This window comes from Paenibacillus sp. 22594 (assembly GCF_052044425.1).
Lineage (GTDB): Bacteria > Bacillota > Bacilli > Paenibacillales > Paenibacillaceae > Paenibacillus_AQ.
Genome location: NZ_JBQENA010000010.1, coordinates 1 through 57,671 on the forward strand (window position 1 = coordinate 1; position 57,671 = coordinate 57,671).

Here is a 57,671-nt window from a genome sequence, read left to right on the forward strand (position 1 = left end):
GACCGTTAAGCCCTCCAGCGCCGATGGTACTTGGACCGAAGGGTCCTGGGAGAGTAGGACGCCGCCAAGCACATGAAGCCATTGTTGAGCAATCGACAATGGCTTTTTTGTTGTTTTATTAAGTAAGAGATTTGTTAAGGAATAAAGATCTGTGGTATTTATAAGTGCTATGAAGAACAGTGGGGAAACTTATCCACATGTGGATAAGGGATATATTAAAACATTGTAGTCAAAGTACTCCCCAGTTTGTGTGGATAGTGTAGAATGATTGTGGATACAAAGGTTCCTTTTGATACTAAATCTAACGTTTTTGCGTTGCAAAGGAGATAGCGTAGTGGATAAATCAAATAATCTTCTGTGGACAGAGCAATTTGAGGTCCAGGCAAGCGATACGGATTGCCGTTCGCAGGCAAAGCTCTCTTTCATTTTGGAAATATTGCAGCGTACAGCTGACGCAGCTGTTAACGCATTGGGCTTGAGTCTGGAAAAAATGCTGGATAATGGAATGGGTTGGATGCTGATTACCTTGGACCTTGAGATCCGCCGTATGCCACGGCTAAATGATCAGCTAACAGTGCACACATGGAGTAAAGGAACCAAAGGAGCATTGTGGCAGCGGGATTATCGGCTTTATGACAAAAATGATATAGAGGTCGCTGTAGTACGTTCTGTATGGGCTTTAGTGGATATTGAAAAGCGGAAGATTTTGCGGCCAACTGCTATACCGGTGCCTGTAAACCACTATAGTGGTGATTCAGTAGGCGTTATGCCGGATAAGGCAACAATTCCAGATGATATAATTCTTCAAGCAGCATATCCCTACAAGGTAAGGTTCAGTGGCCTGGATAATAATCTACATTTGAATAATGCGAGGTATGGCGAGATCTGCTGTGATGCTCTTTCTTTGGAGGAATGGGGAACCAAGGAGTTGAAGCGTTTCCGGATAACTTATGTACAGGAAGCTAGGTTAGGCGATGAGCTTGAGATACAGCGTTCCGCCTTAACGAATGAAGGAATATATATGCAGGGTACAGCAGGAGATAAATTGTTTTTTACAGCTTGCCTGGGATTCTGAAGAAGCGGGAAGACCGTGCCGATTGCAAACATAGTCCTTATTACATAATAGCAGCTCAGTCGGTGGTATAAATATATACATTTGAGGTCTAGACTGCTCCTTTCAGTTAAAGGATAGAACTTATTCGATAATAAGGGCTGCCCATTCAGCCTGACGAAATTTTTGGACTTTGGGATCATGGTATAATAGGGTGTTGTCAGGGAAGGGAGAGAGCGATGAAGGTATTGGTACTTGCTGAGAAGCCGTCAGTTGCACGTGAAATTGCGCGGGTGATGGGCTGTGGGAACAAACAGAAGAGCTATATTGAAGGACCTAAATATGTAGTTACCTGGGCTTTGGGGCACTTGGTGGGCCTCGCGGAGCCGGAGGACTATAACAATAAATATGCCAGCTGGGCATTGGAGGATTTGCCGATTCTGCCGGAAAAGGCAAAGCTGAAGGTGCTGCGGGAAACGAACCAGCAGTATAAGGCTGTGCAGCAGCTGATGAAACGGCAGGACATTGAGGAACTGATTGTGGCTACGGATGCTGCGCGTGAAGGCGAACTGCTGGCGCGCTGGATCATGAATATGGCTGGCTGGAAGAAGCCGTTCCGGCGGCTCTGGATCTCTTCGCAGACGGATAAGGCGATTAAGGAAGGGTTTGCGTCGCTCCGTCCGGGCCGGGATTTCGACCGTCTATATGAATCGGCCCGTTGCCGAGCTGAGGCGGATTGGATGATCGGTCTTAACGTGACCCGGGCGCTGACCTGCAAGTTCGGCGCACCACTATCTGCCGGGCGGGTACAGACACCGACGCTAGGAATGATTATGGACCGGGAATATGAAATTACCGGCTTTCGTTCTCAGGAGTATGACCAGTTGACGGCCGATTTTGGTAGCTTCCAGGCAGGCTGGCGGGCCCAGGGCGGGGATGGGCGTATTTTTGACCGGGATAAATCGACGGTGCTGAAAGAGAAGCTCACCGGACGTAGCGGACGAATTACCAAGGTGCAAAAAAGTGAGAAAAGTGAACCACATCCCCTGGCCTATGATCTTACAGAGCTGCAGCGCGATGCGAACCGTAAGTTTGGCTTCTCGGCCAAGCAAACCTCCAGCGTACTCCAGAAGTTATATGAGCAGCACAAGCTGGTGACCTATCCGCGTACGGACAGCCGCTATCTGACTTCCGATATGACCGGTACGCTCAAAGAAAGGCTGGATAGCGTTGCTGTTGGGCCTTATGCGTCATTGGCAAGACCATTGCTACGCAAGCCGCTGCCGATTACTAAGCGGATTGTAGACGACAGCAAGGTGAGCGATCACCATGCGATCATTCCTACGGAGCAGACTGTACTTTTAAATCAGCTAAGTGCTGAGGAGCGCAAACTCTATGATCTCATTGTGCGGCGCTTCATCAGCCTGTTCTATCCAGCGGCGCGATATGATGTAGTAGCTGTAACCGTAAGTGTGGAAGGCGAGAGCTTCTATGTCAAAGGAACAACGGTAAAAGATCCTGGCTGGCGCGAAGTTTACGGTGGAGATATGAGCAGCGATGACGAAGAAGAGAGTGCCGCAGATGAACCAGCTCCGAGCAGTGTAAAGTTACCGGAGATGCGGGAGGGCGAAGCCGTTACCGTTCAGCGCTGTATGATCCGGCCAGGCCGGACGCAGCCGCCGAAGCGCTACAATGAAGCATCGTTACTGACACAGATGGAGAAGCATGGGCTGGGAACACCAGCTACACGCGCTGATATCATCGAGAAACTGGTCAGCTCCGATACGATTGAACGCCAGGGGAATCTTCTGCATCCGACAGGTAAGGGCAAACAGCTGATCGGGCTGGTGGCAGGACAACTGCGTACACCGGAGCTGACAGCGCGCTGGGAGGCGGAACTGGAAAAGATCGCCCGCGGACAGGGACGGCCGGAGCCTTTTCTGCAAGGGATACGCAGTATGGCGCAGGAGCTGGTGTCTGGCGTGAAGAACAGTGGTGCGGAATACAAGCCGCATAACGTCTCGAGCAGCCACTGTCCGAACTGTGGAACAAGAATGCTGGAGAAGAAAACCAAGCGCGGCAAGCTGCTGGTCTGCCCGGCAGATGACTGCGGATATACTCGTGCTGGAGAGAAGCAGCTGTCTAACCGCCGCTGCCCGCAATGCCACAAGAAGATGGAGCTTAAAGAGGGCAAAGCCGGGCTCTATGTCCAGTGTCTCGGATGCGGAATAACGGAGACCATGGACAAGGATCATAAGCATATCAACAAGCGCGAGCAGCAGAAGCTTGTGCAGCAATACAGCAAACCGGAAAGTGTGGGATCTAATTTGGGGGATCTGCTCAAAGCAGCGATGGAAGCCAAGGAGAAGGGCAAATAAGCAATTAAGGAAATAAGGAATTACAGGACCAGACTGATGTGAGTAGAGCGTGAGCTGGTTTAGGGATATATCATTAATGCAAAGAAGATTGCCGGAGGTATGGCAGTCTTCTTTTTTTGGAGTTAACGGAACAGGCTATCGCGGAAGTACGACGAACGGGGACTAAGCTGAAGGGTGAGGGCATCTCTATAAGGTACGAAGTGGCATTTCCGGGTACCTAAAGCGGCGATGGCAGGTATTGCCTATTTCAATCTGGGATCAAGCAGGCTTAAATAAGAATAAGCCTATGATTTAATTTATGATTTCCCCAAATTCAGTGTGGTATAAATTTACCGGTAGATATAATTGTGTTATGTTTCTTGACATCCACTTTCTGTGCTGCTCGCTAAGCAGATAATTATTCTGGACTGTCCAATACAAACCAGATATGTTTTACTTAAAGTTGAAGTGAAAAAGATATCGTTTTCGGGAAAATAGAAATGAGTGGGTGATCGTGTGGTAGCGGATCAGGGGCGAATGGATGCAAAACAAACGGCGGGAATTCAGGCAGGCTGGGGCGGGAGCCGTTTTTTCTTTTTGATAATTGTATTTATGTTCTGGTTCTCATCTTATATCTATGTTCCGGTGCTCTCACCGTATGTGGAGCATTTGGGGGCCTCTTATGTAATGGTAGGAACGGTCCTTGGGATATATGGGCTGATGCAGATTCTGTTCCGGCTGCCAATTGGCATAGGCTCGGATGTTCTGAACCGGCGTAGGCCGTTTATCTATCTGGGACTGATCGCAAGCGGCTCCAGCTGTCTGCTGTTCCTCGCGGGTGCAAGTCCTGGCTGGGCTCTAGCCGCACGGGCGGTTTCCGGAATTGCAGCCTCGGCTTGGGTTGTCTATTCGGTGATGTTTGCCGGATATTTTCCGAAGGAGCAAGCTGGGAGAGCCATGGGTATGCTGCAGTTCACCACAGTGATTGCACAACTTGCAAGCATGATGATCAGTGGATACATAACAGAGCATTGGGGTTGGAATGCCCCGTTTATCATTGGCGGAGTGGTTGCGGCGGCTGCACTGTTATTAGCGCTCCGCTTGCCGGAACAACAGCAGGACAAACGCGAAAATACGATAAAGATCAAGGACCTTGCTGAAGTGATCAAGGAACCGCTGCTGGTCAAAGTGTCGCTTTTATCGGTGCTGGCGCATTGTGTGCTCTTCATTACGATGTTCGGTTATACCCCGAATCAGGCGCTTGCCATTGGAGCGAGCAAGGAAAGCCTCGGTTGGCTTACGCTGGCCTTCATGCTGCCTCACGCGGCAGCGACGTTATATGGTTCCCGCTGGTTTGGTAGGCTGCTCGGAGACCGGGGAACGCTGCTGCTTGGTTTTGCCGGAAGTGCACTATTCACTCTGCTAATTCCGTCAATGCCAACACTCATCGCTCTGTGCGCGACCCAGGTGGGGAATGGTTTTATGCAGGGGCTGATCTTTCCTTTGCTGCTGGGCAAATCAGTCTCCGGGGTGGCTCCGTTCAAACGGGCGACGGCAATGGGGTTCTATCAGGCAGTGTATGCTATCGGTATGTCGGGTGGACCTTTTGTGGCGGGATGGATGAGTTCGGCTTATGGATTAAAGGGTGGCTTCTGGCTGGGAGGGATCGCGGCAGCACTTGCTGCATTGCTCTCCTGGGTATGGATCAGGGATGCGGGCAGAGCCGGTGGCCAAGTCCGGAGATCAGAGCAGAAACTTGGCAGCTGATGTAAGGGTTATTGGTTTTTTGTCCAAAAGGGTAATATAATATACAGTAGATAGGCTGTGTGGAGGAGGGGCTGGAAAGCATGGTCCAGGTTGTACTGCTGTGGTTCGCACTGATTAATATTATCGGGTATGTGGTCATGTCCGAGGACAAGAACAGGGCCCGTAAAAGACGGGACCGGGTGCCGGAAAAAACTTTGTTTTTGCTGGCATTCATGGGCGGAGCGCTAGGTGTTCTTATCGCCATGTACCGCAAACGTCACAAGACCAGGCATACTTCCTTCAGGATTGGAATTCCGCTCTTGCTGCTGCTGAATATCTTGCTCTATGGTTACTTTTTGGGATAGACAAAACAGAAGAAGAGGTGGCGTACATGTTATTCTCGAAAATTTTGCTGGCCTATGACGGTTCCAAGGCTTCCAATCAGGCGCTGGAGCGCGCAATCGAACTGGCTAAGGTAACTCCGGGCTCATCCCTTTATGTCGTACACGCTTTCGAATTCCCGCGGTTTTTTATCGGGGAAGCTCTCGCGCCTCTGCCGGCTTCAGTGAACAAGGATTATTATGATTTGGCGGTACAGACCACCGAAGAAGTGAAGAGCCGTCTGGAAGCGGAAGGACTGAACGCAACGGTTGAGCTGCTGCAAGGCTCTCCTGCTGAAGTGATATTGAGTTACGCTAAGGAGCATGGTGCGGATGTAATCGTGATCGGAAGCCGCGGGCTTGGCGGAATTCGTGAATTCGTTCTGGGCAGTGTCAGCCACAATGTCGTTCAGAGCGCACGTATTCCAGTTTTGGTCGTTAAATAATATATTTTCCAGGAGGAGCGCTATGCGTTCCCCTTTTTCTTATAGGCAGTTAAATCCCGTGCCCGCAAGAAAATCCAAATGTGCCCAAAAGCGAACGTTTCATCTCCTTTATATGACAATGTTCGTGTTTAAGTTGACATGAAGTGTAGGCCATTGTTAAGATGAACCTATGAAGAGCTCGTATAAAACCGGGGATAGGGCCCGGAAGTTTCTACCCGGTAACCGTAAATTGCCGGACTACGAGGGAATAGGATGACTAGAACGGCCGTCAGCGCCGCCCCGTGCCCGGGGCGGCGAGCTGTGCGCTTGTCCCTGTTACATGCCGCTGCAGCCATATATCCGATGCGGCACTCCTAATTCCTGCAGTAGTCTGGGTCCACCCGCAGCAAAATGCGTCTGGAATCCGGGCTTTTTTTTTCGGATTTATGGAAAACTGAATGGAAACAGGACAAACTTATAGCAACATGAGTCTCTAAAATAGGGAAGCGGAAGGTAGGTTGAATCATGTCTGTGCAGGTTGGTGTCATCATGGGTAGCAAATCAGATTGGGAAACGATGGAGCAAGCATGTCTTGTGCTTGAGGAGCTGGGCGTAGCGTATGAGAAAAAGGTGATCTCGGCACACCGCACACCGGATCTGATGTTCCGCTACGCCGAAGAGGCGGCAGGCCGCGGGCTGCGCGTGATTATCGCAGGGGCAGGTGGAGCTGCGCATCTGCCTGGTATGGTGGCAGCGAAGACGATGCTGCCTGTGATCGGTGTCCCTGTGCAGTCCAAGGCGCTGAACGGCCTGGATTCGCTGCTCTCTATCGTGCAGATGCCGGGTGGCATTCCGGTAGCCACGGTAGCGATTGGCCGTGCCGGGGCGACCAATGCGGGGCTGCTTGCCGCGCAGATCATCGGCGCGTTCGATCCTGAGGTGCAGAGCCGGGCGCAGCAGCGGCGCGATGCCATTCAGCGCGAAGTGCTGGAAAGCAGCGAGAGCCTATGAGGCCGGAGGAGCTGAAGGCAGAAGGCTCCGGCATGACGAGGGAAGGGAGCCGGGAAATGCTACAGGCAGAGGGTAAGGGGCTTGCTGATCCGGCAGCTGCGGCTTCTGGAGACGCAGGCGTGACAGGTGCCGGCACTCCCCGGACGTTGCTTCCAGGAGCAACCATCGGCGTGCTCGGCGGCGGGCAGCTCGGGCGTATGATGGCGCTGGCCGGCAGCGCCATGGGCTATCGCTTCGTGGCGCTGGACCCCGCGCCGGATGCGCCCTGCGGGCAGGTGACGCCGCAGATTACGGCGGCGTATAACGACCGGGACGCAGCGCGTGAGCTGGCGCAGCGCGCGGACGTCATCACGTACGAGTTCGAGAACGTCGACGCGGGCGTGGCCGCGCTGCTGACGGCAGAGTCGTACGTGCCGCAGGGCAGCGCGCTGCTGTATACGACGCAGCACCGGCTGCGCGAAAAAGCCGCCATCGAGGCCGCGGGCGTATCCGTTGCCCCGTACCGCAAGGTCGGCAGCCTGGCGGAGCTTACGGCCGCGGCTGCCGAGCTGGGCCTGCCCTGTGTGCTGAAGACAGCCACAGGGGGGTATGACGGCAAGGGACAAGCCGTCATCCGGCACCCTGAAGAGCTGGAAGCCGCGTTCCGTCAGGTAGCTCCCGGAACGCCTGCCGGGGGGGCGCTACCTGAGCTGGTGCTGGAGAAATTTGTCGCTTTTCAGTGCGAAATTTCTGTGGTTGCCGCCCGCAGCGCCTCCGGCGAGGTCAAGAGCTTCCCGCCTGCGGAGAACATTCACGTGAACAACATCCTGCACCTGTCCATCGTACCTGCAAGGGTGCCAGAGGAGATTCAGCGGCGTGCCTGCGAGCTGGCCGAACAGATTGTTGCCGGGATGAATGCGGTTGGATTGCTGGCCGTGGAAATGTTCGTGACCGATGAGGGCGAGCTGTTCGTAAATGAGCTGGCGCCGCGTCCGCATAATTCCGGGCATTATACAATGGACGCCTGCGTAACCTCGCAGTTCGAGCAGCACGTGCGTGCCATCTGCAATCTGCCGCTTGGTGACACCTCACTGCTGACCCCTGTGGTCATGGTGAACGTGCTCGGCCAGCATCTGGACGGGGCTGTTCAGGCAGTCAGTACGGTGAATGAAGAAGCAAACCGGCTTGGTGTAGCACCCAAGCTTCATATATATGGCAAGACCGAGAGCAAAACCGGCCGTAAAATGGGCCATATCAACCTGCTCTGCAAGGATACCGGCGACGGGCTGTCCTGGGTAGAGCAAACTAACCTTTGGAGGAACTGACCAGATATGATCGAACGTTACAGCAGACCTGAGATGCGGGCCATTTGGACCGAAGAAAATAAATTCAACGCGTGGCTGGAAGTGGAGATTTGCGCCTGTGAGGCTTGGGCCGAGCTAGGAGTAATCCCGCATGAGGATGCCGCGAAGCTGCGGAAGGATGCCAAATTCGACATCGACCGCATTAATGAGATTGAGCTGGAAACGCGCCATGATGTAATTGCTTTTACCCGTGCGGTATCCGAGAGCCTGGGTGCGGAGCGCAAATGGGTGCATTACGGACTCACTTCCACGGACGTTGTCGACACGGCGCTCGGCTACCTGCTGCGCCAGGCCAACGAAATCCTGGAGAAGGACATCATGAACTTTATCGAAATACTCAAAGACAAGGCACTGGCATACAAAGACACTCCGATGATGGGACGCACCCATGGCGTGCATGCAGAGCCCACCACCTTTGGCCTCAAAATGGCGCTCTGGTACGAGGAAATGAAGCGCAACCTGGAACGTTTCCGCCATGCTGCGAACGGTGTGCAGTTCGGCAAAATCTCCGGCGCGGTCGGCACTTACGCTAACATTGATCCGTCTGTTGAAGAATTCGTCTGCCGCAAGCTCGGCACCAGCCCGGCGCCAATTTCTACACAAACGCTGCAGCGTGACCGTCACGCCGAATATATGGCTACCCTGGCGCTTGTCGCCACGTCTCTGGACAAGTTCGCCACCGAGATCCGTGCACTGCAAAAGAGCGAAATCCGTGAGGTGGAGGAAGCTTTTGCCAAAGGCCAAAAAGGTTCCTCGGCAATGCCGCACAAACGCAATCCCATTGGCTGTGAGAACATCTCCGGCTTGTCGCGCGTCATTCGCGGCCACATGGTTACTGCTTACGAGAACGTGCCGCTGTGGCATGAACGCGATATCTCACACTCCTCCGTGGAGCGGATTATCCTGCCGGATGCAACCGTGCTGCTGAACTATATGCTGAACCGCTTCGGCAACATTGTGAAGAACCTGACCGTGTTCCCGGAAAATATGAAGCGCAACATGAACCGGACCTTCGGCGTACCGTTCTCCGGCCGTATTCTGACCAAGTTGATTGACAAAGGTTTCAGCCGTGAGCAAGCTTACGATACCGTGCAGCCGCGTGCGATGCAGGCCTGGGAGGAGCAAACCCAGTTCCGCGATATCGTTGAATCTACACCGGAGATCACTGCCGTGCTTAGCCCGGAAGAGATCGAGGATGCTTTTAATCCTTCTTGGCACCTTAAGCATGTGGACACCATCTTCCGCAAGCTGGAGCTTATTTAATAAAGGTAAGTTAGTGGTGAACTGAGGAGCTCGAGAATAATACGAGCGGGAAAGCGGGACAGTTGTAGTTCAGGAGCGTTAGCGACAGAATTGAAATGATAGGCGGTTAAAAAGGAACGGAGAGAAATTTTGGAACTGGAGAAGCGTTAGCGTTCGCCTAAAAGCTTTCCGTAGGAAAGCTCGCTTCGGAAGCATATGCTATGGTCAGATTTCTACCGCAGCTTGCGGTTAAATCAGAGAAATATGACCATAACAGCGATCGGAAGTCCAAACATTTCTTGCAGGGAACCTATTAACCAACAGATTAGTTCAAATTCACCAGCCAAGCGGAGAATAAGCAACGTCCCAGCTCTTTTAGCTCAAGTATATACGCAAGATCATTAGTTCAAGGGAGGAAAGGTCATGGCATACCCTGCCGTATCCACGGCTGTGGATCTGGTAAATGCACCGCTGCTCTACAAAGGTAAGGTCCGCGAATTATACGATCTGGGGGAAGAAATGCTGGTCGTCGTCACGGACCGGATATCCGCATTCGACTATGTCCTTGATCCGGCGGTGCCGGAGAAGGGCAATGTGCTCAACCGGCTCAGCGCCTTCTGGTTCGGATTAACCAAGGAGCTGATGGAGAACCATGTCGTGCATATCGATGTAGATCAGCTTGGAGAGATCGCGAAGGACCGGGAGGCGCTCAAAAACCGTGTCATGGTCGTCCGCAAGGCGGAACGAATTGATATTGAATGCGTCGTGCGCGGCTGCATCACCGGCGGAGGCTGGCGGCAATATCAGGAGACTGGGAAAGTCAACGGAATCGTGCTTCCCCCAGGCTTGCGTAAAAATGCAGCACTGGCCCAGCCGATTTTCACCCCTGCTGCGAAAAATGATGTCGGTCATGATGAGGATATCCCCTTTGAGAACATGCAGGAGCTGATTGGTGCGGAGCTGGCACTGGAGTTGAAGGAGAAGAGCCTGAAGCTGTTCGCTTTTGCCAGAGAATACTGTGAAGAGCGCGGTATCATCCTGGCCGATTGCAAATTCGAGTTCGGTCTGCTGGATGGCAAAGTGATCCTGATCGACGAGATTTTTACACCGGATGCTTCACGCTTCTGGGCCAAGGATAACTACGCACTGGATATTGAGATCGACAGCATGGATAAGGAACCGGTCCGGACCTACTTGTCCGCATCCTCTTGGGATAAGAACAGCACACCCGACCCGCTGCCTATTGAAGTTGTGGAAGAAACAACACGCCGTTATCTGGACATTTATCGCCGCCTCACCGGCAAGTCTTTATAGATTGTAAGTAGTTATAGTTACGCCAAGTCAAGCTCATTAAATTTTAGGAGGAACTACAAGCGTATGTTAAAAGCGACAGTCTATGTCACCATCAAGAAAAGTGTGCTCGATCCCCAAGGTGTAGCCGTGCAAGGAGCGCTGCATTCCGTAGGTTTTCAGGAAGTGGAGAGCTTGCGGATCGGCAAGTATATGGAGCTGACCCTGGATACCGACAACCGCGCTGAAGCGGAAGGACGCCTTAAAGAAATGTGCGAAAAGCTGCTGGCCAACACGGTGATCGAGGATTACCGCTACGAATTGGAGGACTAAAAGTCATGAAATTTGCTGTACTTGTCTTTCCGGGCTCCAATTGTGACATTGACTGCTACAAAGCTGTAGAAGACAGCCTTGGTGAGCCTGTAGATTACGTGTGGCATACGGCGACGGATCTGTCGGACTATGACTGCATTATTGTACCAGGCGGTTTCTCTTATGGTGATTATCTGCGCTGCGGCGCGATTTCCCGGTTTGCTCCGGTCATGGCCGAAGTGGCCAAAGCGGTAGAACAGGGCAAATACGTGCTGGGCATCTGTAACGGGTTCCAAATTTTGACCGAAGCAGGCTTACTGCCGGGAGCACTTCGCCGCAACATGTCGATGAAGTTCCGCTGTCATGATTCGGTGCTTAAGGTGGTTAATAACACTACCCCATTTACTATTGATTATGCGAAGGATGAAGAGATCGTCATTCCAATCGCGCACGGTGAAGGCAACTACTACTGCGATGAAGAGACTCTGGCCGGACTAAAAGCTAACAATCAGATCGTCTTCACTTACAGCGATAACCCTAACGGTTCTGTGGAACATATTGCGGGCATTTGCAATGTGCAGGGCAATGTAGTTGGCATGATGCCTCACCCGGAACGCGCGGCGAACAGCCTGCTGGGTTCGGAAGACGGCAAACGGATGTTCACATCCATTCTCAAGACATGGAGGGATCGTTATGACGCAGCAAGTATCCGTTAAGGAGCCGACCGCAGAGCAAATCGCGGAGCAGAAAATCTACAGTCAATTCGGTGTGTCGGACAGCGAATATGAGCTCATCACTTCTTTCATGGGCCGCAAGCCAAACTATACGGAAATCGGTGTATTCAGCGTAATGTGGTCTGAGCACTGCGCCTATAAGAACTCCAAACCGCTGCTGGGCCGTTTCCCTACAAGCGGACCGCGTGTACTGATGGGACCTGGTGAAGGTGCGGGAATCGTAGACATCGGTGACAACCAGGCGGTTGTATTCAAAATCGAAAGCCATAACCATCCATCTGCGGTCGAGCCTTATCAGGGCGCGGCGACCGGGGTGGGCGGAATCATCCGCGATATTTTCTCCATGGGTGCAAGACCGGTAGCGCTGCTCAACTCCCTGCGTTTCGGGAAGCTTGAGAGCGACCGGGTAAAATATTTGTTCGAGCATGTGGTATCCGGTATCGCAGGCTACGGTAACTGTATCGGAATTCCTACAGTGGGTGGCGAAATTATGTTTGACAACAGCTATGACGGCAATCCGCTGGTCAATGCGATGTGTGTCGGACTCATTGATCATGATAAAATCCAGCGCGGTGTCGCTAAAGGTGTGGGCAATCCAGTGTTTTACGTTGGTCCGCCTACCGGACGTGACGGGATTCACGGGGCAACCTTTGCCTCCGTTGAGCTGAGTGAAGAATCGGAAGCCAAGAAGACTGCAGTTCAGGTCGGCGATCCGTTTATGGAAAAGCTGGTCATGGAATCCTGCCTGGAGCTGATCGACAGCGGCATTGTGCTTGGCATTCAGGATATGGGCGCAGCCGGACTGACCTGTTCCAGTGCTGAAATGGCAAGTAAAGCGGGTAATGGTCTTGAACTCTATCTGGACCAGGTGCCACAGCGTGAAGACGGCATGACGCCTTACGAAATGATGCTCTCGGAGTCACAAGAGCGGATGCTGTTTGTGGTAGAGCCTAAGGATGAGGCTCAGGCACAGGAGATTTTTGACCGCTGGGGCGTCATTTGCCGCAAAGTGGGCAAGGTAACGGATGACGGCCGCCTGAAGCTGTTCCATCACGGCGAGGTTGTTGGCGATATGCCCGTAACGGCTCTTGTGGATGAATGCCCGATCTATAAAAAACCATCTGCAGTTCCTGCGTACTATGAGGAAAACGCCACGGTTGACACGCTGCGCTATGACGAGGTAACTGATCTCGGCGGCGCACTGCACACTATACTGGCTTCGCCGACAGTGGCAAGCAAAGCATGGGTATACAACCAGTACGATTATATGGTACGGACCAGCACTGCGGTGCGTCCAGGCTCGGATGCGGCAGTGGTTACGATCCACGGCACACGCAAAGGCCTGGCAATGACTACAGACTGCAACGGACGTTATGTCTATCTGGACCCAGAAGTGGGCGGACGGATTGCCGTCAGCGAAGCCGCACGTAACATCGTTTGTTCCGGGGCGAAGCCGCTGGCGATTACGGACAACCTGAATTTTGGCAGCCCGGAGAAGCCGGAGATTTTCTGGCAGATGGAACGGGCGGTAGACGGTATGGCTGAAGCCTGTCGTGTGCTGGATACGCCGGTTATTGGCGGAAATGTCAGCTTGTACAACGAAAATGAAGCCGGTGCTATCTATCCGACTCCGGTTGTTGGTATGGTGGGACTGGTTGAAGATACCGATCACATTACTACACAAGCCTTCAAGCAAGAAGGCGATGCTATTCTGCTGCTGGGTGTAACCAAAGCAGAGCTTGGCGGAAGTGAGTTCCAATATGCTGTGCATGGTTTGACTGAAGGACGTCCGCCAGAACTGGATCTGGCTACAGAGCAGAAGCTGCTGGATGCTGTGCTAGGCACCATCCGCAGCGGTCTGGTCCGCTCGGCGCATGACCTTTCGGAAGGCGGTTTGGCTGTAGCGCTGGCGGAGAGCTGCATCAGCGGTTCGATCGGCGCGAATGTGGAGCTGTCCGCTGGCGGATTGCGCCCAGATGTGGCGCTGTTCAGCGAGAGCCAGTCCCGCATTGTGCTGACATCGGCACCTGACCGTGCGGAAGAGCTGAAAGCAGCAATAGCTGCTTACGGTGTACCGGTAGAAATCATCGGAACCGTTGGTGGCGATAGACTGCGCGTGTCCCTGGACGGCGTATCCGCGCTGGACGAGGCTGTAGCAGCAATAAAAACCACTTGGGAGGATGCTATTCCATGTCTTATGAAATAAAGACCGGGAACAAGCAGGAGACCCCCATCCTGTGGACCGGCGACTTTTACAACGAAGGAACGGGCTCGGGAGATATTTTTGACACACTAAAAGAAGAATGCGGCGTTTTCGGGGTCTTTGGACACCCGGAGGCCGCCTCCATGTCGTATTACGGCCTGCACGCTCTGCAGCACCGGGGAGAAGAGAGCGCAGGCATCTGCGTGGCAGATGGACGCGATTTCAACTACCACCGGGGGATGGGACTGGTCAAAGAAGTGTTCGACAAGGACAAAATCGCCTCGCTGATCGGCAATATGTCCATTGGCCATGTGCGCTATTCCACCAGTGGCGACAGCCGGCTGACTAATGCGCAGCCGCTGGTCTTCAAATACCGTGACGGGGATCTGGCGATCGCCACCAACGGGAACATCGTCAATGAGCCGCTGATCCGTAAGCAGCTGGAGCAGGGCGGATCGATTTTCCAGACCACAAGTGACACGGAAGTCCTGGCGCATCTGATTGCGCGGTCGCAGAAGGATTTTGTCGAAGCTACCAAAGATGCGCTTAAGCAGCTCGTGGGAGGCTTCGCCTTCCTGCTGATGACCAATGACAAGCTGATCGTAGCCTCCGATACGCATGGCCTCCGCCCGCTAGTAATGGGACGTGTAGGGGAAGCTTATGTCTTCGCTTCGGAATCCTGCGCACTGGAAGTCATCGGTGCTCAGTTCGTCCGTGACATTGAGCCAGGCGAATTGCTGGTGCTTGATCAGAACGGCTTCAAGGAAGACCGTTTCGCCGAGCCGCAGCGCAAAGCACTGTGTGCCATGGAATATATTTATTTCGCCCGTCCCGACAGCGACCTGAACGGCTCCAACCTGCACTCCGCCCGTAAGCGGATGGGCAGCCGCATGGCCCTGGAAGCGTTTGTGGATGCAGACATCGTAACGGGGGTACCGGACTCCAGTATCTCAGCGGCCATTGGCTATGCCGAACAGACGGGTATTCCTTATGAGCTTGGCCTCATCAAGAACAAATACACGGGCCGGACCTTTATCCAGCCCAGCCAGGAACTCCGTGAGCAGGGCGTAAAGATGAAGCTGAGCGCAGTCCGCCGCGTCGTTGAAGGCCAGCGTGTAGTCATGATCGACGATTCCATCGTGCGCGGTACTACCTCGCGCCGGATCGTCAACCTGCTGCGCGAAGCCGGAGCAACTGAAGTCCATGTGCGGATTACTTCACCGCCATTCAAGAATCCTTGCTTCTACGGCATCGATACACCGGACCGCCGCGAGCTGATCGCTTCATACAAGTCGATTGCTGAAATGTGTGAAGAGATCAACGCCGATTCGCTGGCGTTCCTCTCCCCGGAGGGCCTGATCCAGTCCATCGGCGGGTATAACAGCGAGGATTACAAAGGCGGTTTGTGCCTATCCTGCTTCGATAATGATTACCCGACACAGGTGGATTTCGGCGGGGAAGAGAAGGACGGATGCAGCTGTTAGACATCCCCCTAAGTCCCCCTTGCAAAGGGGGATTCCGAAGGGCGCTGCCCTCCGGCCACCCGAAAGTTTGGCGGTAGGAGTTTGCTTTTAACTTTCTAAGTGGGCGTGGGTGCGGGGGCCCGCTTTGTCCTGCGGACACGCTTAACGGCGCACCGCGCCCTGGCGGCATGCTGCCTCGCCGGGCCTAAGAGCTCAAGCCCCCGTCCTGTTTGCTTCGCAAAAGCGGGGGTGCTCTCGGCTAAGGGGCGCACGGCTTCGCCCCGTGCGCCAACACCGAAGGCCCGAGCCCCCGTCCTGTTTGCTCCGCAAAAGCGGGGAAGCTCTCGCTTTAGGATCGCACGGCTTCGCCCCGTGCGCTAACACCAAAGGTTCAAGCCCCCGTCTGTTTGCTCCGCAAAAGCGGGGGGCTCTCGCTAAAGGAGGCGCTTGGCTTCGCCAAGAGCGCCGACTGACTGCCCTGTGCAAGGCGCGTAAGTTCGGCTTGCGGCCGGGTTTGAACCCGGTGGTTGGAGGGATGGAGAGGAAGTTTGGAACTGGAGAAGCGTAGCGCTTGCCTTTATGGGTGGATTTCTACCGCGAAGAGCGGTTCAAATCAAAGAAATCCAACCATAACAGCAATCGGAAGTCCAAACATTCCTTGTAATCACGATAATAACCACCCCAGCTTCAAATCCCTGCCGCCCCGACCACGCGCGTTCTAAACTAATTCAAATGAGGTGTCCCAAGTGTCAGAAGCTTATAAAAATGCCGGAGTGGATATTGCGGCTGGTAATGAAGCGGTTGAACGCATGAAAAAGCATGTGAAGCGCACGTACCGTCCGGAAGTTATGACGGAGCTGGGCGGCTTCGGAGCGCTCTTTGGTCTCAATAAAGACAAGTATGAAGAGCCGGTGCTCGTATCGGGAACCGATGGGGTGGGCACGAAGCTCAAAATTGCTTTCGCGGCCGACCGCCACGACACGATTGGTATCGATGCCGTAGCCATGTGTGTGAATGATATTGTAGTACAGGGTGCAGAGCCGTTGTTCTTCCTCGACTACCTGGCCTGTGACAAGGTGGTGCCGGAGAAGATCGAGGCTATTGTTGCCGGGATCGCTGAAGGCTGCCATCAGGCAGGCTGTGCGCTGATCGGCGGCGAGACTGCGGAGATGCCGGGTATGTATTCAGCAGGCGAATATGATATCGCCGGATTCACGGTGGGTGTGGCTGACAAGGCGAAGCTGGTAACAGGTGCGGACATTGCACCTGGAGATACAGTCATTGGTCTGGCTTCCAGTGGGGTGCACAGCAACGGGTTCTCGCTGGTGCGCAAGCTTTTGCTGGAGGAAGACGGCTATGAACTGAGCGCTGTGGTTCCAGAACTGGGTGCTCCGCTGGTAGATGTGCTGCTGGCACCTACCAAGATCTATGTGAAGCCGCTGCTGGCACTGCTGGAGCAGCTCCCGGTCAAGGGCATGGCGCATATTACCGGAGGCGGGTTCATTGAGAACATTCCGCGCGTACTACCGGATGGTGTGAATGTAGAGATCAACTACGGCTCATGGCCAATATTGCCAATTTTCGATTTGATGCAGAAGAAGGGCAATGTGAGCAACCGCGACATGTTCACCACCTTTAATATGGGTGTAGGTCTGGTGATGGTTGTAGCTGAAGCTGATGGCGAGCGTGCGCTGGAGCTGCTGAAGACTGCCGGGGAAGAAGCTTACCGGATAGGCACAGTAACGGAAGGGGAACGTATCGTTACCTTTACGGGAGCTGAAGTCTGATGCAGTGGAGCCGGATCGCTGTTTTTGCTTCCGGGCAGGGCAGCAATTTTGCCGCACTGGCAGAGGCGGAGCGGGCAGGATTGCTTGGCGGAGGCCGAATTGAGCTGCTCGTGTCCGACAGGCCGGAAGCGCCTGTGGCGAAGCGGGCAGAGGAGGCGGGCATTCCCGCCCTCCTGCTGCGGCCGAAGGATTTTGCAAGCCGTGAGCTGTATGAGGCCGAGATTGTAGCTGAACTGAAGCGCCGGGATATCGGTCTGATTGTTCTGGCCGGATACATGCGGTTGATTACCCCGGTTTTGCTTGAACCTTATACAGGACGGATTATCAACATTCATCCTTCGCTTTTGCCGGCCTTTGCCGGTAAGGACGCCATTGGCCAGGCGCTGGATTATGGCGTCAAGCTGACGGGAGTCACCGTGCATTTTGTCGATGGAGGGATGGACACCGGTCCGGTTATTGCCCAGCGCAGTGTGGTCGTCGATCCTGGCGATACGCCGGAATCGCTGGCAGAACGCATCCATACGATCGAATATGAGCTGTATCCAGAGGTTGTGCGTGCATTGGCTGAGGGAAAGGTTACGCTGGAGGGCAGACAGACCATTATCCGTAAATAGCGGCATACCGGCTCAAGAAGCATCTAGGCGGCAGCCTGAGCAATGAGTAGGAATGTTCCTGAGAGACAGTCATCTTTTTTGAGAAATCGTAATCATCAACCGGCATGAGCGCATAAATCGACTTGCTCAGACAAGCCTGACCTGTTCTGATATTTCTCGGGAAATATTGCACAAGCGGGGAGTAGCTGCCCGGATGCAGGGGGATTTTGTTCTTTATTGCGCTGAGGATGAAGTCAGAAAATGCGGATATTTGCATGGCATTGAATTTTGATAAATTCATTTTCACATAGCAGTGCTTCAGTACCGATTCACCTGAAACTAAATTCAGCATCATCCGGAGGGGGACTATTCAAAGTGAGTATCAAAAGAGCGCTGGTCAGCGTATCGGACAAACAGGGCATCGTGGATTTTTGCCGCGAGTTGTCTGCATTGGGCGTAGAAATCATCTCCACAGGCGGCACTAGCACCCTTTTGGCCAAAGAAGGCGTACCGGTCATCGGCATTTCCGATGTGACGGGCTTTCCGGAAATTATGGATGGACGTGTTAAAACACTGCATCCGGCTGTACACAGCGGCCTTCTGGCGGTTCGTGACAACCAGGAGCATACGCGTCAGATGCAGGAGCTGGGTCTGGACTACATCGATCTGGTCGTGGTAAATCTCTATCCGTTCGCGGAGACGATTGCCAAACCGGATGTGTCCTACGAGGAAGCAATCGAGAACATCGATATCGGCGGACCTACGATGCTGCGTTCGGCGGCGAAGAACCATGCTTTTGTCAGTGTGGTAGTGGATGCAGCCGATTATGCCACTGTGCTTGAGGAAGTACGCGCAGGCGGAGATACGACTCTGGAGACCCGCAAACGTCTTGCGGCAAAAGTCTTCCGCCACACGGCGGCTTACGATGCCCTGATTTCCGATTACCTGGCGAATGTGACCGGTGAACCGCTGCCGGAGCGCTATACGGTAACCTACGAGAAGATTCAGGATCTGCGTTACGGGGAGAATCCGCATCAGAAGGCTGCCTTCTACCGCAAACCTCTGGCTGCCAAGGATACACTCACGGCTGCCGAGCAGTTGCACGGAAAAGAGCTCTCCTACAATAATATCAATGATGCCAATGCGGCTCTGCAGATTGTAAAGGAGTTCGAAGAGCCGGCTGTTGTAGCAGTTAAGCACATGAATCCTTGCGGTGTAGGCGTAGGGGCAAGCGTATATGAGGCTTATCAAAAAGCCTATAATGCCGATCCAACCTCCATCTTCGGCGGGATTGTAGCCGCGAACCGGATTATTGATGCCGATACGGCCAATATGCTGAAGGATATTTTTCTGGAAATCGTGCTGGCCCCGGGCTTTACCGACGAAGCGCTGGAAATTCTCACGAAGAAAAAGAACATCCGGCTGCTCAAACTCGGCAATCTCAGCACGGCTGCAGCGCGGAAATCGAGCTTTGTGGTGACCTCTATTGAAGGCGGTATGGTCGTTCAGGAGAGCGATGTGCATTCCGTCAATCCTGAGGAGCTGCAGGTAGTGACTACCCGCAAGCCAACCGAGGAAGAATTGAAGCAGCTGCTGTTCGGCTGGAAAGTCGTTAAGCATGTGAAATCTAACGCGATTGTGCTGGCGGCAGACGATATGACAGTCGGCGTAGGCGCAGGCCAAATGAACCGTGTCGGTGCAGCAAAGATCGCCATTGAGCAAGCCGGGGAGAAAGCCAAGGGCTCCATACTCGCATCCGATGCCTTTTTCCCGATGGGAGATACGCTGGAAATGGCGGCAAAAGCAGGGATAACCGCAGTCATTCAACCAGGTGGTTCCATCAAGGACGAGGAATCCATCAAGGTTGCTAACGAATATGGTATTGCCATGGTCTTCACCGGCGTTCGCCATTTCAAACACTAGAACGCTGGGAGGACTCATTTCAATGGATATTTTAGTAGTGGGCGGGGGCGGCCGGGAGCATGCCATCATCTGGAGCCTGTCCCGCAGTCCCAAAGCCGGTAAAATCTACTGTGCACCCGGCAACGCCGGGATTGCACAGCTTGCGGAATGTGTACCGATCGGCGTGTTCGAGTTCGATAAGCTGACCGCTTTCGCCAAGGACAAGAACATTGACTATGTCGTAATCGGACCGGATGATCCGCTTGCCGCAGGTATAGTCGATGCATTTGAAGCGAAACATATTCCTGTATTCGGCCCACGCAAGAATGCGGCGGAAATTGAAGGCAGCAAGACCTTTATGAAGGATCTCCTGCATAAATACAGCATTCCTACCGCAGCTTATGAGAAGTTCAGCGATTATGAGGCTGCACTCGCCTATTTACGCAGCCAGGGCCTGCCGATTGTCATTAAGGCGGACGGGCTGGCGGCTGGAAAAGGCGTAACCGTGGCTTATTCTCAAGAAGAAGCGGAGCTTGCCTTGCGGGATATCATGGTGACCAAGGTGTTTGGGGAAGCCGGTGCACAGGTGGTCATTGAGGAGTTTCTGGCCGGGCAGGAAATGTCGATTCTTGCCTTTGTTGATGGAGAAACCGTGCGTCCGATGGCTGCTGCACAGGACCACAAGCCTGCATTTGACGGCGACAAAGGTCCCAATACAGGCGGAATGGGTACCTATTCACCTCTGCCGCATATTGACGAGGCCATCATTCAGGAAGCCGTGGAAACGATTATCAAGCCGACTGCCCGGGCAATGGTGTCGGAAGGCCGACCATTCAGCGGCGTCTTGTTCGCCGGTCTGATGATCTCTCCGGATGGCAAACCGAAGACCATTGAATTTAATGCACGCTTTGGCGATCCCGAGACACAGGTCGTGCTTCCAAGATTAAAGAGTGATCTGCTGGAGATCTTCCTTGCGGTAACCGAGGGAAGACTCGCGGATATCGAGATTGAATGGAGCGAGGAAGCTGCGGTATGCGTAGTCTTGGCTTCTGAAGGATACCCGGGCCCTTATCCAAAAGGAGTGCCGATTTCAGGACTTGAGGACCGCTCCAATGAGCTGGTTTTTCATGCCGGAACTGCGCGTACGGAAGATGGGACATGGGTGACCAATGGCGGACGGGTGCTGGGTGTCGTTGGCCTGGGAGCCAGCATTGCCGAAGCGCGTTCAGCAGCATATGCCAGTGCGGCAAAGATTTCATTTCCCGGAATGCACTGCCGCACCGATATCGCCATGAAGGCACTGGTCTGAGGACAAAGCACTGTATTAGAGAATCCTTTTACGCTATTAGTCCTAAAAAAGGACTGACAAGTGATAGAAGAAGTGCTATAATACAACTCGTACGGGGGAAAATGTGCGGATATATACAGATAAAGGGTCTTTCCTTTCAGGAAAGGCCTTTTTTAAATCATCAGAAATGCAAGTCATATAGAATGCCTCGTGCCGGGAAATGATACCTGTAGTGCTAAAGCAGCAATACGCTCATGCGAATGGTTAGTTACAGATTTAAGGGGGAATTACTTTTGAGTAAGGTTGGAAGAAATGACTTATGCCCATGCGGAAGTGGGAAAAAATATAAGAGATGCTGCCTGGGCAAGGAATCCTCTGTGGTAGAATCCATACTGCGGCTGGTAACAACGGAGGAAGCGGCCGCGAAAGAGGCTGCTTCCTCGCTGCCGGAAATGGAAGAGCCGGTCCAGGAAACTGCGATTCGGCCTGAGAACAAGCTTACCCTGACCAAACTGAAAAAAATGGTGGCGCGTGAACTGAAATGGGAGCACCCGGCTCACGAACAGCTGGCTTTGCAGCTTATCGAAAGTATGAGAAATCAATACGAGCGGGAGCTGATTTTTGAAGCTCTGGTGCTGTGGAACGGCTATTCCCGCCAGACCAGACCTGCTGTAAAGAAGACAGGCTCCTTCTGCGCGGCGATCGAGTATCTGCTGTCTGAGGAATACGGCTTCAATATTTCACAGGCCGATCTCGCCGTCAAATATGAGGTCACAACGGCTACAATCTCACGCAAGGTCAAAGAATTGCTTAACTATATCGAAGAGTATGGCATGGGCGGCGAGGCAGATGAGCTTTTGGCAATGAACGGCCCGGGCACACCAAAAGATAAAGCACAGGCTCTGCTCTACAAAGCCATGGAAGCGACGTCCTCCAAACGGAGAATACAGCTGGCGCAGACTGCGCTGGACCTGTATCCCGATAGCTCAGACGCCTATCTGATCCTGGCAGAGGAATCGGAGAATGAGCATGACGCACGGGCTCATCTCAAGGCGGGGATCGCTGCAGGTGAACGCGAGCTGGGTGAACTCTTTTTTGAGAAGAATAAGGGGGACTTCTGGGGGCTTCATGAGACCCGGCCATACATCCGGATTTGTAAAAGCTACGCCGAATCCTGCTGGTTTGGCGGAAATGCCAAAGAAGCAGCGCAAATCCTGGAGCATATTCTGGAGCTGAATACGGAAGACAATACCGGTGCGCGCTACCTGCTCGCTGCCGTATATCTGTACAGCAACCAGTTGAAGCAGGCAGAGCAGGTGCTGGAGAAGTACGGCAAGGATGATGCCGCAGCCGCTTTTGCCTATGACCGCATCATTCTCGAATACAAGAAGAACGGAATCACTTCCCAGCTCAAAATGCTGTACCGCGTGGCACGCGGTGTGAACAAGCATGTGCCCGATTATCTGCTGGGCGTGAAGCGGCTGCCGCATAACCTCCCTGATTTTGTCGGAATGGGCGATTCCAATGAAGCGATTGAATATGTCATTATGCACTCCCGTCTATGGGCGAGTGTGCCTGATCTGCTGAAGTGGATGCTGAAGCAGTAGGGGTTGACACTGAAATACGAATCACAGCCGGATATGGCTGTGATTTTTTGTTTTTTTATGTCTGAATTTCACGCGAAAAATGGCGTATTATATAACATGATGCAGAAAAAAGTAGAATGCAAAAAAAAGAATTGACCTGACGGAAAAATGTGGTTATATTTGCAATATATTAGAAAATAATATCAAATGTTAGCGAAGCTACATCGGGAAATTTCGCCATTGTTAAGCGGTTCTAAGGGGTGGTTTTTTTGAGCCATGCAACCACGATTCGCACCGAGCTGGAGAGTTTTATCGAACGCGAGGCCCTGAGCTTCAGCCAATTGGGACGGCTTGCGGGGCTTAATGCAGGTACCGTGAGCTCTATTCTGAAGGGTAACCGGATTATGGGCGTGGATCAGCTGGACCGTATGACTGCTGTCCTCGGCTTACCCAAAGGACATTTTTACGAGCAATATATTCAGGAATGCATGGTTGAAGCCGTACCGAACTGGCGCAGGGTCAGACCCTTTCTGTGCCGCTGTGCTGAACTGGACAAGCTGGATTGCATCAGGAGAATCCTGCCGTTGCTGTTGGATAATCTGACATATTCTCCTTTGCTGTTTGAGGTAGCTGAGGAGTTCTTCGTGGAAGGCAGACGCGCCGCAGCAGTCTTGCTCTATGAGAGCGTTGCCCTCAGTGAGAGGAGGCAGCATTCCGAACGCCTGGCCTTTTGCCAGTATCGCCTGTTTACGCTTCGGCTAAGCGATAATCAGGAGGACAACCTCCAGTGTGCGCTCCAGTTTGAGCCTTTTGTAGACCGGCTTGACGAAATCGATCAGCTTGATGCGCTACGGGATCTGGCGAATACCTACCGTTCGCTGAGGCGTTGGGACAAAGTGGAACCGATAGCCGAGGAGATGGAACGGCTGGCAAGAATCCAGCTCTTTACGATACCACAGCCAGCGAGAGGAAAACGGGAGCAGCCTAAGAAACCTAAGAAACCGATGTTTGTATATTTGGCCTTCTCTTATCTGCTTCGTGGGAGCGTCTGCGATTCCAGGAACGATTATGAGCAGGGAATCCAATATACATACGCCTATGAAGACTTGAGCTGGGTCAAGGAAACCGATGAGGACACCCTGCATTGGCTGAAACTGTATAAAGGATGGGCACAGGCCAACATCTACGTATCCAAGCTGATGCGCGGGGATGAAAGTGTGCTAGCCGATTATGTTTTCTATATTGAACAGAACAAGGATGAGCTTCTGGTTGGCTTATTAAACATTACAGAGGCGGCCAATCTGTTTGATCTCAATGTGGATCACATCCTGCAGTATTTTAATTCTGAAATCAACGGCTACATGCAGATAAAACATCAAGAGGCTGTGGGTGTATATACGAAGCAAGTGGTCTCTGAGCAGCATGCCCGTTTTCTGTACGGGGTGGCCCTGTACTATCTGAGACAAAGATTATACCAGTTAGGCTTTGAATACTTACTGTCTAGTCTGTTCACGTCATCTCTCATCAACAACGAAACCCGTATTCTCGCCTGTGTGAGGTTATTTGAGAGATATAGAGCATTTGCACCCCATGAAATACAACATAGATATCAGAACCTATTAAAAGAGGAGGAAGAAGAACATGAAAAGAAAATTGGCATCTCTATTGGTCGTAGCTAGTTTTGCCCTGGTGCTTGTTGTTCCAATTCATTCGAGTACCTCACATTCCTTCGTCATTCTGTCCGATAATCATGGAGGTTAATCTATTACTATAGTTTTGGAGTAGACGATATAGCTCGAAAAAGGACCAGTCCTTGGCTGGTCCTTTTTCAATTCTGCCAAAAATTATCTGAAAAAATTTTCACCCCGAAAAAGACATAGCCCTCTAAAATACTAAAAGAGGAGGGATAGAAGTGAGAGAAGAGGACTGTTTGAAACAAACATTGGAACAAGCCCGGCAAGATTTGAACAATCTGCAATACAAGTACGATCTGGATCATCCAGCCGTGCTTCATCAATCGATGGTACTCGACGAACTGATTAATCAATACACCCGAAGCAACGTCGCCCAAGTGAAAAAAAGATCAGGTGCAGCCGGCAGCAGGCTGGCAGCCGAAGAGCTATGGCCAACGCATGCACAGCTGTATCGGACCGCAAACTCCGCATCCTAAAGGGGAGCGTGGAAGCACTCTACGCATTACACCGCCCTTCGCAGTTATTCTCTCTATCAGATGCACCAGCATACTTGGACATGCTCGAATGGAACAGCAGGTCGTTTACGCCGCAGGCTATTATTTGGAGAAAAAGCAATACAATGCCTGCGGTGCTACAACGCCTCTGATATAATCCTACCTTAAATTATTCTCCATAACCTCCCTGTTAATTAAATGTGACACCCCCCACTTGATAGAAAACCTAACATAAATAGGTTTATATTCTTGCTTAATCCAATAAACCGGCTTCAAATTAGGCGTTTACAAAGGTGAACGCTTGTTAAGTTATGTTCTTTTCGTAAAATACCTGACATAGACACAGTTAATTCACGGCCTGTACTAAAATGCTAAAGGGATAAAGAGTTTTTTTGAGAAATAAGTCGAAATAAAATAGATGGATTCGCGGGAAGCTGTTTCTGTCCGTGATTATATTGGCAAGGTGGCTCCTGCGGATATTTAGATTGAGCAGATTACACATGCGTTGCCGAGATGGAAGAGATCAAGCACAGCCTGGAGAGGACAATGCTTGAAAAAAAGTCCTCGGAAGAGTATGTTACAAGAAGCAAATTGATAAGTTAGAGACAGTGAGGCGAGGGAAAATGAGAGAAGGCGAAGACCGGATCGTAGGAATGGAAGATATTGTGCGTGCGCATCATGTGCTGCGGGAGGTTATCGTCCGCACCCCTTTGCAGTTGGATACGGTGCTGTCGGCCAGATACGGCTGTAATGTGTATTTGAAACGTGAGGATCTGCAGATTGTCCGCTCCTTCAAGATTCGGGGGGCCTATAATATGATTCGCAGCTTGTCTGCAGAGGACAGAGCCAAGGGTATTGTCTGTGCAAGCGCAGGGAACCATGCGCAGGGTGTAGCCTACTCCTGCAAGGCTCTGGGCATTAAAGGGAAGATATATATGCCAACCACCACCCCTAATCAAAAGATTAAGCAGGTCCGGAAGTTCGGCGGCGAGTACGTTGAGGTCATTCTAAAGGGCGACACCTTCGATGATGCTTACGATGAGGCGCTGCAGGCATGCATTGATCATAGTATGACACTGATTCATCCGTTCGATGAACCTCGGATTATCGCCGGAAACGGCACGATTGCGATGGAGGTTATGGAGAGCCTGGACAAGCCCGCTGACTTTGTGTTCGTTACCATTGGCGGAGGCGGCCTGGCAGCGGGTGTTGCCACCTATGTGAAGACGGTGAGCCCTTCTACAAAGGTTATTGGCGTTGAGCCTTCCGGCGCGGCTTCGATGAGTGAAGCGCTGAAGCGCGGAGAAGTGATTACCCTGGAAGAGATTAATAAATTTGTAGATGGAGCTGCCGTGAAACGGGTGGGCGGATTGACTTATGATATCTGCTCCCGCCGCCTTGACGATGTAGTTAAGGTGCCGGAGGGCAAGGCTTGTACGACCATTCTGGAGCTGTATAACGAGAATGCGATTGTTGTGGAGCCTGCAGGCTCCCTGCCCATCGCGGCGCTTGATCTGTACCGCGACCAAATCCGCGGCAAGACGGTGGTCTGTATCATCAGCGGCGGCAACAATGATATTGACCGGATGCAGGAGATCAAGGAACGGTCGCTGATCTATGAAGGTCTTAAGCATTATTTCATGGTTAACTTTCCGCAGCGCGCCGGTGCCTTGCGTGAGTTCCTCGCTGAGGTGCTTGGACCCGGAGATGATATCACACGTTTCGAATACACGAAGAAGAATGAAAAGGAGAACGGTCCGGCGCTGGTCGGAATTGAGCTTCAGCATAAAGATGACTACACCCCGCTCATTGAACGGATGCAGCAAAAGGGTGTGGATTATCTGGAAATCAATAAGGATCCCAACTTGTTTAATATGCTGATCTAATCCTCTATCCATTAAATACAGACGATAAAGGCCCGTCCCAGGAAGTTATGGGGCGGGCCTTCTGTATATTATGGGGATTCAGGACTGAGGTACCTCTGTCTTCAGGTAATCGGTAACACCATCATCCAGCTTATAGCCATTCTCCTTCAGCAGCTTCATGAAGCCCTCCAGTTTCAGGAGAAAAGGGCTGCTGCCATTGTTCTTGGAGAGAATGCTGCTATATGCCTTTTGTGCCTCCAGATCCATCTCCAGATTGTCATAATGGAAAAGAGGGGTATTATTTTGTCCATAAAAGGTATTGATCACATATTGGGAATACAAGGACTTTACCGCTGAAAGGCGGTTCGATTTGGTGTGGCTCTGGATGAACTCCTCCTGGGCAAGTGCCCGTGCGGCAACATCCCCCCAGGAAATGACCAGTCCGTTATCTTTGGAAGAAGGCAGGTCTGCTTCCGTAGCCATAATGGAAATATAATCACGGATGTCATTCGTAACGTAAACTTTATATTTGCGGTAAGCCGCATAATCAATCACCGGAAAAAAGGAGCCTTCAGCCGTCTCCAGCTTGTAGCCGCTTTCCCCTGCACTCTTCAGCAAATCCCGCAACGAAGCATCCTGGGTGGTCTCGGCCAGCTTGGTCATGCTGATGCCTGCTTTGTAGACTGAGGTCAGCTTCCGCTGAACAATGCTACTGCTGAATTTGCTCTCCCAGGTCTTCATGGCAGCCCTATGGAGATTCTCCAGCTTCAGGGTCAATACGGTTGCCTGATAAGGGCTGACCGCATAGATATTGCTGTTCAGGAATCTTACTGCGTCCGGAAGTCTGGCGGCAGAGACCAGCAGCGGCAGAGCCGCCTTGTACACCGCTTCAGCATGACTGCTGCCCGCTTCAGCGGTCACCTTGCTTCCAGGGGCGGAAGCTCCGGCGGTTCCGGTGGTTGCACCCTCAGCCAGCACATGTCCGTTAATCCCTGCAGGCAGTCCCAGAACAGCGGTTACAGCGGCGGATAGAAGAATTGTTTTCATTTTCATGGACGTTTCCCCCTGTTTGAGTTGAACTTGGAACCCTGACATCTATGATCTGAAAAATACTAACTTTAACCCAAGCCCCCCGGCCACAGTGAGAACCAGACTTACCCAAGGGGAGATAGAAATGACCGGAAACAGGTTGTCAAGAAACACGCCGAGGAATACCACCAGGATAGCAATGCCTACATAAATTCCAAGCGCCTTGATATCGAATGCCTTGGGCTTTGGCGCATCATCCTCGGATAAGGAGGACATCCATCTCATGATCATCTCCATAAGGATAATAGCCCCCGCACCTACAACAAGGATTGTAAATATACTGATCCCGCCGAACGGGCCCGCTTCCCCTGTACTCCATAGCAGGAGCAGACCTGCGATAGCATACACGCTGAATAGCCCCGTCAGTGCCGCACAGGAAATCATCAGGTAGTGGTTCAACTTACTGCGCACCTTGGGTACAGAAGCGCTGCCGGTAATCTCTTTGAAATAGTCCTCCGGATGCTCGCCAAATATCTGTTTGGCATTTTTACCTTTGCCCTGCCCCTCTAGCAGAAGTGCAGCCGCCTCAAGCAGCAACTCCTCGGTACGGACCGGGTCTACTCTGCTGGCACGGAGCGCCAGTAGCATATCTTCATAATAAGAGCGGTTGAAAGGTGTCATCTGCTCGCGCAGCACGTTATTTTGCTTAATCATAGCTTTGACTTTCATAGTAAAAATATAAACCTCCAGTGGTGGGCCGAAATAGGTCTTTAACCTAGAGTATACGTTTGGGTGGTGGTTGTGTGCAAGGACAAGCATTTCTCTGCCCGGGATGAATAATCCGTTTGGAAGAGTAAACACTGTTAATGGTTCTGCTTCACTACTATAGCATCAAGGAAGGCAGGGAGCGTTATGGATACTGATAAGAGAGAAGAGCCAGGCAAATTCGTGGGTGACGGCTTCGCGCCTCCGCTTGCGGGTGAAGTGGGGGATTGGGGCAATTCCGACGGATTCAGCTTATGGGATTCTGAGCTGGACACGCCTGAGAATGGCCTGGAAGGCTGGCAGGGCAGACGTCAAACGCATGATATGTTTCACGAAAGCTATGAATAATAGCAAATGAAGTGCAGTTCCTCCTGTGCTGGGCCTCTTTTGCTCAATGAGGAGCAGAAGGGGCTTTTTTCTTCGCGGCACGGCCTGTTTATTCCTGCAGCTTGTTGACAATAGGTATGCAAAACGTATAATAAAGATATTAATCTGACTAATTTAATCGGGATAATTATAATTTGAAATAGTGTGTTTTTCTTGAGGAGGGATTCGGCAATGGAACGGAATATTATCATTCGTCATAACGGGGAAGAACTAACAGCCAGCATCCATTATCCATCGAAGGAAAAGGGAAGCTCCGGCCGCTGCAAGGAAAGGGTGCCGCTTGCGGTAATCTGCCACGGATTCGTCGGCAACCGGATCGGAGTCGACCGGATTTTTGTCAAGGCTGCGCGCGAGCTGGCTTCTGACGGATATATGGTGATCCGTTTTGATTATGTTGGCTGCGGGGAGAGCAGCGGGAATTATGGCAGTGAAGACATGGAATCGATGATTGCCCAGACCCGGGCTGTCCTCGACTATGGCATCAGCTCCGCCGATGTAGATCCTCAGCGTGTGACGCTGATCGGGCACAGTCTTGGCGGTGCGGTGGCCCTGCTCACCGGAGTGCGGGACCGCCGGGTCAAGAATCTTGTCCTGTGGGCGGCGGTAGGCTACCCGTTCAATGATATCGTAAAGATCGTGGGCAGAGAAACTTATGATCGTTCAGTGAAGAGCGGTTCATCGGATTTTGCCGGCTATTCGTTTACTCCGGTCTATTTCAACTCGCTTGCCGCTTTTCAGCCATTTCAGGAAGCCGGCAAATTCAGCGGCGATGTGTTGGTGATCCACGGAACCTCTGATGATGTGATCCCTGTGGACTACGCCTTTCTCTACCAGAAACTGTTCTGGACACGCCCGGAGGGCCGTTGCGACAAAGAGGTGATTTTTCAGGGGGATCATACCTTCTCATCAGGTCCGGCGCAGGCCCAGTTGCTGAAGCGGACCAAGGATTGGATGAATCAACAGGAGCATGTGCAGGAAGAATGGCAGAACTGGATGATTTAGGGTTTGTCCTCCACTCGCATTAACTCAGAATAAGCGGTAAAATAAAAATGCAGACCATATACTGGGTTATGGAGGTGGGCACCCTATGAAATTTCCGGCATTTTTTATTGCACATGGCTCTCCGCTGCTTGCCCTTGAGAATAACGAATATACCCGTTTCCTGGAACGGCTGGGGGCTGATCTGGGGACGCCGCGCGGCATTGTAGTCTTTTCTGCGCATTGGGACAGCCCTGAGCAGTTGATTACAGTAGATGGACAGCACGAAACCTTGCATGATTTCTATGGATTCCCGGACGAAATGTATTCGCTGACCTATCCTGCACCCGGGGATTCCGCACTCAGCCGCCGGATCTCCGAACTCTTTACCGCGAACAATCTTCCTCACCAGCCGGTGCTGGGACGGGGGCTTGATCATGGAACCTGGGTCATTCTGAAAAAGATGTTCCCGGCTGCCGATATCCCTGTAGTGGCCTTGTCTGTCGATTCCTTGCGTTCCCCGGAGGAGCAGTATAATATCGGCAGAATGCTGGCTCCACTGCGTGATGAGGGTGTTCTGCTGATCGGAAGCGGGGGGCTGGTTCATAACCTGCGGCTGCTGAAGCAGGACGACCAGCCTGAGCAATGGGCGCTTGACTTCGATGCCTGGATAGCCGCATGTCTTGAAGCGTGGGACCTGCCTACACTGTTCGCCTATGAGAAAAAAGCACCGCATGTACGCGATGCGGTTCCCAGCTATGGACGGGAGCATTTTGTGCCAATCTTCTATGTAATGGGAACAGCCGATGAAGGCAGACGTGCGCAGCTCATGATTCAAGCCTATCAATACGGGACGCTTAGCCTGAACTGCTGGATGATTGACTAAATCACACATACGATACATGAGGGATACAGCCTGAAGAGGGGCTGTGTCCTTTTTAAAATATAAGAATGTACGGATACCGTCTTTAAAAGGACGGCGAAGCCGTTTCCACTTGGTGCGGGAATCAAGACAAATGAACTCCGCTATGATTAAATGGAAGAAGCATGGCTCCATAAAACTAAGCGCATGCTTCCGAAGCCAGTTTTGTCGAAGCTGATTCACGAAGACATTGCTTACAAAACTTTTAGGAGGAAAAAATACATATGACCCTAAGCCGTTATTCTTCCCGTCTAATCTCCGGCTGTCTCCTTGCGGCCCTGCTGCTCTCTGCCTGTGGGGATCAGGAAGCGGAGACCGCTCCTGCGCCTTCACCTGCGGCAGTGCCTACCCTTGCGCCGTCCCCAGCCGCATCTGCTGAGCCGTCGCCGGCAGCCGAGCCTGTGATCGGGGGAATCACCTCCGGGCTGACCGGGCTTCCTCTGGAAGAGAGCATTCTGCCCCGTCCCTTGGCGGTGATGATCAACAATGCACCAGCTGCACGGCCGCAGTCAGGAATCAGCGAGGCGGATATTCTGTATGAGGTGCTGGCTGAAGGCGGAATTACGCGGCTGATCGGAATTTTCCAGAGCCATACCGGCGTGGTCAAAATCGGGCCGATCCGCAGCATCCGTCCGTATCTTATCGACATCGGTGAAAGCTATGGCGGCGTGACGGTACATGCGGGAGGGAGCCAGGCGGCGTATGCCATTCTCCAGAAGGGGAAAAAGGACGACATGGACGAGATCGGCAGAGCCGGAGCCTATTTCTGGCGCGACAAGGAGCGCAAAGCCCCGCATAATCTGTACAGCAATGCCGCCAAGCTGCGCGAGGGTGCGGACAAGCTGGGATACGCCGGAACTGTAGAGGTTCCCGGGTATCTTTTCACAGATTCCGATGATTTGCCGGCCGGGGGTGGGGCTGCTGCAGAGTTCAATGTCAATTTTTTGCTGAAAAGCTATACCGTGGGGTATAAATACAGCACTGAGCGGAGGACCTATCTGCGTTGGGTGAACGGCAAGCCTCATCTGGATCTGAATAACGGAAATCCGGTGGAGGCGGCCAATGTAATGGTGATGGGGGCTGACCATAAAGTGCTCGACGATGTGGGTAGACTGCAGATCGACATCGAGCTGGGAGGGGAGGCCGTGCTGTTTCAACGTGGACAAGTGCAGAAGGGAAGATGGTCCCGCAAGCCTGGAGATGTAATCCGCTTCGTGAAGAAGGATGGCACAGAGGCGCTGATGTATCCTGGAATCACCCATATTCTGATTGTACCGAACAGCCCTTCCTTCAGCAGTCATATCGAATATGCACCGATCCCAGTTTCTACCTGATACGGACGCCAAAAGAAGCCGTTAGGATGATTATTTTCACGATTACAGGGAATTGTTATTATAGTGTAAAAAAGTTCGTTTCTTTTACTTCTATCCCTTCAATTGATATGATAAGATAACAAGGGTTGTCATTCATTTTCATGCTGTTTACATATGAATGGCTGCATTTTATGTAAAGGGGTTTAAACTAATGAAGTTGAGAAAAAAGGACATATTCTTTGAGACGCTGGAAAATATGGCCGATACCATTGTCCAGGCGGCAGATTATTTCGCTCAGAATATTACGACTCTGCGGGATAATGTCGAGAATTTCGCAGCGGTGATGAAGAAATATGAATCCCAATGCGACACGTACACGCACACCGTCATCAAGGAATTGAACAAGACGTTTATCACACCGCTGGAACGCGACGATATTATGGACCTCATCACGAGTATGGATGATGTTATTGATGGTCTGGAAGCTTCAGCCTCACGTTTCTATATGTACAACCTGCTGGACCCGGACGAATATATCGTGCAGTTCGCAGAGATTCTCCGCCAGTCTGCCTATGAAATTCAAAAAGCGGTTCATCTGCTCTCCCAGAAGAAGCTGCTGGCCATCCGCGAGTACACCATCCGTCTGAACGATCTGGAGAACCAGGGCGACGAAGTACTGCGTATCTGCACCAAAGCTTTGTTTGAAACGGTAAAAGACCCGATTGAGCTGATTAAGCGCAAAGAGCTGTACGAGCGGCTTGAAACTACAACCGACAAATGCGAAGATGTAGCGAACATGCTGGAATCAATCATCATGCGCAACTCATAAGGGGCCTGGAATATGGAAACATCAATATTTGTACTAGGTTTTGTGATTGTTCTAGCGCTTGCATTCGACTTCATCAACGGGTTCCACGATACGGCTAATGCGATTGCTACCTCAGTTTCCACCCGGGCGCTTCGTCCACGGACGGCTATTCTTATGGCGGCTTCCATGAACTTTATCGGGGCGCTGATGTTTACGGGGGTAGCCAAAAAGATCGGGGGCAGCATCACCGATCCGGCCCTGCTGGACAACGGGGTAGATATTGTCATAGCTACACTGATCGCCGCGATTATCTGGAATCTGGTGACCTGGTGGCTGGGGATTCCTTCCTCCTCTTCCCATGCGCTTATCGGTGCGTTGGCTGGAGCAGTCTACGTAGGTGCCGGTACGGAGCATATCAAATGGCATGGCTTTATTGAAATCGTCGAGGGGCTCGTATTCTCCCCGCTGATTGCTTTTGTCATTGGTTATATTGTCATGACGATCCTGAAATGGATCTTCGCCAAACGCAGTCCGCATACCGTGAACAAGGGTTTCCGCTCCATGCAGGTCATAACTGCGGCGCTTCAATCCTTCACGCACGGTACCAATGACGCCCAGAAGGCGATGGGAATTATCACCTTTGCACTCGTGACCTCGGGCCGTCTGGACACCATGGAAGTTCCTTTATGGGTTAAAATCGCTGCGGCAACGTCCATGGCACTGGGGACGTCCATCGGCGGCTGGAAAATTATCAAGACCATGGGAACGAAGATTTTCAAAATTGAGCCTATTAACGGCTTCGCTGCTGATATTTCCGCCGCTTCCGTTATTTTCTCGGCTACACTGCTGCATCTGCCGGTAAGTACGACACATGCCATCACATCGTCTATTCTCGGTGTAGGCTCAGCCAAACGCTTCTCTGCTGTAAAATGGGGAATCGCCGGACGCATTGTGATCACCTGGTTTATTACCATTCCAATCAGCGCAGTATTGGCAGGGATTATTTTTAAGATCATATTCTAAGCAGCAGCATTGCTGCATATCAAGATGTCACGGAAGCCAAAGCTGGCTGCGGACATCTTTTTTTGTTGTTTTTTTTCAAGAGTGAATGTCATAAAAACTTACAGTGAGTTGATAAAAATCATTAATCAGGGCTAAAAATAAATGGAATATTTCACTTTTTGAAAAGAAAATGACATGAATATTTTGCGGGTGGCGTAGGATTATGTAGGATTTAGTAGTCTTTGCGGTAAGGTGTGTTTCAAGTGTTACTAAAGCTGACAGAGGAAGCCCGGACATTCTTTTACGATAAAACGTTTGGCAAAGGAGGCCTGTCGTTGATTGACTTTCATCAGGTAGAGAAGCATTACGGACATTTCCATGTGCTGAAGAGTATCGATCTGCATGTGCAGGAGGGGGAAGTCGTTGTTGTAGTTGGTCCTTCCGGCTCCGGTAAAAGCACTATGCTGCGCTGTATCAACCGGCTGGAGACCATCACGAGTGGAGGCTTGTCCGTTGATGGAATCACGGTAAATGAGCGCAAGACGGATATCAACAAGCTGCGCAAAGAAATCGGGATGGTATTCCAGCATTTCAATCTGTACCCGCACAAGAAGGTGATCGACAACATTACCCTTGCACCAATCAAAGTGCTGGGGCTGTCCAAGGCAGAGGCAGAGAAGACGGCGATGTATTATCTGGAAAAGGTCGGGATTGCTGATAAAGCCCAATCGTACCCCTCCCAGTTGTCCGGAGGCCAGCAGCAGCGCGTGGCGATTGCCCGGGGGCTGGCGATGAAGCCGAAGATTATGCTGTTCGACGAACCCACCTCGGCCCTTGACCCGGAAATGGTTGGAGAGGTGCTCGATGTGATGAGGAATCTGGCCCGTGAAGGGATGACGATGGTTGTGGTTACCCATGAAATGGGCTTTGCCCGTGAGGTGGCGGACCGTGTGATCTTCATGGATCAGGGACAAATCGTAGAAGAGGCGGAACCGGAGCGATTTTTCGCAAATCCGCAGGAAGAACGGACACGTACTTTTCTCAGCCGGGTATTAAGCCATTAAACAAATAGATAGGAACAGGGGAGGAAGAGAAATGAAAATGTCCAAGAGTTTCAAATGGTTAGGGGTACTGACGATTGCAGCCATGCTGGTTATTGCAGGTTGCGGGAACAATAATGGCAAGAGTAATAATGCGGGTAGCGGAAATGCTGATGCGGGAAACAGCGCGGATTCTGAAGCGATCGCCAAGATTAAGGAACGCGGCAAGCTGCTCGTCGGAGTGAAGTACGATACCCGGTTGTTCGGACTGAAAGACCCGGCTTCCGGCAATGTGGAAGGCTTCGATATCGACATTTCCAAGGCGATTGCCAAGCACATCCTCGGGGATGAAAACGCGATTGAGCTGAAGGAAGTAACCTCCAAAACACGGATTCCGATGCTGAATAACGGCGAAATTGATATGGTGGTGGCTACCATGACCATTACAGAGGAACGTAAAAAAGAAGTGGATTTCTCCGATGTCTACTTTCAGGCCGGACAGTCGTTGCTGGTGAAGAAGGGCAGCCCGATCACTGGCATTCAGGATGTGACCAAGGATACCAAGATCCTCGGCTCCAAGGGAGCAACTTCTATTAAAAATATTAAAGAAAAGGTTCCAGGCGTGACCGTATTGGAATTCGATAACTACCAGGATGCGTTCAGCGCACTGAAGGCTGGCCAAGGAGATGCACTCACAACCGACGATGCCATTCTGTACGGTATGGCTTCCCAAGATCCGGGCTATGAGGTTGTCGGCAAACCCTTCACTGACGAGCCTTACGGAATTGCTGTTCAAAAAGGCAACACCGACGTCGTTAAAGCCGTGAATGATACACTGGCTGAACTAAAAGCAAACGGCGAGTACGATGCCATCTATACCAAGTGGATCGGCAAGGCTCCGGCGAAATAAAGAAGTTGTACGGGGACAAGAAGCAGTGCATATAGACAATTACGAAAGGATGGAACGGGGAATCCAACCGGCCATCCTTTCGTGTTTGTAAGCTAATTATTTTATGCAAGGGCAGGTGACAATATGGAATTCTCGATCTTAACCGATCATTTCGGCCAATATCTGGAGGGCTTTCGGGGGACTCTCCTCTCCAGTGTGCTCGCTCTTATCGGCAGCTGCATCATTGGGACGATGATCGCCGTCTTCCGCATTACTCCGGTAAAAGCGCTGCAGTGGTTTGGAACGGGCTACGTGGAGTTTATCCGTAACATTCCGCTGCTGCTCGTGGTGTATGTTTTCTTTTATGGTCCTTCTGCACTGGGTTTTACGCTGGATGGATTCAAGGCGGGTACGATTGGGCTGACCGTCTATACCTCCGCTTTTATCGCCGAAGTACTCCGTGCGGGAATCGTATCTGTCCCCAAGGGGCAGATGGAGGCCGCACGTTCGTCCGGCCTTAGCTATTTGCAGGCGATGACGCATGTCATTCTGCCGCAGGCAATCAAACTGGTGATCCCGCCGCTCGGCAACCAGTTCATCAACCTGATCAAGAACTCCTCGGTCCTGACTCTTGTTGCCGGTCTGGACCTGATGTATTTCGCCGACGGCATCTCAACAGAAACCTACCGCACGTTCGATACCTACATTTTCGTAGCGCTGTTCTACCTGGTCCTTACCCTCCCGCTCAGCTATGGCGTGCGTGTGTGGGAGCGCAGGCTGCAGCGCAAGTATTAATTATTGCAGTCCGTGAAGCGGCTGCCGGGTCTTGTCATTGTAGGTTTCGCAGTCCGTGAAGCGGCTGCCAGGTCTAGTCTTTACCGGTTTTGTCTATGTTGGTTTTCGCAGTCCGTGAAGCGGCTGCCAGGTCTTGTCTTTACCGGTTTTGTCTTTACCGGTTTCATGCAGTCCGTGAAGCGGCTGCTGAACGACCTACCTAATAGAGAAGGCCGGGCTACAAGAGGCCTTCGATCCACTGCTATGTGATCTTAGCTTTGTTTGGCAAAGCTTTGAATCCAAGTGAGTCAAGGATCGGAGTGAAGGTGTGGGCTGGAAGGCGGAGCGGAAAGCGTTCGCCTGAAGCTTGAACGCTCTGCCCGAAATGAAGATAAGCGCAGCCTTGAAGGTGAAAGTAACGGAGGGGAAGTTTGGAACTGTAGGAGCGGTAGCGTCCGCCTTTAGGTTTGGATTTCTACCGCGAACAGCGGTTCAAATCAAGGAAATCCAAACCTAACAGCGGCCGGAAGTCCAAACATTCCCCGGAGTTACCCGCCACCGACAAGAGGCCCGCCCGAATCTTCAATCTCGGTGTTAGGAAAGCTTCAACGCAAACGCTACAGCGCCCCGTGAAGCCCTCGCCTTCACGCAGCCACCGTCTCATTTTTCAACACCTTTGCAAACAAAGCAATAAGGAGGGATTCGTTTGGATTTTACCGGTGCATACTCCGCCGATAATTTAAAATTTCTGCTCGATGGGCTCTACGTGACCCTGATCGTGGCGTTCGTGTCAATCATCCTGAGCTTTGTGACCGGCTGCGTGATCGGAGTGATCCGCTATGCCGAGGTCCCGGTGTTGTCACCGGTCATGTTCTACCTGGTGGAGCTGATCCGCAATCTGCCGCTGCTGCTGATTATCTTCTTCGTCCGCTTCGCGTTGCCCGAAGTAGGCATCAAGATGAGCCTCATAACGGCAGCTATTGTGGCGTTAACCATATTCGAGGCGGCGATGATTGCCGAGATAGTCCGCGGCGGACTGACCTCGATCGACAAGGGGCAGATTGAAGCGGCACGCTCGTCCGGGCTCAGCAATTTCCAGACCTTGTGGCACATTGTGTTGCCGCAGGGACTCCGGCGGATGGTTCCGCCGCTGGTCAGCCAGTTCATTTCACTGCTGAAGGACACTTCGCTTGCGGTGGTCGTTTCGCTGCCGGAGCTGATGCATAATGCCAACATTGTCATTGGGCACAGTTACAGCTACGCGATACCCACGCTGATGCTGGTGGCAGTGATCTATTTTACCGTCAATTACATGCTGTCGATCCTCTCCCGCAAATTGGAGAATAAAGCCTTTTAGTCCAGGGGATTCCTAGATGAATGCGTATGAAATCAAGGGTGGTTATGATACTATAGTTGTCAACATCCCTTGGCAGGAGCAGTGAGTGATGGGACGATCTATATTGAAGTCAAAGCTTGCACAAATCTCTGTGGTCGCTGTCGGTACGGCGGTGGCCGGAGAATTTAAAATAAATCCGTTTGATGGCGATATCTTCCGGATAGCAATGGGCAGCAGTGCGTTTCTGCTGTTTTTGCTTTTAATGAGGGGGCTGCCCTATTGTCTTACCGGGGTGGCAACAGGCGTGATTGTGCTGCTGTTCCGTATGATGATGGATGCTGTCGGGGACAGCGGGCTGACCTTTCTGCAGAGCATAACCAGCCATTTTTCAGCGATGGTCTACTATATAGTGTTCGCGGTGCTTATGAGCCTCATCAAAAGCCGGATCGACTCCTTCCATCCGCTGGTGCTCGGCGGGGTTGCTGCGCTAATTGATCTGCTGTCGAATGAGTTGGAACTGCTGACCCGGCTGATTGTGCTGGATTCAGCCACCTTCCGCCTGAATGAGTGGACTTTTTTGATGGCAATTGCCGTGCTGCGCACCTATTTCACTACAGGAGTGTACAGCAGCATATCGGTCAGCCAGCTGAGGATCACCCAAAGAGAGCAGGCCCAGCGGATTGAGCAGATGCTCGGATTCGGCTCAGGTCTATATGGTGAAGTCTTTTACCTGGAAAAATCAATTGGGACGCTGGAAAATGTAACGTTGAGCAGCTACGAGCTGTACCGGAGTCTTAAGGCTGAAGAAATGGTCCCGCTTCACAGCAGGCAGGTCCTGGATATTACCCAGCAGATTCACGAGGTGAAGAAGGATTCTCAGCGGATTCTGGCCGGTCTTGTCAAATTAGTGGAACGCGAAGTTACCGGCGACATGCCGTTATCCGGCATCTTGCGTTTCACCGTGAAGAGTAATGCTAAATATGCGGAAATGCTGGGTAAGCAGATCAGCTTCAGAATCCATATTACCTCTGATTACACCACGGACAGCTACATTCCCCTTTTGACGCTACTGAACAATCTCACCGCGAATGCTGTAGAAGCGATCAAAGGCAAGGGCAGTATCTCTTTAGATGTATATGAAAAAGGAGACAATACCCTATTCACCGTCACTGATAGCGGCAGCGGTATTCCGAAACGTGATCTGGAGCTGCTGTTTGAGCCCGGCTTCACCACCAAATTCAACGAAGAGGGCGTAGCCGCGACGGGGATCGGACTGTCACATGTACGGGACATTGTTCATTTATTTGGAGGTGAAATTACCGTCCAGCCGGCTTCCCATACCGGAGGGGCGATGTTTCAGATTATTGTGCCGACGGCAAAACTGCGGAAGGAGGAATAGAGGATGCCGCTTTCGTTCTGTATAGTGGATGACGATGGAGCTGCCAGAAGAATGCTTCAGCATATCATAGAAGATAGTGGGCTGGGCGATGTGGTAGGCACGGCAGAATGCGGGCAGGACGGGGTACGGCTGATCCTGAGCGAGAATCCGGATATTGTGCTGATGGATCTGCTGATGCCTGATCAGGATGGAATCGAGACGATTATTTCCCTGCAGGCCCAGGGCTGCCGTTCCAAGTTCGTGATGATCTCACAGATCGAAAACGGGGAGATGGTCGGCCGCGCGTACCGCAGCGGGATTGAGTTCTTCATCCGTAAGCCGATTAACAAAATCGAAGTTGAAGCGGTGCTGCACAAAGTCAACGAGCGTTACGCGCTGGGCCGCTATCTGGATGAAATCAAGCTGAGCCTTGGCAAGCTGGAAGGGCTGCAGTTTGGACTGCCGCCGGTGCAGGCCAGTAAGCGTACAGTCAAAGAAATTATTCAGCCGATCCTGATGAATATGGGCATGATTTCGGAGAGCGGAAGCCGGGACATCATTACGATCATGGAGCTGATTGCGGCAAAAGAGGGCAGCGGCGGCCTGCCTCCGCTTAAGGATCTGTATGAAATGGCAGCAGCTACGTACAAGACGGTTCCCGCCGAGGCTGCCAAAGAAGTCAAAGCCATCGAACAGCGGCTGCGGCGGGCGCTGGCTGCAGGCCTGACGAATCTGGCTTCCATCGGCCTCACGGATTACGGCAATCCGAAGTTTGAACATTATGCACCGCTCTATTTCGATTTTGAAGAGGTGCGGCTGAAAATGAAAGAGATTGAACAAGGCCGGGATTCCGGCAAGGTTAAGGTGAATATCAAGAAATTCCTTCAAGTGCTTCATCTGGAGTTGATGGAAGGCATGAGCCGCTGATAGGAATCAGGGCTACGCAGATAGCGTAAAATAACCCCCGGAACGGGACTGCAGTTCAGCGGTTCCGTTCCGGGGGTTATTTTTTTTGAAAAGGACGGCGAAGCCGTTTCTACTTGGCAGATAGATTGGGGGAGCCGCGGACCATTTGGGGAGAAGGCGCTTCTTGCTGTACAATGGTTACGTGCAAGATTGAGCAGTGGAAGATGCAATAGACGGGGGACTTATATGATACGAACGCTTGCAGTTACACATAAGGGTGAGGTGCTGACCGATCTGCCGCTTCAGGACATTACCCTGGCAGACTATGCCTGGATTTGGGCGGATTTTTCCACTCCTACAGCGGAGGAGACCTTGCTGCTGGATACTTATTTTCATTTTCATCCCTTGGCGATTGAAGACTGCATGCATATCCTGCAGCGCCCGAAGCTGGATTATTATGAGAACGTGCAGTTTTTTGTCCTGCATGCGCTTAATGAGCGGACGCTGGAAGCAGAGGAGATCGACCTATTCCTCAGCAAAAGCTTTCTCGTATCCTATCATCATCAGGAGAAACCGGAGATGGATGAAGCCTGGCAGATGGTAAAGGCGGAAATTCATAGCCGCAAAGGCTGGTCAGGCGGTCCGATGGCTGCTGCGTATACCGTGATGGATAAGCTGGTGGACCGGTATTTTCCAAGCTTGTACGGTTTGGAGGATGAGCTTGCCGATCTGGAGAGTCAGGGCGGCAGCGAGTCTGTGGAAGAGCTCATGAGCCAGGTATTCAATGTACGCGGCCGTCTGCTTAAGCTGCGCCGGACCATCGTGCCGATGCGTGACCTGATGTACCGGATCGTCAATTCGCAGCATGTGCAGAGCAATGGAGAGGAACGGATCTATTTTGGCGATATTTATGATCATCTGCTGAAGCTGACCGATATGATCGAAGTGGACCGGGAAATGACTGCCGATCTGCGTGACAGCTACATCTCGCTCAACTCCAACCGGATGAACTCGATCATGAAGACCCTGACGGTTATCACAACCGTCTTCATGCCGCTTACCCTGATAGCAGGGATTTACGGCATGAATTTCCGGGTCATGCCGGAGCTGGACTGGAAATACGGCTACTTTGGAGTGCTGCTGCTCATGCTGGTACTGGGTGTGGGTATGTTCCGCTGGTTCCGGCGCAGCGGCTGGTTTAAGTAAAGGGGATATTAGCATTCAACGAGTGCCAGGTTTGACTGAAGCGTACCTTGAGAGGTTCGCTTTTTAGAAATATAAGAATTTATATGTTTCACGCCATAAATTATCCTTCTATTTTTGGAGAAACGGATGCCGCCTCTTTCAGAGGACGGTGAAGCCGTTTCTTCTTAGTTGAGCTTGCAACCATGCGGCGAAGCGATGTACGGCAGAACCGTTACGGCTGTTCGCCAAAAGCGTTAAACGCCGCCTACTTGCGGCGGCGTTTAACAGAGGCGGGGGAGGATTTGCGCCGGCTCTTCGGAGCTGTTTTTTTGCGTGGCTGTGACCCTGGGCGTCTCTTCTTGCGCCGTTTGGGGCTGTAGAGTGCTGCGTCTTCTTCAGCCGCCAGCTCGCCTGCTCCCGAGCCCTTCTTCTTGCCAAAGCTACCCATGACCAGCTTCACCATCGGGGCCATCTGCTGAAACCCCTGCATGACCTTCTGCACCTTGCCCATGGAATTGACAATGCCGTCGACGCCGCCCAGCCGGTCAACGATGCCCTTGATCTGCTCCATGTTCGCGAGATTTCCAAGATTGCCAAGTCCTCCGAGCAGTCCGCCGGGTTTGGCGGTAGCGGCTTCGGCAACGGGGACTGCCAGAGCCGTCTCTGCGGCTGCTTCTGTGCCTATAGCAGGAAGCATTCCGGATTCCCCGTAGAAGGGGGGCTGGGCATATGAACTGATCCCGGGATACGGCGATGAAGGATACGGCTCGGCCAGCGAACGCCCGCCCCGGCGGGAATGATTATAGTAATGATCAGGCATAACATCACATTCCTTCGTTAGTGGTTTGATATACTGTATGTCATAGGCGAACATAAGGTATAGACGAACGCCCGGTTTACCGGGATAGTAGCGGAAAAGGGCGGATGCCCACCCGCCAGTACTGGAAGTGAAGAAACCGTGACCATGCTTGATTTTCGGCGCTTATGTAGTACTATAGTTAAGGCGGTAAATCTTGCGGATTCAGAGTAGGAGTCTGTATGCAGGATTGAATTTGTGCGCGTGGGGTGGACGTTTGTCCGTCGATTTCGTTCTTTACAGCGTGAAATCGTTAATGCTTGAAAAATGTGCTCCAGTACAATATAGTAGAGGCAAGATAGTCACTACATTTAGGCTTCTGAACTCTTTTTTTTTGAAGGATATCTTATCAGTGATGTCAGCACTGACCAAACTTTTAGGGGATGATAATCGATGCAGCTTAAGAAGCTAAACGATAAAAGTATAGACCAATTATTCGAAGCCATTTTAACTTTAAAAGATATGGAAGAATGCTATGTGTTTTTTGATGACCTGTGCACGGTGAATGAGATTCAATCCCTCTCGCAGCGTCTGGAAGTGGCGCGTATGCTGGGCAAAGGGTCTACATACAATCAGATTGAAGCGGAGACCGGAGCCAGTACGGCGACGATTTCACGTGTGAAGCGCTGCCTGAACTACGGGAATGACGGATACAAATTAACGCTGGAACGTTTGGGACGATAATTGATGAAGACGGGCGTACTGATTATCAGTCACGGCTCCCGCGATAAGGCCTGGGTCTCAATTGTCGAGGAAGCTGTAAGCCATTTGGCGCTGGAAGATGAGATGCCCGTTGCGGTTTCTTTTCTGGAGCTGGTAGAAGGCCGTTTGATTCAGGATGGTATAGATAGTTTGGAACAAGAAGGGGTCACAGATATTATTGTGATCCCCTTGTTTGTTTCTTCCGGCAGTACACATGTCGATGAAATAGAGTATGCGCTGGGCGCCAAGCCTGCGCCGGAGAAGGAGACCGACCTTGAACATTTTGCCGTCAAGGCCAGGATACATTACGGCTACCCGGTCGACGACGATCCGGATATAGCTGTTATGATCTGGGACAAGCTGCGCGGGCTGTCCAAGCATCCGGAGCGGGAGACGATTCTGCTGGTAGGTCATGGCAGCGTACATGATGGATTCCGGCAGCGCTGGCAGCAGGGGATATCCTCGCTGGCGGAGCGTGTGCGACTGATTAGCGGAACAGCAGCGGCTGACTATGGTCTGCTGAACCCGGACAGTGTGCGTAGCAAGGTAGAGTATTGGCGGGAGCAGGGCCATGACGTACTGGTGGCTCCGCTTTTTTTAAGTGAGGGCTATTTCACCAAGCGTGTTATTCCCGAGCGGCTCGGCGGCCTGGAGTATGCCTATTCAGGACAGACGCTGCTGCCGCATCCCTTACTGCCGCACTGGATTGAGCAGCAGGTGAAGGTTATGCTGGAGCGGATTCGGGAACGCTGTTAAGAATATTTTGCTGCAAAAGATAGCGTTTCCGGTATTTATTTCACCTACATCTGCATACATTGATTTATGCTTTCTGCTTGCCGACATTGCTTGTGTGGTCCCAAATTGGGTATAATCAGTAAAGTTATCAATTATATAAACAGGTGGCGTCCGGTAATGAAAACTGCGAGATTGATTTATAATCCCACTTCTGGTCGGGAAGAAATGAAGAAGCGGCTTGCCGATATTTTGGACCGGCTGGATATTGGCGGCATTGAAGCCTCGTGCCATGCAACAACCGGAGAGGGCGATGCTACAGCAGCGGCAGCGGAAGCCGTCGAACGCGGGTGTTATGATCTGATCATAGCGGCAGGTGGTGACGGTACGCTGAATGAGGTTATCAATGGTATGGCCGAGAAGCCGAATCTTCCTCCTCTCGGTGTATTTCCGGTGGGGACTACCAATGATTTTGCCCGGGCGATGGGTATTCCTAAGAATTGGGAGGATTCATGTGATCTGATTCTGCGTCAGGAGTCGCGCCTAATTGATCTTGGCAAAGCCAATGACCGTTACTTCATTAATATAGCCGGCGGCGGACAACTGACTGAGCTGACATACGAGGTTCCCAGCCGACTGAAGACTATGATGGGCCAGCTTGCGTACTACCTGAAGGGTATTGAAAAAATGGCCAGTCTGTCTCCGCAGGAGCTGTACATCCGCGCGAACGGTCAAGAGCTGATCCATGATGAGTTCATGCTCTTCCTGATCGCCAATACCAATTCCGTAGGCGGCTTTGAGAAGCTTGCTCCGGATGCTCGGATCGACGATGGACTATTCGACGTGATTGCGGTTAAGAAATGCAACCTGGCCGAATTTATCCGCCTGGTCAGCCTGACAATCCGCGGTGAGCACTTGCAGGATAAGAAGGTTGTCTATTTCCGCACCGATGCCATGGAGGTTACCTCCCCAGGCTATGTTCAGCTGAATCTGGACGGCGAGCTTGGCGGCACCTTGCCGGGTAATTTCAGTATACTGCCGCAGCATCTGCGGATCTTTGCGCAGAATAATTGAGCGGGAATCCTTCAATAACGGGAAAAACTCCAACTAAATGAGCTGGAAAGTCTCTGTGCGCTGAAATAGTTGGAATTGCTCCATTTAATTCGTGTAACAAGCTCCTCTTTGAATGTTGAGCCGACGAATTAGCTGGAGTTTTTCCATTTAAGTGCTTCTAAAATGACAATGAGATATAATTAGCTGGAGGAATTCCAACTAAATGTATGATATAGGTGCTTCCGAAGACCATAGTTAGGAAGCTTAATAGTGAAGCTAATGAAAGAAGTGAACCCATAGATGAGTAAACAACGCAGTGGACGCAGCGCAAGCCGCCGTGACGGCTCGGCACCTGCCGCCGGACTGCCAGTGAATAAGAATGACGAGGTGATGCTCGATATTATCGGCATGACCCATGAAGGCGAGGGGGTAGGCCGGGTAGACGGCTTTACCCTTTTTGTGCAGGGCGCGCTACCTGGTGAGAAGGTCCGGGCCAAGGTACTTAAGACCAAGAAGCAGTATGGCTATGCCAAGCTGCTTGAGCTTGTGCAGGCCAGCGGCGACCGGATCCAGCCGCCTTGCCCGATCTATGACCAATGCGGCGGCTGCCAGCTGCAGCATATGGACTACGCGGCCCAGCTGGCGTGGAAACGCCAGCTGGTGGTGGACAACCTGCAGCGGATCGGGAAGCTGCAGATTGCGGGGGCACCGGGGAGAGGTGCTGGAGTGAGCAATGGCTCCGGTGATGCTGATCGCAGTTTAGCTTCCGATTCCCCGCAGCACATGAGGAATGAATTAGCTGATGCGGCGGGTAGTACCAGCGGACTTACGAACGTGGAAGGTGCGGTTAATGGGCTGGTTGAGGGCGTGAGGGAGGCAAGTGCAAGTCCCGCGCTCTTCCCTGACGGCATCATCGTCCGGCCCACTCTCGGCATGGACGAGCCTTGGCGATACCGTAACAAGGCCCAGGTGCCCATCGGTGTCACCGAAGGCGGACTTGTGGGCGGATTCTACGCCCGCGGCAGCCACCGGATCGTTGACATGGAGACCTGTCTGATCCAGCATGAACATAACGACGACGTTGTAGCTGCAGTGAAGCGAATCGGCAGAGAGCTTGGCATCTCTGCCTACGATGAAGAAACCGGACGCGGGCTACTGCGCCATGTCGTCGTGAAGAAAGCCTTCCGCACCGGCGAAATGATGCTCGTCCTTGTAACCAACGGCCGGGATATCCCGCACTTGGACGCTTGGCTCGGCAGCATCCGCGAACAGCTTCCACAGGTGGCGAGCATCTGCCAGAACGTCAACACCCAGCGCACGAACGTTATTTTTGGTAACGAAACCCGTGTCCTGTGGGGCAGAGATGTAATCTATGACTATATCGGCGATGTGCAGTTCGCCATCTCGGCCCGATCATTCTACCAGGTCAATCCGGCCCAGACCGAAGTGCTGTACGGCAAAACCGTAGAGTATGCCGGACTGACTGGCAACGAAACGGTCATCGACGCCTACTGCGGCATCGGTACGATCTCGCTGTTCCTGGCCCAGCACGCAGCGAAGGTATACGGTGTGGAGATTGTGCCTGAAGCTATTGAGGATGCCCGGGGGAATGCCCGGCTTAATCATATGAACAACGTAGTGTTCGAGGTAGGAGCATCCGAGGATGTGATTCCGACTTGGAGGGAGCAGGGTGTTACGCCGGACGTAATCGTCGTCGATCCCCCGCGCAAGGGCTGCGATCCGCGCTTGCTGGATACGATCCTGGCAATGAAGCCGGAACGGGTGGTGTATGTGTCCTGCAATCCATCGACACTGGCGAGGGATTTGCGGGTGCTGGAGGATGGCGGATACAAGACAGTGGAGGTGACTCCGGTGGATATGTTCCCGCATACCGTGCATATCGAATCAGTCGCATTACTGGAGCTGAAGTAGTACAGTGGAGGGAAGCTTTGTGTATCAAGGGACTTTGTGCTGATACAGAAGCTGGGAAGTTAGTGGGACAGCGAGCCTGATTGTGTATTGATGTGAAATTGATGTGAGAAACCTAAATAATCACCAGTAAATAAATATAATTCGACATAAAAGAAAGCAAGAAGGCGCTCGGGGATTACTCCTGAAGCGTCTTTGTTTTGCTTAAGCAACTAGCTAATTATATGGCTCAGTGATTAGGTTTGAGAAGTCAATTTAATAATTTTCTTGATAGGAGCTGAAATATTTGCTACTATAAAACCGAGGATTATGTCGGTTTTATAGGGGGTGATGCACTATGAAAAAAGGAAGTAAGCGAAAATTGGAAATCCAGAAAGCGTCGAAAGAGCTTATCATAGAAAAGGGATACTCTGCCGTTACAATGTCTGATATTGGACAGCGCATCAATCTTTCTGTTGGCGGCCTTTATTATCATTATCGTTCCGTAGAAGAAATATTTTTGGATTTAGCAGCTAATGAAACCGATAATGTATGGAGTATTTTTGAGGCAGTCAATGATATAGAAAGTTTAATTAATGTTTTTAGAAAGTATTTTAAAGCGGAAAAGAAAGATTTATTAAATGTTGAAAATACACTTAACTCGATTTCCTATCAATACTACTTTAGTTTTCCGGCAGAAATTAGAAAAGGCAAAATGCAAGCTGCTTATACTGAAACGATAGGCAAAATGACCCTTATTCTTTCAAAAGTATTTGAAAATCCTCAGACCACGGAACAGTTGTGCAATCATATATATGTCATGTTGCACGGATTGAATGTTCTTGCGCTGACAGGACAAATAACAGAGGATATTATTGATTATGAGTTCAAGAAAACTGAAATATTAATGCGATGCCTGTATTCAGAAAGCGAGGAAGTACAATGAGCATAAATACCACGGTAGTGGCGACACATGCGTTTGGCAACATTACGGTGACGGAAAAGCTCATGAACTGGAATAATACACATTGGCGTTATACTGTTAGTGGTAATGGAAACAGATTTATTTTGGCTATACTGTCAAACACCACTGGTCATCTGCTAGGCTTACCTTTGGCGGAGGAATTCAGTGATACATATACAACGATTGCATTATCCGTGCCGCCTATACAATCTTTTTGTGAAACCGCAGAAGGATTAAAGACATTGTTAGATTCTGAGGATGTTAGAATCTGTAACGTAATCGGGCATTCCAACGGTGGTGTGCATCTGCAAAACCTGATAAGCCGTTACCCGAATGTAGCGGATAAAATTATATTTTCCCATAGCCTTACCTCTATGGGCAAAAACGATGCTTATACTACCAATGCATCAGAAGTAAAAGCCTACAAACTTATGCGCAGGATGCTCAAGGTGCTTCCGGTATCTATACTGACTACTGCCCTAGGAAGGATGGTTTTTCCAAAGTTTTCTTTACAATCAGGTCAGAAAGATACAGATCGGTTGATAGGGCTCTGTAAAGAAGACATGAAAAGATATAGTAAGCAGGATTTTCTTATGATGGCAAGTTGTATGGAGGATTTTCTTTTCAATTATACATTTACCTCTGAGCCGTATGTAAATAAGCCACAAGAGGTTTTAATCGTGGACAGCCCTACTGATAAAATCGCCAACCCTATGCAACGGGCACAAATGTTAAAATTATGCCCAGGTGCGCAAGAATATCATTTTAAGTCTGGTGGTCATGTAACGATGGTAAACTGTCAAGATGAGTATTTTTCTCTGCTGAACAGATTCTGGAAATGAGATTAATTGGATTGAGTGAAAATCAAGGTAATGAGAGAGTAATAAATTCATTTATAGGAATTTTTGATGGGGCTGTTCCAAAAGTAGCTTTTCTACGAGTAGAGACAGACCCTTCTTGTTTTGAAAACCCCAAAAAGGTCAAAAGAGCGGAAAGGGGGGCGTAGCCCCTCTTTTTTTCTTGGCTTATTTTGTACTATAATGAACATTTTGTGGCGTCAACGCGACTCCCTGTTTACATAGGATCAGATGAGAAGTTTATCTATTTTCGTATTATATTAAAATCATTCGTGCATTACCCATATTTAGACTTTTCCTTCCTGTTGTTATTATGAAAGCTGTTACAGCAAGTAATTGGCATTTAAGCGCTGCTGTGGAAAGCGCATACAATTAACATCTGGAAGGGAAGGGCAGCGTTTTGTTACTGCGCAAGACGTTTTGGAGGATCAGTGTGGTCTGCAGAAGCAGGGCTGCATTCAAATGTCAGGGCTGTAGATAATCGAGGGCCTTCTACCCATCCGCTTTTGTGAATGCGTTTTCAAACTATGTCTGCCATTTATGTTCAGAGGGAGGTGTTTGTATTGATCGTCAAGCCAGACATGACGTAACCAAAGGAGTAAATATTAGAAAATACGATATCTTCACCCGAAACAACATATTAATTGGGGTGACTCTAAAACGAGACTTTAGAGGTTTCCTTAAGAAAAGGAGTCAAACTAAGATGAACAGTAGAAAATGTGTAATCAACATCTCCCGCCTCCTCATCGTTATCATGTTGTTCTCCGTATTCACGTATGCTCCCGTCCCAGCTGCTGCGGCCGGAGACGAACTGACAGTTGAACTGAACGACCTCATTGCTCAAGCCGAAGCTTTAAAAACCGGCAATCAGGAATTCCCGCTCCAAGTCAGTCAGTCTGTCTATGGAGCCGTCTATGGTTCCGATGTGAACCAGGCTTTTCCATGGGTGCATGTAGATGAACTCCAAGCTCTTAATGATGCGCTTGAGTTCGCGCGTAATGTGAACACTCCCACCGACGAAGCTATTGCAAGTCTTAAAGAAGCAATAATGAATTTCACTAAAAATATCAAATCAGACGGTTCCGATCCTTATTTCCGTCTTGATCCGGGTCCTGGTAAAGTTCCTGTAAAAGTTACTGCGCCCACTAATAACTGGACTGCAAGAACTCCGCTTGACAATCGTGTCCCCGCCGACTTTGCCGGTGGCACATTCAAAATGATTCCGTATCCTTTTGCAGATTCCCAAGGCAAAGCTGAAGTGCTCCAGATTAATTACGCCCATAACGGAAAAAGCACGTTCGGCGGCATAAGTCTGGAATCCCCGTTGTCCCCAGCTGTAAATGTTACAGAGGGTTCAACGATTGAATTCGATGTCTACTATCCCAAGAGCGCGCAGGGCAAATACATGAGGTGGAGAATCAGAAATACGGGCACTAACCTCGATAGCTACCTCAGGGACTACCAATACAGCAACCTGAATCCCGACTGGGTGGGCAGCTACAACGGTGAATCCTGGTTGAAGGCTCATCACAGCATTACCGCCTCAACGGGCGCTTCCTCGAACTTTATTCTTGAGCTCCATGGCGAGAATGCCCGTTCTGCAGAAACTGGTATGCTGCTTGTCGCCAACATCCAAATTACCGCACCTGATCCTAACGGCATTGCGCTTCCCGACGTAGTCAACAAGGAAAACCAGAGTGACGTAGCGCCTCTAAAGAGTGTTTACAATAAGGAGAATGGCCTGTTCATGGTCGGCGCGATCGGAACCGGAGCAGTAACCGGTACCAGAGCCAATCACTATGAAATCTTTGTCGACGGCAACAATCTAAAGGCTGATGGAACGCATCCCCGTGGCCCCGAATGGCTGAAAAGCGTTACAGGAGCGGCCCTGAATGGCGCAACTACTACCCCTGGCTTAGCTGAATACAGTTTCCCGACCAACTCTTATCAGGCGATCAGGGATTCCGGAACTCCCGGACAGTACAAGTCTCACGGCCATGTTTTGGCATGGTACAACCAGGCCCCTGGATGGATGACACAGATTATTCCCGCGAACCTATCCTCCGGGTATAATGGCTCGGCCAATTTCTACGGACTTGGCAACGGCGTTACAACTACGGTTAAGGTAGACAAAGAAATGGCGAGAAGAGTGCAGTTTAACCACACCATGTATGTGATGCGGCACTTCCTGACCACAGATACGAAGTACGGCTCAAGTGTATCCCGTGGAGTAATCCCCTTCAATTCATGGGATGTACTCAACGAAGAGGTTCACGAAAGCCGCCACAGCGAACTCATCCCCACGAATGCGAACAGCTGGAGAACGAGCCTGAAACACACCAACTGGCTTGCTGCAATGTCGGATGATCAAATTGGCGGCGACATCACCGAGCATTACGTTTACCTGCTCTTCAAAAACGCACATATCGCTGCCCCTAACGCCAAGATGGCGGCAGCTTACAAGGCCAATTACGCTAACCTTCCGGAGTACATGAAGCTCGACGGACACGACAACGACGGCAGCATTGACGCTTACATCGTTGACAATCCTCCGAAGCTAACCTACAACGATTACGGAATTGCGACCCCCAGCAAAGCGAGAACAATATACAACATGGTTCTCGAATTAAATACCGCCTGGCGCTCCGATCCGCTGTATGACGGTAGACCCCTTATCGAAGACATCGGTATCCAGGGACACGACGCAGTTGGTAAGACACTTGCAAGCGATAACCAATATGCGATGGCCCTCTATGCCTCTCTCGTTGACCGGGGCCTACTATCTGGTATTACCTATTCAGAGCTTGACCTTAAGGTGCCGACCGATGCCCCTGGAGGAGGCGCGACCGCTCCCGCAGTGCTCAATATCAGACAGTCGGATGCCCTTGGTTATGAGTACGCGCTGCTCTACAAAATGTTTACCAAGTTCGCCCCGTATATCGATCACATCATCACCTGGGGTGTATCAGGTTCAGGATGGCAGGGAAGCTATGTCCTGTTTGACGGTCAGAGCAATGCTAATGCCGGTTACTATGGCGCCATGAATCCGGACAGATTCATTCTTGGACATTCGTATCTGGATGGTTTCTTTGCAGGCGAATACGAGAAAATCCAGAACAATGCAATTGACCTTGGTGATCTTGGAGTCTATACACCCGGTAGTGTGAATGCGGACCTCAGCGGCTTGACACTGAGTGCGGGATCGCTCCAGCCGACTTTCAATGCAGCAACCACCGAATACGATGTTTCCCTTCAGGATGCTAGCAGCATTACCGTGACAGCGACAGCGGTAGACAGCAGGTCATCCATTAAAGTGAACGGCACGGTTGTTGCCAGCGGTACAGCTTCTGGAGCCATAACGCTGACACCTGGTACAGCTACGGATATAAAGGTAGAGGTAACAGCGGCAGACGCTACGGTAAAGACGTACACCATAAAAGTAACAAATAGCAGGACAGAGGCCTCGTCCACTCCCGGTCCCGGAACACCATCTTCAACGCCTGCACCTGCAACACCTGCACCTGCAACACCTGCACCTGCAGCGCCTTCAACGTCTGCATCTGTAGCATCTTCAACGCCTGCAACTGCAGCACCCGTTGTTCAGGGTCAAAAAGTAACCATGCAGACGACTGTGAAGAATGGAACCGCATTTGTTCCGACACTGGATCTGGCAAAAGCAAAGGAATTTATGGAGAAGAATGTCACCCTAGACCTACCTGTGTCGCAAGGAGTGAATTCATACTCGGTAGGCTTGCCAACTGCAGCACTGACAAGCGGAACACAGGATGACAAACTCACAATTTCCACTGAATTGGGTGAGGTAGTAATATCGGGTAACATGTTGACAGGCACAACTGAAAGCAGCAGCAAGGAAGTAGTGCTGGAGATTGGAAAAGGCGACAAATCCAAGCTCCCGGCGGAAGTGAGTGCGGCTCTCGGCGATAGGCCGATCGTACAGCTTAATCTTAAGGTGGACGGAAAAGAAACGGCTTGGAGCAATCCCAATGCACCTGTAACCGTATCCGTGCCTTACAAGCCGTCTGCGGATGAATTGAAGAATCCCGAAATGATTGTTGTCTGGTATATTGACGGAAGCGGGGAGGTTGTAACAGTACCGAGCGGACGATATGCTCCCAAGACCGGTAGGGTAACCTTCACAGCAACTCATTTCAGCAACTACGCAGTAGCTTACGTATCCAAGACATTTACAGATCTCGGAACGGCAGTATGGGCCAAGAACGCGGTCGAAGTACTTGCGTCAAAGGATATTCTCAAAACAGAGGGTCATGTGTTCAATCCGTCAACCGATATCACAAGGGCAGATTTCCTTTACTCCCTTGTCAGAGCACTTGACTTGACTGCAAGAGTAAATGGAAATTTCAGCGATGTACAGAAGAGTACTTATTACTATAATGAAATTGCAATTGCCAAAGCTCTTGGTATTACGAATGGCTTAGACAACGACAGATTCGGCAGCGTCTCTAAGATCACAAGACAGGACATGATGGTGTTGACCGAAAGAGCCTTGAAACTTGAGAAGAAATTGAATAACCAGGGTAGTGCTGCGGATCTGGAGAGATTCTCCGACAAGTCCGAAGTTGCTTCCTATGCGGTGAACAGCGTAGCTGCGATGGTTAAGGAAGGGTTGATCGAAGGCAGCGGCAACAAAGTCAATCCGACTGGAAACACAACCAAAGCCGAAGCTGCGGTGTTCCTCTACAGACTGTATAATAAGTAAGAATTTCGCATAAGGATGATGGAAGCCGTGACAGCTATTGCTGGCGCGGTTTCTGCTATGTGCGTCCGTCGGGAGGCGGAAACCTCCAGCCACTTACTTTATTGGGGCGGACTGCTTTATTCAGTAATAGGCTAAGCTTTTGGGTTTAGGCATACCCGTTCATTGTTAATGTATGTGTTGACTCTGCCTATTCTACACATGTGGAGTCGGTGGCGTGGATGACACAAAAAAATGACGTCATAAAGGAGCCAAACCGGCTCCTTTTCGACTTGTTATATGAGGATACACCTTTCTTCTCTTACTTATGACGGTATAGATTGTTATTCCCAATACGGGACACCTGTGAAGAGAAACGATTCATTGTTTACATAGGCATTAATTTCTCTACTGGCTAATTTACTGATATGGTTTGGTAACCACTCCTGCGAGTCGGGCAGACCCAGCCAGAAATTCATGGTTTCAAGCTGTGCTGCAACGAAAAAACCTTCCAATAGCTCAATATAGTTATCCGGTAATGAATGATACTTAGAATATGATTTCAGTAACTGTTCTCTGAATGAAGGGTGTATATATGAGAACGTCCAGCCCAGATCAACCAAATAGTAACCAAACCCGCAAGCGCCAAAATCGATGGGCCGTGCCTCTTTTTCATGAAACACAATATTACTTGGAATCAAATCGGCATGAATCATTCCCCAATTACCGGACGTTCTCTCAATAGAGTTCATCATTGTAATTACCTGCTCACCTGCAATCTGAAGAAGTTCGGTATCACTTGTATGAAGCAGACCTGCATTAGCCCGCTCCCTAAGCTTGCCCAGTGATTGTAATATACGGGAACTATCAAAGACAGGACGTTCAAATAAACTTGGGATTTGCCAGTTAGAGGCTTGCCTATGTAATTTACCGGTCATTTCACCTATATATTTAGCGTCATCTATTGTAAGGATAATAGGTTTCTGCTCACCATCCACCCATTGTAGCAAAGTGCAGCTTGTATTGTTTACGTTCGTAATGAATTCTCCACAGGTATTCTTGTAAGGTGAAGGCAGGGTTAAATCTGTATCTAATGCTAAGGCGTGAAGCCAGACCATTTCGGAATGGATCACTTCCGGCTTACTCCAAAAACTTTCAAGAGCGTCACCCTTGGATATATGCAATCGGAGGCTATAACTTTTGTTATCCAGGTCAGTAATTTTGTAGATCGTATTTCCGCTTTGTGCAATGAAATCAATCGATTTACATGTTATGGAGTAGTTACTTAATGCTTCCTTTGCTATACTTAAGTTTTTATCCAATCGCAGATCTCTCCTCGTTATCATTGTATATAGTCACAATAGCACATCTATTTTTGGGGAAAAATGTAATGGTTGATTATATTTGTAGTTGACCTTTTTTTGTTAAAAGGTGAAAACAGCTACATCATAGTTTATTCTACCGTCAGCACTCATCCCATGTATGTGGAATCGGGAGGAGTCACCGTTTTGTAGCAGGCTGCTCATCGCTAGTGTCGAGGTCAATGAAGCGTTCAACTTCTTCCTAGAGGTTTCTTTGCGTTCTGCGAGGCTTTCTTGCCTTCTTCTATCTAAAAGTATAAATCCCAGCCGATGATAAGGGCGCTGAACAGCATTGCCGAAACACCGGACAGCACATACAAGATTGTTCTTAGTTTGCCGTTCTTTTGCCTCCGCAGCTTAAGCCCGAGCAGTACGATATATCCCGCTGCCAGCACGACATAAGCGATGTTCAATATAAGGTGAATGCGGATGGCTGAATAGGTCGTGTAGGTTATGCTTCTATAGCCCAGGATTACGGTGTTCACTAAAAAGGCAATTCCCGCAACATTCATCCAAAGATGGTATTTGTTAATGGGGGATGGCGGTTTCGCCTCTTTCTTGAATCTGCGAACGATCCATCCGAACAGGCCGCTAAGAAGTGAAAGGATTATGATAGCTATACCCAGGCCGAGAGCGATCAGGGATATTCGCGTACTTTGTGCGGATATCCCTGTGATCGGAAAAGAATCGCTAAACGGACGTGACATCTTTATTACGGCTCCTTGATCATCCCGCACAAATAATATAATTCCCGATTGATAGACCGGAACATAAGTATTAGGCGATATCTGACTCAAGGACTGGCCATTAATGTTTAAATATGAACTGTTATTGGCGGTAATCTTCTCAGTATCGAGGAAGGTCAGGATTTTCATGTAGCCATGGACCACTCTTCGTGCAGTTATATATTCACCGGCCACCTGTGAACTATCCGGAAGTTCTCCGCTGTAAAATGCGGGTAGGTAGGCACCAAAAACCTTGTCTACAAGACCGGTGGTAAAGTTCCATTCATTCTGCTGGTTGGTCATCACGACCATGCCGAAGCCGGATTCCGGGTCTAGCACGAACTTGCTACTAAAGCTAAGCGTATTCCCGCCATGTTCCAGCGCAGGAACAGCATAATTCATTTCAAAAAAACCATGGGCAATTCGTGGAAGGTCTGTTCCCTCGTAATTCAGGCTGGGAGACAGAAATTTCTTTAAAGTTACATTGCTGTGGAATAGCGGACTGTTGTGGCCTGTTGCAGGCATTAGAGCAGCCACGAATTTCGCTGCGTCCTTTGCTGTTCCTATGGTACCTCCTGCCGGATAAATACCGATATATGCTCTATTCTTCTTGATCAACTCCAGCTTCGTTGTATATCCTTGAATCTTGCTTCTCCCAGCTGCAACTGCCGGATTGTCCTGCTGTGACGGGTGGATGGAGGTATGTTCCATACCAAGTACCTTAAAAATATGCTCTTGCACATATGTATAAAAGGGCTGGCCGCTCTGCAGTTCCACAATGTAGGCAGCCAAAGCCGCCCCATAATTGGAATAAGCTACAACCTTGCCTGGTTGATTGACCTGCCGGGGTTCAAAGCCGCGCAGCGCCTCTCCGAGCTCAGGAACATCGTCCTCTGCAAAATAGTACAAATCCGTGCCCCGATCCTCCCAGCCCGCATTGTGATTCATAAGGTTCAGCAGAGAAATGGGCGCCTCATACTTCAGCTTTTTGAGAAAGCCATCGGGAAGATATTCGCGGATATCCGTTTCCAGATTTAGTTTCCCTTGTTCAACCAGCTGCATCACACTGGTCCATACCAGCAGCTTCGTGCATGAGCCCCACTCAAACACAGTGTCTGTATCTGCAGCAACCTGACGCTCTATGTCTGCAAATCCATATGCTTTATCTAAGATGGTCTTGCCATCCTTAACCACCGCCACAGAAACAGCTGCAGCCGTCCGCTGATAGATAGACTCATAGTTATCGATAAACCCCTCAAGCGAAGACAACGGTGTGCCGGAAGGAAGCAGATCCTGTTCTTCCGCAGCAGCATACGCTGGAACTGCCAGCAGCAGCATAATGACAACAAGTAAGCTGACGGATAACTGCTTAACTCTTCTCCTTCTATTATGTTCGCTCATCGGCTAACTCCCTTTCAATGATTCAATGGATTAAGGTAATTCCAAACATTTCTGTAAAGTTTCATCAAATCCTTTTTTCGCATCCATCTCATCGGAAATGTCAGTGTCTGGTCAGCCTGCGGGGATGCTTTAACACCGCGGCATAGAGCAGTGCTGGTAGTAGCTGCAGTGGTGCGCAGGCACTAAGCGGGCATAGCGGTACAGAAATTTTTCTGCTAGGATAGGCTTTGGAACGACTATCCACATGACATTCATCCCCACCAACTACAGCATACTTTCATTACAGAACTTGCTTGCATTGAGTCACCTTCGTTTAGGCGGCTTTTGTTTTTAACTGAAATATTAGGGGGACTGTTATTGAGAACCGTATTTTTAGCAAAGCCGAGTATTGAATATCAAGACGAATACCTTGCTTTCTACGAGGAATGGAAGTCTAGTGGAGAATCTATAGTACCATGGGTTGTAAGCAGAGACCCGTCTGACTTTGAGGGTATGATTCAATTTCTGCTTGAAAATGAAAATCGAGAGCATATTCCTGAAAATTGGGTTCCAAGTTCTACATACTGGTTAGTATCCGATGACAAGAGGGTCATTGGGGCAGTAAATATCAGACATGACTTAACTGAAAAATTATTTAATTGTGGCGGTCATATTGGATACGGAATTCGTCCTACCGAGAGACAAAAAGGTTATGCTACAAAATTACTTGCTATGGCATTGGAGAAAACCAAAGGACTTGGTATCAAGAAAGTCCTTGTTGTATGTGATGAAGGCAATATAGCTTCCGAGAAAACGATTCTAAACAACGGCGGATTACCGGACACAAGCTTTACAGAGGAAGATGGCAATGTCGTAAAAAGATTTTGGATAGAAACCTAATCATTTCGAGACACTTCACGTCCTTAATCTAGAAGCTTTTT

Annotated in this window: 49 protein-coding genes and 1 riboswitch; of the genes, 43 read left to right on the forward strand and 6 right to left on the reverse strand. The window is 50.7% G+C overall.

Going from position 1 to position 57,671, the window contains the following annotated elements:
• Positions 1-334 precede the first annotated feature (334 nt).
• The 15 genes from ACTJKB_RS25145 (at position 335) to purN (ending at position 17,958) form a co-directional block, all read left to right on the forward strand.
• Positions 335-1,075 (forward strand): acyl-[acyl-carrier-protein] thioesterase, encoded by a 741-nt coding sequence (locus ACTJKB_RS25145; RefSeq protein WP_440837081.1) that lies wholly within the window; start codon positions 335-337, stop codon positions 1,073-1,075.
• A 215-nt stretch (positions 1,076-1,290) separates the two neighbouring features.
• Positions 1,291-3,429 (forward strand): DNA topoisomerase III, encoded by a 2,139-nt coding sequence (locus ACTJKB_RS25150; protein ID WP_440837082.1) that lies wholly within the window; start codon positions 1,291-1,293, stop codon positions 3,427-3,429.
• A gap of 483 nt (positions 3,430-3,912) precedes the next feature.
• Positions 3,913-5,175, forward strand: coding sequence for an MFS transporter (locus ACTJKB_RS25155; RefSeq protein ID WP_440837083.1), 1,263 nt, complete (start codon positions 3,913-3,915; stop codon positions 5,173-5,175).
• Between the two features lie 80 nt (positions 5,176-5,255).
• The gene (locus tag ACTJKB_RS25160; RefSeq protein ID WP_074102819.1) at positions 5,256-5,519 is read left to right on the forward strand and encodes a DUF1294 domain-containing protein; all 264 of its coding nucleotides are present in this window, start codon (positions 5,256-5,258) and stop codon (positions 5,517-5,519) included.
• Between the two features lie 26 nt (positions 5,520-5,545).
• Complete coding sequence (locus ACTJKB_RS25165) at positions 5,546-5,980, forward strand: universal stress protein (protein WP_074112691.1); 435 nt, start codon at positions 5,546-5,548, stop codon at positions 5,978-5,980.
• A gap of 158 nt (positions 5,981-6,138) precedes the next feature.
• A riboswitch (purine riboswitch) is annotated at positions 6,139-6,240 on the forward strand.
• 244 nt (positions 6,241-6,484) lie between these two features.
• On the forward strand, positions 6,485-6,970 hold the full coding sequence (gene purE / locus ACTJKB_RS25170; RefSeq protein ID WP_440837084.1) for a 5-(carboxyamino)imidazole ribonucleotide mutase: 486 nt from the start codon (positions 6,485-6,487) through the stop codon (positions 6,968-6,970).
• Between the two features lie 56 nt (positions 6,971-7,026).
• Positions 7,027-8,274 carry a 5-(carboxyamino)imidazole ribonucleotide synthase gene (gene purK / locus ACTJKB_RS25175; RefSeq protein WP_440837085.1) on the forward strand — a complete coding sequence of 416 codons (1,248 nt, stop codon included), beginning with the start codon at positions 7,027-7,029 and terminating at the stop codon, positions 8,272-8,274.
• Positions 8,275-8,280: 6 nt separating this feature from the next.
• Positions 8,281-9,576, forward strand: a complete 1,296-nt coding sequence (purB, locus tag ACTJKB_RS25180; protein WP_440837086.1) for an adenylosuccinate lyase — start codon at positions 8,281-8,283, stop codon at positions 9,574-9,576.
• Positions 9,577-9,978: 402 nt separating this feature from the next.
• Positions 9,979-10,869, forward strand: coding sequence for a phosphoribosylaminoimidazolesuccinocarboxamide synthase (locus tag ACTJKB_RS25185; protein ID WP_440837087.1), 891 nt, complete (start codon positions 9,979-9,981; stop codon positions 10,867-10,869).
• Between the two features lie 63 nt (positions 10,870-10,932).
• Positions 10,933-11,178, forward strand: a complete 246-nt coding sequence (gene purS / locus ACTJKB_RS25190) for a phosphoribosylformylglycinamidine synthase subunit PurS (RefSeq protein WP_019913657.1) — start codon at positions 10,933-10,935, stop codon at positions 11,176-11,178.
• Between the two features lie 5 nt (positions 11,179-11,183).
• Positions 11,184-11,873: a phosphoribosylformylglycinamidine synthase subunit PurQ gene (gene purQ, locus ACTJKB_RS25195; RefSeq protein ID WP_074084245.1), complete on the forward strand. Its 690-nt coding sequence runs from the start codon at positions 11,184-11,186 to the stop codon at positions 11,871-11,873.
• Positions 11,851-14,097, forward strand: coding sequence for a phosphoribosylformylglycinamidine synthase subunit PurL (gene purL, locus ACTJKB_RS25200; RefSeq protein ID WP_440837088.1), 2,247 nt, complete (start codon positions 11,851-11,853; stop codon positions 14,095-14,097). The genes purQ and purL overlap by 23 nt, the downstream gene beginning before the upstream one ends.
• Positions 14,082-15,578: an amidophosphoribosyltransferase gene (gene purF / locus ACTJKB_RS25205; protein ID WP_440837089.1), complete on the forward strand. Its 1,497-nt coding sequence runs from the start codon at positions 14,082-14,084 to the stop codon at positions 15,576-15,578. Before purL ends, purF begins: the two co-directional genes overlap by 16 nt.
• Before the next feature lie 725 nt (positions 15,579-16,303).
• Entirely contained in the window at positions 16,304-17,344 is a 1,041-nt protein-coding gene (gene purM / locus ACTJKB_RS25210; RefSeq protein WP_440837090.1) for a phosphoribosylformylglycinamidine cyclo-ligase, read from the forward strand.
• Positions 17,344-17,958 carry a phosphoribosylglycinamide formyltransferase gene (purN, locus tag ACTJKB_RS25215; protein WP_440837091.1) on the forward strand — a complete coding sequence of 205 codons (615 nt, stop codon included), beginning with the start codon at positions 17,344-17,346 and terminating at the stop codon, positions 17,956-17,958. Before purM ends, purN begins: the two co-directional genes overlap by 1 nt.
• Here purN and ACTJKB_RS25220 read toward each other — a convergent pair.
• Complete coding sequence (locus ACTJKB_RS25220; protein WP_440837092.1) at positions 17,945-18,244, reverse strand: hypothetical protein; 300 nt, start codon at positions 18,242-18,244, stop codon at positions 17,945-17,947. The two genes, purN and ACTJKB_RS25220, sit on opposite strands and share 14 nt — an antisense overlap.
• A 68-nt stretch (positions 18,245-18,312) precedes the next feature.
• Here ACTJKB_RS25220 and purH point away from each other — a divergent pair, with 68 nt between their 5' ends.
• The 6 genes from purH (at position 18,313) to ilvA (ending at position 26,787) form a co-directional block, all read left to right on the forward strand.
• Positions 18,313-19,860, forward strand: a complete 1,548-nt coding sequence (purH, locus tag ACTJKB_RS25225) for a bifunctional phosphoribosylaminoimidazolecarboxamide formyltransferase/IMP cyclohydrolase (protein ID WP_440837093.1) — start codon at positions 18,313-18,315, stop codon at positions 19,858-19,860.
• 22 nt (positions 19,861-19,882) lie between these two features.
• A complete protein-coding gene (gene purD, locus ACTJKB_RS25230; RefSeq protein ID WP_440837094.1) occupies positions 19,883-21,148 on the forward strand; it encodes a phosphoribosylamine--glycine ligase in 1,266 nt (421 codons plus the stop codon).
• A 239-nt stretch (positions 21,149-21,387) separates the two neighbouring features.
• The gene (locus tag ACTJKB_RS25235) at positions 21,388-22,734 is read left to right on the forward strand and encodes an SEC-C metal-binding domain-containing protein (RefSeq protein ID WP_440837243.1); all 1,347 of its coding nucleotides are present in this window, start codon (positions 21,388-21,390) and stop codon (positions 22,732-22,734) included.
• Positions 22,735-22,982: 248 nt separating this feature from the next.
• Positions 22,983-24,392 carry a transcriptional regulator gene (locus ACTJKB_RS25240; protein ID WP_440837095.1) on the forward strand — a complete coding sequence of 470 codons (1,410 nt, stop codon included), beginning with the start codon at positions 22,983-22,985 and terminating at the stop codon, positions 24,390-24,392.
• A 251-nt stretch (positions 24,393-24,643) separates the two neighbouring features.
• Complete coding sequence (locus ACTJKB_RS25245) at positions 24,644-24,883, forward strand: aspartyl-phosphate phosphatase Spo0E family protein (protein WP_440837096.1); 240 nt, start codon at positions 24,644-24,646, stop codon at positions 24,881-24,883.
• A 641-nt stretch (positions 24,884-25,524) separates the two neighbouring features.
• A complete protein-coding gene (gene ilvA / locus ACTJKB_RS25250; protein WP_440837097.1) occupies positions 25,525-26,787 on the forward strand; it encodes a threonine ammonia-lyase IlvA in 1,263 nt (420 codons plus the stop codon).
• Positions 26,788-26,865: 78 nt separating this feature from the next.
• Here the strand turns inward: ilvA and ACTJKB_RS25255 are convergent, their stop codons facing one another.
• Positions 26,866-27,819, reverse strand: coding sequence for a hypothetical protein (locus ACTJKB_RS25255; protein WP_440837098.1), 954 nt, complete (start codon positions 27,817-27,819; stop codon positions 26,866-26,868).
• Between the two features lie 42 nt (positions 27,820-27,861).
• Positions 27,862-28,524, reverse strand: coding sequence for a DUF1129 family protein (locus ACTJKB_RS25260; RefSeq protein WP_440837099.1), 663 nt, complete (start codon positions 28,522-28,524; stop codon positions 27,862-27,864).
• Positions 28,525-28,707: 183 nt separating this feature from the next.
• On the opposite strand from ACTJKB_RS25260, the gene ACTJKB_RS25265 reads away from it, so the two are divergent.
• From ACTJKB_RS25265 to corA, 14 genes are all read left to right on the forward strand, one after another.
• Positions 28,708-28,908, forward strand: a complete 201-nt coding sequence (locus ACTJKB_RS25265) for a hypothetical protein (RefSeq protein ID WP_440837100.1) — start codon at positions 28,708-28,710, stop codon at positions 28,906-28,908.
• 210 nt (positions 28,909-29,118) lie between these two features.
• Positions 29,119-29,949, forward strand: a complete 831-nt coding sequence (locus ACTJKB_RS25270; RefSeq protein WP_440837101.1) for an alpha/beta hydrolase family protein — start codon at positions 29,119-29,121, stop codon at positions 29,947-29,949.
• An 85-nt stretch (positions 29,950-30,034) separates the two neighbouring features.
• A complete protein-coding gene (locus ACTJKB_RS25275) occupies positions 30,035-30,811 on the forward strand; it encodes a DODA-type extradiol aromatic ring-opening family dioxygenase (RefSeq protein WP_440837102.1) in 777 nt (258 codons plus the stop codon).
• A gap of 260 nt (positions 30,812-31,071) precedes the next feature.
• Positions 31,072-32,181, forward strand: a complete 1,110-nt coding sequence (locus ACTJKB_RS25280) for a DUF3048 domain-containing protein (RefSeq protein ID WP_440837103.1) — start codon at positions 31,072-31,074, stop codon at positions 32,179-32,181.
• Positions 32,182-32,371: 190 nt separating this feature from the next.
• Positions 32,372-32,989: a DUF47 domain-containing protein gene (locus ACTJKB_RS25285; RefSeq protein ID WP_074084261.1), complete on the forward strand. Its 618-nt coding sequence runs from the start codon at positions 32,372-32,374 to the stop codon at positions 32,987-32,989.
• Positions 32,990-33,001: 12 nt separating this feature from the next.
• Positions 33,002-33,991: an inorganic phosphate transporter gene (locus tag ACTJKB_RS25290; RefSeq protein ID WP_074084262.1), complete on the forward strand. Its 990-nt coding sequence runs from the start codon at positions 33,002-33,004 to the stop codon at positions 33,989-33,991.
• Between the two features lie 314 nt (positions 33,992-34,305).
• On the forward strand, positions 34,306-35,034 hold the full coding sequence (locus ACTJKB_RS25295) for an amino acid ABC transporter ATP-binding protein (protein WP_440837104.1): 729 nt from the start codon (positions 34,306-34,308) through the stop codon (positions 35,032-35,034).
• A gap of 37 nt (positions 35,035-35,071) precedes the next feature.
• Positions 35,072-35,920 (forward strand): glutamate ABC transporter substrate-binding protein, encoded by an 849-nt coding sequence (locus ACTJKB_RS25300; protein ID WP_440837244.1) that lies wholly within the window; start codon positions 35,072-35,074, stop codon positions 35,918-35,920.
• A 123-nt stretch (positions 35,921-36,043) separates the two neighbouring features.
• Entirely contained in the window at positions 36,044-36,694 is a 651-nt protein-coding gene (locus ACTJKB_RS25305; RefSeq protein WP_440837105.1) for an amino acid ABC transporter permease, read from the forward strand.
• Between the two features lie 3 nt (positions 36,695-36,697).
• Positions 36,698-36,943, forward strand: coding sequence for a hypothetical protein (locus tag ACTJKB_RS25310; RefSeq protein WP_440837106.1), 246 nt, complete (start codon positions 36,698-36,700; stop codon positions 36,941-36,943).
• 436 nt (positions 36,944-37,379) lie between these two features.
• Positions 37,380-38,030 carry an amino acid ABC transporter permease gene (locus ACTJKB_RS25315; RefSeq protein ID WP_440837107.1) on the forward strand — a complete coding sequence of 217 codons (651 nt, stop codon included), beginning with the start codon at positions 37,380-37,382 and terminating at the stop codon, positions 38,028-38,030.
• 88 nt (positions 38,031-38,118) lie between these two features.
• Entirely contained in the window at positions 38,119-39,408 is a 1,290-nt protein-coding gene (locus tag ACTJKB_RS25320) for an ATP-binding protein (protein ID WP_440837108.1), read from the forward strand.
• A gap of 3 nt (positions 39,409-39,411) precedes the next feature.
• Positions 39,412-40,314: a response regulator gene (locus ACTJKB_RS25325; RefSeq protein WP_440837109.1), complete on the forward strand. Its 903-nt coding sequence runs from the start codon at positions 39,412-39,414 to the stop codon at positions 40,312-40,314.
• A gap of 225 nt (positions 40,315-40,539) precedes the next feature.
• Entirely contained in the window at positions 40,540-41,499 is a 960-nt protein-coding gene (gene corA / locus ACTJKB_RS25330) for a magnesium/cobalt transporter CorA (protein WP_440837110.1), read from the forward strand.
• 244 nt (positions 41,500-41,743) lie between these two features.
• Here the strand turns inward: corA and ACTJKB_RS25335 are convergent, their stop codons facing one another.
• Entirely contained in the window at positions 41,744-42,298 is a 555-nt protein-coding gene (locus ACTJKB_RS25335; protein WP_440837111.1) for a tyrosine protein kinase, read from the reverse strand.
• A 429-nt stretch (positions 42,299-42,727) separates the two neighbouring features.
• On the opposite strand from ACTJKB_RS25335, the gene ACTJKB_RS25340 reads away from it, so the two are divergent.
• The 7 genes from ACTJKB_RS25340 to ACTJKB_RS25370 all read left to right on the forward strand — a co-directional run bounded on the left by ACTJKB_RS25340 (position 42,728) and on the right by ACTJKB_RS25370 (position 53,288).
• Complete coding sequence (locus ACTJKB_RS25340; protein WP_020428424.1) at positions 42,728-43,018, forward strand: YerC/YecD family TrpR-related protein; 291 nt, start codon at positions 42,728-42,730, stop codon at positions 43,016-43,018.
• Positions 43,019-43,792, forward strand: coding sequence for a sirohydrochlorin chelatase (locus ACTJKB_RS25345; RefSeq protein ID WP_440837112.1), 774 nt, complete (start codon positions 43,019-43,021; stop codon positions 43,790-43,792). It begins immediately after the preceding gene.
• Between the two features lie 156 nt (positions 43,793-43,948).
• The gene (locus ACTJKB_RS25350) at positions 43,949-44,842 is read left to right on the forward strand and encodes a diacylglycerol kinase (RefSeq protein ID WP_074084266.1); all 894 of its coding nucleotides are present in this window, start codon (positions 43,949-43,951) and stop codon (positions 44,840-44,842) included.
• A 279-nt stretch (positions 44,843-45,121) separates the two neighbouring features.
• Positions 45,122-46,753 carry a 23S rRNA (uracil(1939)-C(5))-methyltransferase RlmD gene (gene rlmD, locus ACTJKB_RS25355; RefSeq protein WP_440837113.1) on the forward strand — a complete coding sequence of 544 codons (1,632 nt, stop codon included), beginning with the start codon at positions 45,122-45,124 and terminating at the stop codon, positions 46,751-46,753.
• A gap of 334 nt (positions 46,754-47,087) precedes the next feature.
• Positions 47,088-47,675 carry a TetR/AcrR family transcriptional regulator gene (locus tag ACTJKB_RS25360; RefSeq protein ID WP_440837114.1) on the forward strand — a complete coding sequence of 196 codons (588 nt, stop codon included), beginning with the start codon at positions 47,088-47,090 and terminating at the stop codon, positions 47,673-47,675.
• On the forward strand, positions 47,672-48,535 hold the full coding sequence (locus ACTJKB_RS25365; RefSeq protein ID WP_440837115.1) for a hypothetical protein: 864 nt from the start codon (positions 47,672-47,674) through the stop codon (positions 48,533-48,535). The genes ACTJKB_RS25360 and ACTJKB_RS25365 overlap by 4 nt, the downstream gene beginning before the upstream one ends.
• A gap of 718 nt (positions 48,536-49,253) precedes the next feature.
• Positions 49,254-53,288 (forward strand): S-layer homology domain-containing protein, encoded by a 4,035-nt coding sequence (locus ACTJKB_RS25370; protein ID WP_440837116.1) that lies wholly within the window; start codon positions 49,254-49,256, stop codon positions 53,286-53,288.
• Positions 53,289-53,608: 320 nt separating this feature from the next.
• Here ACTJKB_RS25370 and ACTJKB_RS25375 read toward each other — a convergent pair whose 3' ends face one another.
• Both ACTJKB_RS25375 and ACTJKB_RS25380 read right to left on the reverse strand, forming a co-directional pair.
• On the reverse strand, positions 53,609-54,586 hold the full coding sequence (locus ACTJKB_RS25375) for a phosphotransferase enzyme family protein (RefSeq protein WP_440837117.1): 978 nt from the start codon (positions 54,584-54,586) through the stop codon (positions 53,609-53,611).
• Positions 54,587-54,873: 287 nt separating this feature from the next.
• Entirely contained in the window at positions 54,874-56,751 is a 1,878-nt protein-coding gene (locus tag ACTJKB_RS25380; protein ID WP_440837118.1) for a serine hydrolase domain-containing protein, read from the reverse strand.
• A gap of 357 nt (positions 56,752-57,108) precedes the next feature.
• Here ACTJKB_RS25380 and ACTJKB_RS25385 point away from each other — a divergent pair, with 357 nt between their 5' ends.
• Positions 57,109-57,630 (forward strand): GNAT family N-acetyltransferase, encoded by a 522-nt coding sequence (locus ACTJKB_RS25385; RefSeq protein WP_440837119.1) that lies wholly within the window; start codon positions 57,109-57,111, stop codon positions 57,628-57,630.
• Positions 57,631-57,671 lie beyond the last annotated feature (41 nt).

Excerpts from the sequence above, each read along its gene's own strand:
- ACTJKB_RS25340 (WP_020428424.1), top strand. The coding sequence starts at position 42,728 with ATGCAGCTTAAGAAGCTAAACGATAAAAGTATAGACCAATTATTCGAA.
- ACTJKB_RS25305 (WP_440837105.1), top strand. The coding sequence starts at position 36,044 with ATGGAATTCTCGATCTTAACCGATCATTTCGGCCAATATCTGGAGGGC.
- purL (WP_440837088.1), top strand. The coding sequence starts at position 11,851 with ATGACGCAGCAAGTATCCGTTAAGGAGCCGACCGCAGAGCAAATCGCG.
- purF (WP_440837089.1), top strand. The coding sequence starts at position 14,082 with ATGTCTTATGAAATAAAGACCGGGAACAAGCAGGAGACCCCCATCCTG.
- ACTJKB_RS25185 (WP_440837087.1), top strand. The coding sequence starts at position 9,979 with ATGGCATACCCTGCCGTATCCACGGCTGTGGATCTGGTAAATGCACCG.
- purD (WP_440837094.1), top strand. The coding sequence starts at position 19,883 with ATGGATATTTTAGTAGTGGGCGGGGGCGGCCGGGAGCATGCCATCATC.
- ACTJKB_RS25265 (WP_440837100.1), top strand. The coding sequence starts at position 28,708 with ATGGATACTGATAAGAGAGAAGAGCCAGGCAAATTCGTGGGTGACGGC.
- purE (WP_440837084.1), top strand. The coding sequence starts at position 6,485 with ATGTCTGTGCAGGTTGGTGTCATCATGGGTAGCAAATCAGATTGGGAA.
- purK (WP_440837085.1), top strand. The coding sequence starts at position 7,027 with ATGCTACAGGCAGAGGGTAAGGGGCTTGCTGATCCGGCAGCTGCGGCT.
- purQ (WP_074084245.1), top strand. The coding sequence starts at position 11,184 with ATGAAATTTGCTGTACTTGTCTTTCCGGGCTCCAATTGTGACATTGAC.
- ACTJKB_RS25335 (WP_440837111.1), bottom strand. The coding sequence starts at position 42,298 with ATGCCTGATCATTACTATAATCATTCCCGCCGGGGCGGGCGTTCGCTG.
- ACTJKB_RS25360 (WP_440837114.1), top strand. The coding sequence starts at position 47,088 with ATGAAAAAAGGAAGTAAGCGAAAATTGGAAATCCAGAAAGCGTCGAAA.
- ACTJKB_RS25285 (WP_074084261.1), top strand. The coding sequence starts at position 32,372 with ATGAAGTTGAGAAAAAAGGACATATTCTTTGAGACGCTGGAAAATATG.
- ACTJKB_RS25280 (WP_440837103.1), top strand. The coding sequence starts at position 31,072 with ATGACCCTAAGCCGTTATTCTTCCCGTCTAATCTCCGGCTGTCTCCTT.
- ACTJKB_RS25350 (WP_074084266.1), top strand. The coding sequence starts at position 43,949 with ATGAAAACTGCGAGATTGATTTATAATCCCACTTCTGGTCGGGAAGAA.
- purB (WP_440837086.1), top strand. The coding sequence starts at position 8,281 with ATGATCGAACGTTACAGCAGACCTGAGATGCGGGCCATTTGGACCGAA.
- ACTJKB_RS25150 (WP_440837082.1), top strand. The coding sequence starts at position 1,291 with ATGAAGGTATTGGTACTTGCTGAGAAGCCGTCAGTTGCACGTGAAATT.
- purS (WP_019913657.1), top strand. The coding sequence starts at position 10,933 with ATGTTAAAAGCGACAGTCTATGTCACCATCAAGAAAAGTGTGCTCGAT.
- purN (WP_440837091.1), top strand. The coding sequence starts at position 17,344 with ATGCAGTGGAGCCGGATCGCTGTTTTTGCTTCCGGGCAGGGCAGCAAT.
- ACTJKB_RS25160 (WP_074102819.1), top strand. The coding sequence starts at position 5,256 with ATGGTCCAGGTTGTACTGCTGTGGTTCGCACTGATTAATATTATCGGG.
- ACTJKB_RS25165 (WP_074112691.1), top strand. The coding sequence starts at position 5,546 with ATGTTATTCTCGAAAATTTTGCTGGCCTATGACGGTTCCAAGGCTTCC.
- ilvA (WP_440837097.1), top strand. The coding sequence starts at position 25,525 with ATGAGAGAAGGCGAAGACCGGATCGTAGGAATGGAAGATATTGTGCGT.
- ACTJKB_RS25255 (WP_440837098.1), bottom strand. The coding sequence starts at position 27,819 with ATGAAAATGAAAACAATTCTTCTATCCGCCGCTGTAACCGCTGTTCTG.
- ACTJKB_RS25370 (WP_440837116.1), top strand. The coding sequence starts at position 49,254 with ATGAACAGTAGAAAATGTGTAATCAACATCTCCCGCCTCCTCATCGTT.
- ACTJKB_RS25300 (WP_440837244.1), top strand. The coding sequence starts at position 35,072 with ATGTCCAAGAGTTTCAAATGGTTAGGGGTACTGACGATTGCAGCCATG.
- ACTJKB_RS25320 (WP_440837108.1), top strand. The coding sequence starts at position 38,119 with ATGGGACGATCTATATTGAAGTCAAAGCTTGCACAAATCTCTGTGGTC.
- ACTJKB_RS25235 (WP_440837243.1), top strand. The coding sequence starts at position 21,388 with ATGGTTAGTTACAGATTTAAGGGGGAATTACTTTTGAGTAAGGTTGGA.
- ACTJKB_RS25365 (WP_440837115.1), top strand. The coding sequence starts at position 47,672 with ATGAGCATAAATACCACGGTAGTGGCGACACATGCGTTTGGCAACATT.
- ACTJKB_RS25325 (WP_440837109.1), top strand. The coding sequence starts at position 39,412 with ATGCCGCTTTCGTTCTGTATAGTGGATGACGATGGAGCTGCCAGAAGA.
- ACTJKB_RS25270 (WP_440837101.1), top strand. The coding sequence starts at position 29,119 with ATGGAACGGAATATTATCATTCGTCATAACGGGGAAGAACTAACAGCC.
- ACTJKB_RS25275 (WP_440837102.1), top strand. The coding sequence starts at position 30,035 with ATGAAATTTCCGGCATTTTTTATTGCACATGGCTCTCCGCTGCTTGCC.
- ACTJKB_RS25260 (WP_440837099.1), bottom strand. The coding sequence starts at position 28,524 with ATGAAAGTCAAAGCTATGATTAAGCAAAATAACGTGCTGCGCGAGCAG.
- ACTJKB_RS25290 (WP_074084262.1), top strand. The coding sequence starts at position 33,002 with ATGGAAACATCAATATTTGTACTAGGTTTTGTGATTGTTCTAGCGCTT.
- corA (WP_440837110.1), top strand. The coding sequence starts at position 40,540 with ATGATACGAACGCTTGCAGTTACACATAAGGGTGAGGTGCTGACCGAT.
- ACTJKB_RS25380 (WP_440837118.1), bottom strand. The coding sequence starts at position 56,751 with ATGAGCGAACATAATAGAAGGAGAAGAGTTAAGCAGTTATCCGTCAGC.
- rlmD (WP_440837113.1), top strand. The coding sequence starts at position 45,122 with ATGAGTAAACAACGCAGTGGACGCAGCGCAAGCCGCCGTGACGGCTCG.